This window comes from Paenibacillus sp. 2TAB23, assembly GCF_052115165.1.
Taxonomy (GTDB): domain Bacteria; phylum Bacillota; class Bacilli; order Paenibacillales; family Paenibacillaceae; genus Pristimantibacillus.
This window is the reverse complement of sequence record NZ_JBFRGD010000011.1, coordinates 173,014-230,684: the sequence shown is the minus strand read 5'-3', so window position 1 is coordinate 230,684 and position 57,671 is coordinate 173,014. Positions and strand designations below refer to the sequence as shown.

Below are 57,671 nucleotides of genomic sequence, written 5' to 3'. Positions count from 1 at the left end.
CGAAATTTGGCATCGCCCCCATGTTCTGCACAAACGGACGCATTTGAGCCATGTCTATGTACAAAGAATGCATGAACTTGCACTCTCACACGGCGAGCCATGGTTCTGGGCCTATACGGCCGACGATATATTCAACAAAGAGAAATGGATTTCTCCCGCTGATGACTACGCAGCCCATCATTGGCTGAAGTTCGGCTATTACACTGAGGATGACAGCATTCGCGAAAAAATTCTAGCCGAGGTTCAGAGCTGGGGAGCACTCGAAATTACGAATTCTTCTCCTTGGAATCTGGAGCTGAATCCGCTTGGCGTGTCCAAAGCAAGCGCTTTGCAGGAGCTTTGCGGCCTGCTTGATATCGAGATGTCGCAAGTTATCGCAGTGGGCGACAGCTTGAACGATATCGCGGCCATTCGCGAGGCTGGCCTTGGCGTAGCGATGGGCAATGCACAGGAAGCTGTGAAGGAAGCTGCGGATTTCATTACTTTTACGAATAATAAGCATGGGGTTGCGGAGGTTATTAAACGATACATTATGAAAGGATGAGTATCGAATGGATATTTTAGGCTGGACATTAGTAATCATATTGTTCGTTGTCGGCATGGCCGGAGCCATCTATCCCATCCTGCCGGGAGCGCTTGCTATTTACGGCGCATTTTTTATTTATGGATGGTTCTTCTCCTTCAGTGAATTCGGCGTTTGGTTCTGGTTGATCCAAACCATTATCGTAGTCGTACTGTTCGTAGCGGATTACGCGGTTAGCGCTTGGGGCGTCAAACGCTTCGGAGGCTCGCGCGCCTCGGTAATCGGCAGCACGATCGGACTCATATTCGGTCCTTTTGTTATTCCGGCGTTTGGCCTTGTTATCGGGCCGTTTGCAGGTGCCGTTATTGGCGAAATGATTATCGGAACACGCTTTGATAAAGCGCTCAAGGTTGGACTCGGTTCCGTAGTTGGCCTTTTCAGCAGCGTAGTCGTGAAATTTATTTTACAGCTCGCGATGATTGTTTTGTTTGTCCTTTGGCTCGTATTCTAATGGATAAGGTGGAACTGACGATGATTAAAGTAACCGTATGGAATGAATTCCTGCACGAGAAAATCCATGAGGAAGTAAAGAACGTATATCCGGATGGCATCCATAAGGCGCTTGCCAAGGGCATTGCAAACGATGACTTTGAAGTGGCAACGGCAACGCTTGAGGAGCCGGAGCATGGTCTTACAGTCGAACGACTGGCGAATACGGATGTACTAATCTGGTGGGGACATATGGGCCATGACCAGGTTGACGGTGCGATCGTAGAGCGTGTCCAGCAGCGCGTATGGGAAGGCATGGGTTTAATCGTGCTCCACTCGGGCCATTTCTCGAAAATTTTCAAAAAGCTGATGGGTACGAGCTGCGATCTGAAATGGCGCGAAGCAGGCGAGAAGGAGCGGTTATGGGTCGTAAACCCAGCGCATCCAATTGCATCCGGCTTACCCGAGCATATTACGCTGGAGCATGAGGAGATGTACGGTGAGCACTTTGATATCCCTGCGCCGGATGAGCTCGTATTCGTGAGCTGGTTCGAGGGGGGCGAAGTGTTCCGCAGCGGTTGTACCTTTAACAGGGGACAAGGCAAAATCTTCTACTTCCGCCCAGGCCATGAGACGTACCCGACTTACTATAACCCGCAAATTTTGCAGGTCATTCAGAATGGCGTGCGCTGGGCAGCACCATCACACGCAGCGGTGCCGGTTCGCGGCAACCATCAGCCGCTAGAGCCAATTGGCAATAAAGGATAGGGGAGACTTCGAAACACCATCATGTTAAAAAAAGACTCTTTACTAAAAGGCACTATTATTCTAGCTGCAGCTGCGCTGGTTGTCCGTTTCTTAGGCTTGTTCCAGCGCATACCGCTCGATTACATGCTTGGTTCGATCGGGCAGGCAGCGTTCAACTCCGCGAATACGATTTATTTATTGCTGTTGACGATCGCGACGGGCGGCATACCTTTATCGATTAGCAAGATGATCTCACAGCGTTATGCGCTCGGCAGGCCCGACGAGGCGAAACGGATCTACCAAGCCGCTTTAATGTTCGGCGCCGTGACCGGCTTGCTGCTCGCAACCGCCATGTTCGTTCTTGCGCCTGTTTATGAACGGCTGTCGCGAGTCCCGGATTCCGCCGTATCGCTTCAAGCGATAGCGCCTGCGCTGCTGCTGTTTCCGATTATCGCGATGATGCGCGGTTATTTTCAAGGCAGGCAAATTATGGCCGCGGGCGGCATCTCGCAAATTATGGAGCAAATATTGCGGCTCATCGGCGGTATAGGACTAGCCTTTATCGTACTCGGCTTAGGCTGGGGAGATAAGTACGGCGCAGCGGCAGTGGCGTTTGGTTCCGTTCTTGGAAGCATTGGCGCGTTTTCGGTTATGATGTGGTTTGCGAGAAAGCTGAAGAAGCAGGATCGAGATGAAGAGAGCACGATAGCAACAGACAAGGCAGAGAAGCCAAGCTCCAAGCTGCCGTTCCGTACGATTTACCGGGAAATATTCAGAACCTCTATCGCAGCTGTCGTAACAGCAATGACCGTTCAGTTTGTCTATTTCTTCGACCAGTCGTTTTTCATGAGGCTGACAACGGCATTCTACAACCATGATACGGCAATAAAAGTACTGGCAGAGTATACGAATAGAGCGATGGGAATCGCAGGTATTCCGCCCATTCTGGCTATCGCGCTTGGCGCTTCGATCATTCCGGTCATTTCTTCGGCCTATGCCTTGAAGAACATGGAGGAAGTACAGCGGCAATCCTCGCTTGTGATGCGAATCGTATTTTTCACCGGTGTTCCGGTTGCACTGCTGCTTACTGTTGCTTCCTATTCGGTAACGGGACTACTATTCAAAAGCCCGAGCGGCTACGATACGGTTGCTCTACTGACAGCTGGCGCGATTTTTCAAATTACGATGATGATATCGAACTCGATTCTCTACGGCTTGAACAAGCCGAAGCAGCCCATGTACCATACCTTTATCGGGCTTGGCCTGAAGGTCGTCTGCAGCTTGGCGCTAGCGCCGTTCCTTGGAGTTTACGGACTTATTATCGGATCATCGATTTGTTTCATAGTAATTACGCTACTTAACGTAAAAACGATTAACAAAGAGATTAACCTGAACATTCTAGGCAACAAATGGTTTGCATACCTCGCCGCAATCGCGGTGCCTGCGCTTGCAGGCTGGGGGACTGAATACCTCGTGCTGCATATAACGGATGCATGGGCGAACAAAGTGTCATACTTTTTCGCAGCGGCGGTTACATCTATTATAGTAGGCGGCCTTTACCTCATTATGCTGGCAGCGCTTCGGGTGATAACGCCGGAGGATGTCCGCTCATTCCCGGGTCCGCTTCGGAAGGTGCTGACGCTTGTACTGAAGCCCTTCTACAAAAGAGCAGTATAAGCTGCGGATGCTGAAGACAGGACATGTCCCTTAACAAGGAGCATGTCCTGTTTTTTATAGGATAATGGGCATGAAAATATGATTTTGTCAGCTATCCGACATTTTTAAACAAAAGGATATGTTATTCTTTTATTAACACATCAGATTAGTCGGAATAATACGGCTTGCGAAATGAGAGGTGTTGGAGAAGTGGATGAAATAAGCGCACAAAACGGATTCCCTGAGCCTGATCATCACAATGAAACCATTTTGCGTGCCTTTTATAAATACGGAACGAAACGATTGTTTAAAAAAAATGAGTTTATTTTTCAGGAGAACGATCCTCCGGCAGCTGCCTGCTATGTGGAAAAGGGATTAATCAAAATTTCGCAATCTTCGCAGGAGGGGCAAGGCATAACGCTTTTTTTACGCTATCCGGGCGAAGTATTCGGCAATGCGGAGCTTCTTGCGAATGTGTCGCGCAGACGGTATGCGAAATGCTTAACGGACAGCGAAATTCTCACATTCGAAGCAAGGCAGTTTCTGGCTTTGGCCAAAGAGGATCCTGCCTTTTCGTATTCCTTGGCGATCATTACAGCAAGAAGGCTGCTGCAAACGCAAAATATGGTGGAAACGCTGATCAGCCGGCCGGTTGCTTGGCGACTCGGTTGGTTTCTCATCCAGATGGGGAAACGCGAAGAGGGAATTGCCGAGGTACAGCTGCAGCTCAGCCATGAGGAAATTTCATATGTCATCGGATGCAGCCGCCAAACGGTGACGGAGCTGCTGAACAAGTGGCGAGAGAAGGCATTAATCGCGTACGACAAGAAAAAAATTGTTATTTTGGATCCCAGCCGCTTTCTCTTTAACTTATAGAAATGAACATTATACTGTTTGCCACTACTGAATGGGGGTTTTTGCATTGTTTATTCAACAGCAAGAAAAGCTATTGCCAGATTACCATGAGCATCTAAAGGTCATTTTACTTGGAACGGGCACGCCGCGGGCATTTAGCGGTAGAGCCAAATCGGGCATCGCGGTATTGGCGGGAAGCAAAGCTTTTTTGATAGATTGCGGAGGAGCTACAGTTGACCAGCTTATAAAAGCAGGCGTCATGCCGCAGCGAATTGAGAACGTGCTGTTCACGCATCATCACAGCGACCACAACTCCGGTTTCTTTGATGTGTTTATTTCGAGCTGGCGCACGCATGTGCTCCCTGACCGTGTATTCGAGGGACGCTCGGTGCCTATGAATGTATATGGGCCAACGACGACGAAAGAGATTATCGGGAAAATGAGAGAATCCTTTGATTTTGATGCGAATCTTCGCGTCCATTATAATTTGTCAGCCGATCAAGGTGCGAATATTCATTATTTCGAAAACAATGAAGGCGTCGTTTACGATGCGGAAGGCATTCGGATTACCGCATTCGAGGTGGATCATCGTCCTGTTTATCCGGCGCTTGCCTATAAGATCGAATATAACGGAAAGTCTGTCGTCATTTCGGGGGATACGATTCCGGTTGCCAATATGGTTAAGTACAGCCGTGGCGCCGATTTGCTTATCCACGAGTCCTATAATAAAGCATGGCTGGATGAATTGATTGAGAAGTTCCCAGAGCAGGCGCAGTCCTTGTCCAATCCCGCTAAATACCACTCAACGACGCATCAGGTCGCAGAAATCGCAAGGCAAGCGGAGGTCCCGCATCTTGTATTGACTCACCATATTCCGGCACCTATGCCTACGGAGGAAGCGGAAGCGGAATATACGAAAGGGATGAGCGACATTTATCCGAACCGAATTACGATGGGCCGTGATTTAATGGTATTTGAGCTTTAACAATCCATGTAACGGGGGATTCACAGCGGTTTATCCGTATTGCTAGCATGCAAAGAGCTGCCGTGTGGCGGCTCTTTGCCCCTTTAAGGGATGAATAAATGGTGTTGAAAGCTGTGCTTAATGCAAAATGATTGATTTTCGTTTAATCTGGGTTGACAATTCATATCATTCCAATAAGAATGGACTATATATTTGTATATGCAGAAGCCGATTGGCAGCATGAGAATGAATGTATGTGCTGTACTTGTAAGCAAAAATAGGGGGATGCTTAATGATTGACATTGACAAGGTCAGCAAGGAGTTCAACCAACGAGACGGAAGCAGCTTCCTAGCTTTGGAAAGCATAAGCCTATCAATTAAAGAAGGCGAATTTGTATCGCTGCTCGGTCCGTCTGGCTGCGGGAAATCGACGGTGCTGAATTTGATTGCGGGTTTTGATCGGAGTTATCAGGGTGCGATAAAATTAAATGGTGGGGATATCAAGGCACCTGGACCGGATAGGGTCGTTGTGTTCCAGGAGCATGGGTTGTTCCCGTGGTTGACCGTGCTCGAGAATGTAGCGTTTGGCTTAAAGCAGAAGGGTGTAGGGAAGAGAGAACGTTCAGAGCTTGCATTGGAGCAAATAAGGGCCGTGCATTTGAGCAAATTTGCAGACCGTTATCCTCATGAATTGTCCGGCGGCATGAAGCAGCGTGCGGCGATTGCTCGCGCGCTTATTATGAACCCGCAAATTCTGCTGATGGATGAACCTTTTGCCGCGCTCGATGAACAGACGAGACTAGTCCTGCATCAGGAGCTGGAGGATATTTGGCTGCGCACTGGGAAAACCATTTTATTCATTACTCATAATATAAGGGAAGCTGTTATGCTGTCGGACAGGGTCCTTGTCATGTCGACACGTCCGGGCAAGATCAAGAAAGAATTTGTTGTGCAGGCTGCAAGGCCGCGCGACAGCTCAGACCCGCTGCTTCACCATGTAGAGAAATCAATTATGGAATGCCTGGCCGATGAGCTGGAGAAAGTAGTGAAGGAGGAAATGGGCGATGACACCTACAGTCTTAAGAAGAACACTGTTTCTGATCGCAATTTTGGTGGCATGGGAGGCGGCATATAGAATCATCGGCTGGGAGGAATGGAAGTTTCCATCCTTGTTCCAGACGGTAGAGGCTTTCTACAACGGTTTTGCACATGGCCAATTGCTGGACGCCATTCTGAATTCGCTGCGAAGGCTCCTCATCGCATTTGCCATTTCCATTTCGGTAGGCTTATTGCTGGGCTTCATGTTTGCGAGATCCAAAATGATAGACGACACGCTTGGTTTTGTCGTGATCGCCTTGCAGACCGTGCCGAGTATAGCCTGGCTTCCGTTTGCGATTATATGGTTCGGGTTTAATGATAAATCAGTCATTTTCATTACCGCGCTCGGAGCAACCTGGACGATGGCAATCGCAACGCGAACGGGGATCAAAAATATTTCTCCGATATACATTCGAGCAGCACAGACGCTTGGCACCGGCACGGGCTGGCGGATGTTCACGCAAATTTTAATACCGGGTGCATTTCCGCATCTGATGACCGGCATTCGCGTCGCATGGGCTTTCGCCTGGCGGGCGCTTGTTGCCGGGGAGCTGATCGCAAACGGAGCGGGCCTGGGCCAGCTGCTGCAGGACGGCAGGGGTCTTGGCGATACAGCGTTAATGCTCACTGTCGTTATCATTATTGCGGTGCTTGGGACGTTGTCCGATCATTTCTGCTTCAAAAAGCTGGAGGACAAGCTGCTTATTCGCTACGGGTTGGAAAATCAATCTAAATAAAAAAAACATTGACAATTTTAACTATTCCGATAGAATTGGTTGGAGAAGAAAGAGAAAACAATGTTTATGATGAAGGGTAGGAGAAAGAAGTGAAAAAACAGATTAGCCTTATACTAACGCTTGTATTTGTATTGTTATTAAGTGCCTGCGGAGGCAACAACGCTGCGAACAATAATCCACCAGCCGCGAGTAATGAAGCAGAAGYGACGCAAGCGCCTGCGGATGCTCCAGTGAAGCAAGATCCGGTAACGGTTAAGCTAGGCATCTTCAAAAACGTTACTCATGCAGCAGGATATATCGCTTTGGAGAAGGAGTTTTTCCAGAAGCAGCTTGGCGAACACGTAACGATTGAAGTTCAAGCTTTCGATAACGGTTCGGATTTCTCGACGGCTATCGCTACGGGACAAATTGATCTAGGTTATGTTGGTCCAGGTCCTTCTACGAACCAATTTCTTAAAAGCAGTAATTTCCGCGTGATCTCCGGTGCGGATAACGGCGGTGCCGTTCTTGTCGCTGGCAAGGACTCCGGCGTTAGCACCGTTAAAGATCTGGTAGGCAAGACGATGGCCATTCCAACAAAAGGAAGCACGAATGAAATTTCGCTTCGCCTGCTGTTGGAGCAAGAAGGCGTGAAAATTACGACGGACAAAACAGGAGCACAAATCGTTGCCCGTGCACCGGCAGATACGCTTGTCGCGCTTCGTCAGAACGAAGTAGCCGCTACGCTTATTCCAGAGCCTTGGGGCACGCAAATCGAGCAAGAAGGAATCGGCAAAGTAATCGTGCCTTGGGATCAAATTCCGCCAAACAACGGCGACTATCCGCTCGTGATTCTGGTAGCAAGCGACAAGTTTTTGAGCGAGCATCGTGATTTGGCGAAAGCAGCCGTTAAAGCTAATCTTGAAGCGATTGATTTCATCGCGGCAAATCCTGACGAGTCTTATGAGCTTATCAACAAGCGCTTAAGCGAGCTGAGCGGAAAAGGTCTTGATATTGAGCTGATCAAAGCAGCGTTGTCGCATATGCGTTTGACTACCGATGTGAGCCAAGAGGCTATTGAGGAAATGGCTAAGGTTTCAATCGACGCCGGCTATATCAAGGATATTACAGTGGATACGCTTGATCTAAGCAAGTTTCTAGATCTATCCTTGTTGGAAGAAGTGAAAAGTGGCAAATAGACGAACATGCTCTAATTGCGATTGAGATTATAGGTTGCACCAGAAGCGGCATAAGCTGCGTCTGGGTGCAGCCTTTTTTCTTTTTATGCCGTTTTATCCTTCCATAAGCGCCAGATCATGCTATATTTATTTTAGCTTTGGATGGAGGGGGCTTAAAGATGGAGAGAGAGACCATTCTTATGGTGGACGATGAAAAGGAAATATTAAGTTTGATGGATATCTATTTCAGAAATGACGGTTTCACGATGCTGAAAGCGTCCAACGGCGCAGAGGCGCTTGCCATGCTGAACAGCCATAAGGTTGATCTGATTATTTTGGATGTGATGATGCCTGTAATGGATGGTCTTGAGGCTTGCATGAAAATACGTGAGCAAAATCATATTCCCATTATCATGCTGTCGGCGAAGACGCAGGATATAGATAAAATATCCGGACTCAGCCTAGGTGCGGATGAATATGTCACAAAACCGTTTAGTCCGCTAGTGCTGCTAGCGAGCGTCAAATCACATATCAGAAGAGCAAAGCAGTTCCGTTCGGGGTTGATTCCGAATGAGGATGAACTGGTTATCGATGAGCTGGTAATCAATACGGCTAACTACACGGTTACCGTCGATAGCCAAGAGGTTAAGCTTACACCGCGCGAATTCGCCATTCTAAGTCTGCTTGCCGTCAATCGCGGCATTGTGCTGAGCATGGACAAAATCTATGAGAAGGCATGGAATGAACCGTTCATGGATTCGAAAAACACGGTTATGGTCCATATTCGCAAACTAAGAGAAAAAATCGAAAAGGACACCCAAAACCCGAAATACATAAAAACAGTATGGGGAATCGGCTATAAAATGGAGGCGCTGTAAGCTTCCAACTATCCTCGGCAGCTGCAGGCTGACGAAACACTTTGACTTCAGGTGATCATATGAAAAAGAATCCTACTTATACTTGGGCAGCAGCAAGCTTGGCTATTGCCCTGCTTACAGCGCTGCTTGCCCGAATGCTGCTGGCGTTCATGCTTCAGGTTCCGCCTTATAACAAGCCGCTCAAATGGGTAATCGAGCACGTTGGCTCATTGCCAATCATGCTGGCTGTCGCGGTGTTGATCTTTGGCGTTTGTTATATCAAGCTATTTAAACAAAAGCTGGCTTGGTTCCAAGGCGGAGCGAGCAAAGCAGCATTAAATCCCCCTACGAGCCATCCGTTGTTCCGCACAATACGCTGGACTTTTATGGCGGCCTTTCTGCAAAGCCTCGTTCTGATGATATTTTTCGTCATAGCTGGACATCTGCTGGCATATTCTTTAATTCAATATACTTCCTATGATCGCATCTTGATCTGGATGGTCAATCATATGGGCTCGACTCCGATCGCAGCCATGTTCGGCTGTTTATTATTTCTTGCGTTTTTTTTCTGGACGAGCCGCAAGATGATAGCGGATTTGAAGGATATTAGAAATGGCTTGAAGCAAATGGCTGCAGGAAGGCTGGATTATTCGATACCGGTTAAATCGTCCGATGAACTGGGTGAAATCGCAACAAGCATCAATGAGTTAGGCCAGCAATTCAATCAGCTGCTTCAAGAAGAGAGGAATGCGGAGCGATCCAAAAATGATCTAATTACAGGCGTATCCCATGACCTACGAACGCCTTTGACATCCATCCTCGGCTATCTGGAGCTTATCGAGCATGACCGTTATCAGGATGAGGTCGAGCTTCGATATTTTGTAACTATCGCATATGAGAAGTCTAAGCACTTGAAGGGCTTAATTGATGATTTATTCGAATATACGAAGCTGAACAACGATATGCCGCTTGCTTTGATAGAGCTTGATATTGCACGCTTTGCGGCACAGCTTGCCGAAGAATTCGTACCCAGTCTGGAAAAAGCGGATATGAGCTGCCGGATCCAAGCGTCAGCGCAGCGTTTAGTGATTATGGCAGATGGAGATTTGCTCGCAAGAGCCTTCGACAACCTTATGGCAAACGCAATCCAGTATGGCCACAAAGGTAAATTTATTGATATTCAGATCACGAGAACGGATGAGGAGGCTATCGTCAGGTTCATTAATTACGGCGATCCGATCCCCCCTAAGGATATTGCCTATATTTTTGACCGTTTTTACCGGGCTGATCGCTCTCGAACGGCTGAGATGGGCGGAACAGGACTTGGGCTGGCTATAACTCGAAGTATAGTCGAAGCGCATAGCGGGCTGATTTCCGTTAGCAGCACGCCTGCTGAAACCTGCTTTGAAACGAGGTTTCCGATTGCGAAGCTTGTAACTTAAGCATTCCTTAAGCATTTGATAAGCTTATATGAAAGCAGTCGGTAAGATCCTTGCCTTACACTATCCATTAGCTTCAGGATGGAGGAGATGCGGGTTGGATCGGATGAAACAGACTGGAATCGTATTGGCAGTGGCAATCGCAATGCTGGTCGGATGGCTGTTAAAGGAATGTACGCAGTAATAAGTACAATGTATTGCAAAAACCTGTGATTCTATCAAATTCGACAAAATTAGACCTTTCCATACATTTACATTAGATAGAGTCTCCTGTACAATAAATGGAGTTTATCAGTAAAAAAGGCCTGCTACTTTGCAATCATAAAGGAGACGAAAGAATGAAAAAAAGCTTTGCAAGACCTAGTAAGTTTATTGCTCTCATATTAGCATTTACACTTGTTTTTGTTGCGGGCTGTGAAGCCATTTCCAACTTGGATTTCAATACTGTACTGAAAAATTCCTTGAAGGTAACTTCAAGCGAGAGCAAACAGTCGGTTGAGCTTAAGCTGGAGCTTGATGATACTGCTTATGAAGGTGCTACCGAAGAGGATATTGCGATTATGAAGCTAGTATCGAACGTTAAGCTGCAGTTTGAGAATGTGAAGCTGCAGGACAGCTCGAACGCTTCTTTTAACGGGAGTTTGATATTCGGGGATACAGCTAGCGTGAAGTTTTCACTTAAAATGTCCGATACGCTAGCGATCATGGAGATTGAAGGCGCGAAGCAGCCTTTTGCGATTGATCTGACAAGCGATGGCTTGCTCGGTTTGACGGGCTTGTCTAGCCTGTCTGGCTTGCCTGAAGATGCAGCAACCGACGCGGCAGCTCCTGAGCTGGACGAAGCAACGGCAACGGCGCTGGGCCATGAGATTCTCGATACGGTGGGTTCTTATGTCATACATAATCTTCCGAACCCAGAACGCATTGACGTGAAACCGGTGTTCGAGAATATTAACGGCGTTTCTACCTCCCTCATGAAGGTCCATGTTGATTTTGACGGTACCGAGATATGGCCATGGGTGAAAAAATATGTGGATGCGTTGATCGCGGACCGGGCTGGCCTAGACAAAATGGTGGCAGGCGTGTTTGAGGTGCTGAATAGCAATCCGCAAATTTTGGGAGCTGCTGAAGATGTGATTCCATTCGATCAAGGCGGACTCGATAGCGAAGATCCTGCTGAGCTGATTGCGGAAGCAAGCGAAGGTATCGCGGAGCTTCTTACGGAGCTGCAAGGCGAGCTGAAGCTGGTTGAAGAAGAGGATCAGGAAACGTTCGACGAAATATTCAACAAGAATCTTTCGATCAAAGCTGATATGTACGTAGACAACAAACTGGATATCCGCAAGCAGGCTTACGAGCTTTCATACGCTCCGAGCTTGGATCCGGAATTCGGCGTGCTCCCAATCAAGGGGATTACCCTGAAATTCGAGAGCGAGTCATGGAATGTGAATGGCGTGGTCAAAGCTGAAGCTCCTGTTGCTTCCAAATCAGATCTTTCCATTGAAAAGCTTGTTGATATGCAAGGCTATCAAGCATTGAAAATTTTTGATGACAAATCAGTCGTCTACGACCTATTGAAAAACAAGCTGCACGTGAATAAACAGAACCTTACGTGGTATTCCGACGAATATTATAATCCGGTAATCATTACGGCAAGCCATGTAACGATTATTCCGCTTCGCTCTACGGTTGAACAGCTTGGCGGCGTACTGACTTCTGACAAGAAAACAAAAAGCCTCAAAGTGTTTGACGAAGCGACGAATACGACGATTGTATTGAAGAATGGCAGCGATTCCGCTGTGGTTAATGGAAAAACAGTGAAGTGGGCATTCCCCGTTACCGTTATTGACGGAGTAACGTATGTGCCGGCCCGCAATTTGGCCAATGCATTAAAAGCAAAGATTGGTTGGACGGATCTTGGCGATGACATGAAAGTATTCTCGCTTGATCGGGAAGTATAAGCGATAACGTAACGAGCGATTGAAATGTATTCAGAACGTTAAGGGGTGCAACATGAGAAAATTAACGACAGATGCCGCTTTCCGCGAAGCAGTCGCAAGTGAAGGTCTTACCATTGCCGTATTCAAAACGACCTGGTGCGCGGATTGCCATTTTATCGATCCCTTCATGCCGGATTTGGAACTTCAATATGAAGGCAAAGTGAGCTTCGTTGAGCTGGATCGCGACGACCTTCCCGACCTTTGCTCAGAGCTGAACATTCTAGGAATTCCAAGTTTTATCGCATTTCGCAGCAGTTCAGAAATAATCAGATTTGTCAGCAAGCTTCGGAAGACGAGGGAAGAAATTGAGTCGTTCGTTGATCGTGCCATACAAGTAAGCGAAGCGCTCAATTAAAAGTAAATGCCAGTCCGCGTTTTGGGGGAATGTACCATCCCTGAAACGCGGGCTTTCATTTTTTTTGAGGAATGTGCGCTGAAGTTTCACATTTTCAACATGGCTTTTGCTTTTTTTTATAGCTATAATTGAACTGTTATTAAAACAAGAAATAAGGTGATTTCATAATGGTAACCGGGCGTTTTCGCGCGTTGGCAATCGCCGCGTGCATCGGAATGCTTCTTGTACTGCTCGGAGGGGCGCTTGTCACGAATACGGATTCTGGACGCGGCTGCGGTGATGATTGGCCTTTGTGCCACGGTAAGTTTGTTCCAGCCTATACGATCGAGTCTCTAATCGAATATTCGCATCGGCTAATTACAGGATTCGAAGGTCTACTTGTACTCGCTACTGTCATTGCCCTCATACTCAAATTCAGGAAAGACAAGGCTAGTTATAAAGAACCTTTATTTTACGCAGGCGGAGCCCTTTTATTTACGATTATTCAAGCTCTAATGGGTGCTGCTGCCGTTATGTGGCCGCAATCGCCGCCAATTATGGCCATTCATTTCGGTATCTCGTTAGTTGCCTTTGCAGCGACCCTGCTGCTAGTAATTTGGACGTTCCGCGTGAAAAACGGACCTGCGAAATTGTTTACGGTGCCGCGTTCGATATTCCCGCGCGTGCTTGCGACAGCGATATACAGCTATGTCGTCATTTATTTAGGGGCATTCATTCGGCACACCGAATCAGGCGGCGGATGTTTGGGCTGGCCCCTATGCAACGGAGAGATTGTACCGGAAATCAACGGAGCTACTGGGGCCGTATTCATTCACCGCGTAGCTGCTTTAGTGTTAGCGATCAGCTTAGCAGGCTTATACCTTCATATTCGCAAGGTCAGCGAAGGCGGAGCAGGCTTAACGAAGCACGCTGGATGGACACTCGGGCTTGTCATTACTCAAATTTTCAGCGGTGCATTGCTGACAATTACGATTACCAATACAGATTGGTTTTTGTTCACGAACCTGCTCCATAACCTCATTGTGACTGGTTTGTTCGGCTTATTAATGGATATATTAGTTCGATCTTGGCGGTTACGCGAAGGGAAAACAGGGTTGTAGCGTTAAATAGCGGTTCTTTGGAACCAACGCGTATGACAAGCTGGAGAGAGAAAACTAAATATGGGACATGCTGAAGGTAGGCAAATGCTGCTTCAGTCCGTGATCCCCATCCAGCAAGCCTGCAGATGCGTATATTTCGCTTGCAGGTTTGCCTGTTATCTAGAGCTTTACGGATTGCTGTTCAGAGCAGGCGGCAGTCAAATTCACGTGGAGGGACTGTACAATCATGCTGCGTTTCATGTTTGATGAACCGATGAGAGAAGCGGAGGGCATCCTGGCGGAAACGTTTCGCCATATGGATCAGTTTAATGCCATTCTTTCCAAAAAAATAAAAGCAGGAGCCGTTGATTCCCAGCAGCTCCGCAAATATGAAATTTGGACGCTCGGCCTGCGGTCTTCTTTGGACGAGCTGGAGCAAAGCCACTATGTCGCACTGAAATTCCAACATAAAGTAAAGGCAACCTCCCTTAAGCAAATGACAGATGAGGAAAGAATCTATTATAATCGTTATATCTACTTTGATAAAAACGCCTTTATCCGTGTCTTTTCCCTTCTCGACAAGCTGGGTACATTGCTTAATGAACTGCTGGATATGAGAACGGAGCGGATTAAAGCACATTTCTCCTATTTCACCGTATTGCGCAATATGCGGGAGAAGAAAGCACATCCTGAGTTAACCTGGAAGCTGAACGATGTGAAGGAGAAGTACAAGGAGTCGATGACTAGGCTGCGCAAACGCAGGAATACGGAGATTCATTACATGAACTCGGAAATGCAGGATGATTTGATCCAAAGCAATCGCATGTACGGGGAAGAAATTAAGCTTGAGAACGTGGCAGAGCAATCCGCTGAGCTGACACAGGGCTTGTATCTGGCTATGGAGTCATTGCTGCTTACGTATAAGTATGCTTGTGGTTTAATGGGGAAGAAGAACACATAATCCCGAGGGGGGAAAACTCGTGGGACTGGAAGGCAAAACAGCATTAGTCACAGGGAGCGCGAAAGGACTCGGCAAGCGAACGGCGATCCAGCTGGCTGAGCAAGGCTGTAATGTTGTCATTAACTACTACGAGAGCGAACTCGAAGCTCAGCAGGTAAAAGCGCAGATCGAGCAGCTTGGCGTCAAAGCGATTACGGTACAGGCGGACGTCGCGACCATTGAAGGGACAGAGAAGCTGGCTGAAGCTGCTGAGCGCTGGGCTGGCGGTGTAGACATTCTTGTCAATAACGCTGGGCCTTTCGTTCGCAAGCGGCGGCTCTTCAGCGAATACGATGAGGCAACGATTGTTAGGCTGCTCCATGGCAATCTGTTAGGTGTGATGCTGCTCGATCATCGACTGCTGCCGGGCATGCGTGAACGGAAATGGGGGAGAGTCATCCATTTTGGCTTCGGACATGCTGGAGAGGCTAGAGCTTGGCCGCATCGTGCCGTGTATGCCGCTGCGAAAACAGGACTTGTGTCGTTTACGAAATCGTTGGCGGTAGAAGAAGCCCCGCACGGCATCACCGTTAATTTAATCGGACCTGGTGATATACGGGGCGTTAACAAGGAAAGATCGATTGCCGAGGTGGAAGAAGAGTACGACAATGAATCGCCGATTGGAAGGCCTGGCGCCGGCGAGGATGTTGCGCGCGTCGTGCTGTTTCTATGCGATAGACAGTCTAATTTCCTAACGGGAAATGTCATTGATGTTACCGGAGGCTTTGATCCGATCGTTGCCAATATTAAAGGCATGTTCTAATCATACGTGCAAAAAAAGAGTCTTACCGGTAAGGAAAGGAGCAAAGCTCCTTCCCGCCGATAAGACTCTTCAGCATTTGCCATGCAGAGGCGGTATAGATGCGTTCTTATATTTTAGAATACTTGAACGACTTCGATGACACCATCAACTTCTTCAAGAAGGGCGCGTTCGATACCCGCTTTAAGCGTGATCGTCGAGCTTGGGCAACTGCCGCATGCTCCCATAAGGCGAAGCTTGATGATGCCGCCTTCGACATCGACGAGTTCTACGTCGCCGCCATCGCGCTGCAAAAACGGACGAAGCTTATCGAGTACGTCGAGCACTTCGTCATACATCGTATCTTGTACTTGTTCACTCATTGCAATCATCTCCTTTCTCCCCTATTATAGTACAAAGTGAAGCAATTGAAAATGGATAGTAACTAAGTAAAGTTAGGTGAAGCATGATGTTTAAGCCAATGATCGAGTTTTGTGCCAGTAATATGCATCATGGCACAGACCGTATAATGAAAATATTTGAAGATAATGATGAATTCGAGGTTACGGAATACGGCTGTCTCGGCAATTGCGGCGAATGCTATTTGAACCCATTCGCATTAGTAGATGGCGCAATTGTATCTGCCGAGTCGGTTGATGATCTTTATGAGCAGATATTGAAGGCGATCGATCAGCAGCAGGCCGATAAGGATGCACTGGACAAGCTGCTGGATGATCTGTAACGCTTCATGCTCCCCGTACTAACCAAGGTGGCGCTTGGAGCGCCACAATACACCGCTTTTGACTAGACGCGGCACTCGGCCCATGATGGCTGTTCCACCCATCAGACCGAAGCCGCTTTTTTTGCCTAGCGAACCAAGAACGCCTTTGAGCTTCAGCTTGCCAAGACGAGGCGTCTTATCATGCCAGATGGCTTGCAGCACCTCAGCGATCTGCTTGCCTTGGGCGCCAGCTGCTTGGCCGCTAGGCGAAAGCGGGAGGGCAGCGCAGTCGCCAACGATGAATACATCATTGTAATCAGGCAGCTGATGATATTCATTGATGATGAGTCTTCCCTGATTGTCCTTCGGCAAATTCATCCGCTGCACGAGGGGTACGGGCTGGATGCCAGCTGTCCATACCGTAACATCGGTATAGATCGGAGTTGTTGAATTACCGTCATGTAGAATGCCGCCTTCCACCCGCGTCAGGCCGACATGTCCGCGCATCTCCACGTTATGCTCCTGAAACCACTCCGCAACAAAAGATTGCAGCTTGCTTGGGAATGCAGACAGCACGCTAGGTCCCCGGTCCAGAATCCGAATATTGAGATCAGGCCGGCTTTCGCGCAGCTCAGCTGCCACTTCGACACCGCTGAGTCCCCCGCCTACTATAGAGACTTGCCCATAAGGCTTCACATCATTCAGCTGAGCGTAGGTTTGTCTTGCAGCCGAGAACGTCTGGATGCTTGTCGAGAACAGCTCAGCTCCCTCAATCCCGTGATACTTATCGGTGCAGCCGAGACCGATTACAAGCCACTCAAATACGAGTGATTCCTGGCCCTCGATGTGGACGAGCTTTTGCTCCATATCCACATCGGTCACCTCGCCGTATGTCAGCGAAACTCTTGGATCAACCGGGAATTTCACGCGCAGCTCGAGATCCGATACCGTTCCTGCGGCAAGCGCGTAATATTCGGTTTTCAAGCCTTGAAACGGCATCCGATCGATGAGTACAATTGATACGTCCAGGGGAAGCTGTTTCTCCAGCAGCTCGTTAGCGATCGCGAGACCACCGTAGCCGCCTCCCAAAATAATTAGTTTTCTCATTTCATTTCCAACTCCACGCCTCTTGATGATAGTCTATTTTGTGCTTTCGCGTTGCCGATTACTCATTCGTAAATTTTAATTTCGTTGTAGAACGTGTCGCGTTCGACCGGGATACGGCCAGCGCCTTTAATTAGCCAGATCAAATCCTCGCGCGTAATGCCTTCTGGAGTCAGTGCGCCAGCTGCGTGGCTGATTTTCTCCTTGACGATTGTTCCATGAGCATCCGATGCGCCCATTGTTAAAGCAACTTGGGTCAGTTGTACGCCAATATTGATGAAATACGCCTTAATATGCTGGAAGTTATCAAGCATCAAACGGCTGATCGCAATCGTTTTTAAATCCTCGAATGCAGAGTTGCGGCGGCGAATGCCGGCACGCGGGTTAATTGGCTGCATGGAGAGCGGTATGAAGACAAGGAAGCCATTCGTTTCGTCTTGAAGCTCGCGGATATGCATCAAATGACGAATCCGGTCTTCTTTGGTTTCAATGGAGCCGTAGAGCATCGTCGTGTGTGTGCGCAAGCCGAGCTGATGGGCAGTGCGATGTACTTCTAAGTACTGAGTAACATCCGCCTTGTCGACGCGCATTTTTTTACGATAATGATCGGATAAAATCTCAGCACCGCCGCCAGTAAGGGATTGAAGGCCAGCTTTCATAAGCTCCTGCAGCACTTCTTTGTACGAAAGGCCGCTGATACGGGAGAAAAAGTCGATTTCCGCTGCAGTGTAAGCTTTTAACGTTACTTCTGGGAAACGCTCCTTCAATGCTTTAAGAGAATCAACATAATATTGGAACGGCACGTTCGTGTTGTGTCCGCCTACGATATGAAATTCACGGACACCTGGGTGGAAATGCTTTTCAACGTATTCAATCATCTCTGGGCCGCTCAGCGTATACGCGCCCTCGTCGCCTTCGTCTTTGCGGAAGTTGCAGAATGCGCAGTGCGCCTCGCACACATTCGTAAAGTAAAGACTCATATTTTCAATAAAATAAACCTTTTTGCCGTTTTTGCGAATTGCAACCTCATTGGCAAGCTGCCCTATTGTGAGCAAATCATCGGATTCATATAAGTAAACGCCATCCTCTAATGATAAACGCTGTCCATGACGCACTTTTTCAATGATGTGCTGCATTTTTGAATCTTCTGTAGGTATAACGACGTTCATGGTGTAGCCACCTCAATTTCTTAAGATTGTGAAAAAAAGAACTTTCTATTCCGATTAAAGAAGCTGTAACTATTATAAACCTCCTACGTAGCAGGGGCAATATCCACGAAGTACAAATTTAAAGGTAATCCATCAAATGAATTGAAATTTAACCATTCCTCAATAATTTATGGATATTTGGTACTAGTTTTATTGTTTTTTAATTAAAATTAGGACTTATGATTTATTAGCAAATATAGATACAAAGTCTCGATTATGCAAATGGCAATTATTCTATAATAGATTTAACAGTGTTCGACAAAATTTGACATATATATGGAAGAGGTGTTGGAATTGGCTACTCCTTTCTTTAAGAAGAAAGACCCAGCAGAAAAACACCGGGAGCAAGGTTCCGGGTCAGCTGTAGAAGTTAAGGATCTAGACATGGATCTGGAGCAAGCGGTTATTAAGGAAGAGTTCGCTTCCATTATGAGTTCGGCAAGCAAAGCAAATATGGACAAGAAATCGCTTGATCTCGTATTTGCGGTGGAACAGATTATTCAATCGAGGCAGCATACCGAGCTGAACATCAATGAGCTTCAAGATCGGCTTAATCACTCCAATAGTCACGTAGAGCGACTAAACCGGGATACGAGAAATTTAAACAAAGTAATCGAAGAGCGTGAAAAAAATATTCTTGAGCTTGAGAACAAGCTTGTGGAGAAAAATTTGAAGGTCGATCAAGTGATGGAGGACTTTCGGGAGCTCCAGGCCGAGATGTCCAGTGAAACTGATGAACTCAAAAACGTTATCGAACTGGAACGGCAGAAATACAGTAGTTTACTGCAAAAACATAATGAAGCTAATGCTGATAAAAATTTGAAAATCAATGACCTGGAAGAAAAAATCGGCAGGCTGGAAGTGGAAAACACGCATCTGAAGCAAAAATATGAAACGATGCGCCAAGAAAAAGCATATTTGGCAAACATGATCAGCGATTTCACCAGCCGAATGTCATTGCCTCTAGGCCAAAATCAATCAAAACGGATAGACGGTTCGGATGAGCATTGAGCTGCTGTTCCGCCTGCTGCCGCTAAAGGAGATTTGAAGACAACTATGGAAAGCGACCCAGTCCAAATGATTGAGCTACTGTCGCTTCAACAAAGTGCAAACGGCTATCAGATGGCGGTTCGCATATCTCGTGAATCTGCCTGTGCAGATTGCATTGTTGAATTAGACGAGTATACATATAATCAAGTTCTTTCTATATTGCCGCAGGGTAGAGGCAGGTCTCGGCTGTCACTATATTCAAAGTGGGACCCGTACCGTAAGCTCCATTACAGCCACATAACCTATAAAGAAGGCGACTTGCGCTCAACCTTGTATTTTGCCTGTAGTACCGAATATTTAGCGAAGCTGCAGTTGCTTAAGCAAGGAAGCAACAGTCCAGCCATCGAGACGGAAAAGTTAGCTTTTGTTACGCCTAACCCAGTCCGTATAACCAAGCTCAGAACAAGCCAACATAAGAGACAGGTTTTCTTTCGTTTGGCCGCATTTAGCCTGTTCATCATGATTGCGGTAATCAGCACGAGCGACAGACTGTTCAATGAAGAGGACGATTCGCTTACACTGAGCGTGAATGCGGCCAGCTCGCTTTATGATCAGCCTTCCCAGATTGATAACCGAGACAGGTTACAAGCAAATACGGTTGTATATTCGGTGAATCAAGAGGAGAAACCCCAACCTGTTTCGCTTTCTACAGCGCAAGAAGAGGTAAAAGAAGAAGATCTAAATGATGAAAAGCTAAAAGACGAAGAAGTAAAAGAAGCAGAGCTAAAAGTTGACGGTAAGTTATATGAAAGGTATGTCCTTGAAGGCGATAAAGCCATATATGCCTTGCCTAAGGGATATGTAGCCCTGACATTCGATGACGGCCCATCGGCTTATACGGAAGAGATCGTTGACATTCTTAAAGAGCAGGAAGTGGCTGCGACGTTTTTGTTTATTGGGAAGAACACGCGGAAATTTCCTGAAGCGGTAGCTTATGCAAGCGAGCAGATGATGTCGGTGGGCAATCACTCCTGGGATCACGCCGATTTGGAGCATCTTAAACGAGCTGAGAAATTAGAAAACGTGGGTATGGCTGCAAAAGCAATTGAAGAGCTCACGAAACAAACGAATACCGTATTCCGTCCTCCTTACGGCTCGATCTCCGATACGCTTATTGAAGATTTATCAAAAAATAAAATGAAGGTATTAATGTGGAACCGCGATCCCGAGGATTGGAAAGCAGACAGCTCTGCTGCGATTATGAACTATTTTCAAAAAGTAGATCCTTCTGGCGGCATTTACGTGCTGCATGAAAAAGAAAAGACCGTAAAGGCTTTGCCTGCCATCATAAAATATCTTAAAAATAAAAAATTAAAGTTCGTTATATTTGAATAACATCCTCATAATGGTTCCATTCTCAATAAAAATGAGCGCTGCTTGGCAACTTGCCGATTGATACCGTATAAACATTCCGTTATACTGTAAATAAGTAAGTGAGTTGCATAAGAGATGAACTAGATGGATAACGGAGGGATGTAGCATGATCACGATCAGTGACACAGCATCTGACAAAATAAAAGAAATGCTCGCGGAAGAAGGCGGACCTGAGCTATTCCTGCGTATCGGAGTTAAGGAAGGCGGCTGCAGCGGCTTTTCCTACGGCATGGGCTTTGACGACGAGGAGCATGCAGGCGACAAAGCGCTCGACATGGAAGGATTAAAGGTTGTTGTTGATGAGGACAGCATCAAATATTTGAACGGCCTAGTTATCGATTTCAAGGAATCGGCAATGGGTGGAGGCTTCACCATCGAGAATCCGAATGCCAGCGCTACATGCGGCTGTGGATCTTCATTCCGCACAGCAAGCGATGCAGGCAAGCCAGCTGCTGCTGGCGAGTGTTAATCGGTCAGCCATTATGAATTGTATCTTCCGGAAAGCTCATCGAATCGATGGGCTTCCCGGAAGATTTTTTTGTTCGTTTCTTAGCTTTACGTCTATCGATCAATCATCTTGGGGGATATCAGCGTATGAAATTTATTCATGATTATAGACATTTTATCGAAGTCGGTTGCTCGTCGTGCGGCAGAAAGCATACGATTCCCAAAGGAAGCTATAACCTAACGATGCAAGGCTATACCTTTCATTCTCCCTTAATCTGCCCTTGCGGTCATACGGCAAGCGCAGCCGGCAAGGAGAAACGAACATGGACAAGCAAGGCCGAGAACAGTGCAATACCGAAGCGGAATAAAGCAACGACAGTCAAAATGCTGTTAGTCATCGGGTTCGTTATCGTATTTTTCGCAACGGAAATGACCTATATGTTTCATTCGTAAGCCATTTGAAAAAAAATTGTGCGGCATTTGAATAAAGGAATTAAAAAACGGACAAGATAGTGTTGACGGTGTGAAGAGAGGTGTGGTTCCGTTGGACCTTTTGGTGCTAGGACTGCAGGAGGAACTTATTTAATCACTAAGCTTTTTTGAAAGCGAGGGGATTGTGTCGCAGAGACAATCTGAACACACACGCCATAAGCAATCCCTTAAAACAGGATTGTGAAAAAGCGGTGCCCAAGTATTCTTAATATTGTGAAGTGTTAGATGCGAAGAGACTCATACGATCAAACACCGTCGGAGAAGGAGCCTGTCAAAGGGCTCCTTTTTTCTATGCTTCCCTTGCAATAATTCAGGGAATTCCCTGACATACAAAGCTTAGGTACCGATTTATAATGAAGCGATAGGATAGTCCGACATTCCTTAAGGAGGCGTGCCAATGAACACGGTTGAATCGGCTATCGCTGCCTGCATCGATCGGCTTCAATTAGATACAAACAGTGATTTCGCTATACTTGGCATGATGGATCCGAGCGGACGCAGGCTGCGTTGGTCACGTTCGGCGGGCCGGACAAGCGAACGAACGAACCTCGTTGAGCAGAAGGCCACAGCAGGGCTGTCAGGCAAAGCAATCCGCTCAGGCAGACAGGCAGCGGCGAATGCGGCAATGTCGGATCGGGAGCGATTCAAGCTTGGCGAGCCGATATTGTTGACGGAGCAGCTTAGAATTGCCGTCAGCGTTCCAATTGCGATAAATAATAAGATAAGCGGCGTTGTGCTAATAGGCAGGCGCTCAGATAGCAGCTACCTTGCAGATGAGCTCAAACAGGCCACTCATGCCGCTATAGAACTGGCGTCCTTGCTGGAATAAGGACGCCTTTTGTTTGTTATAGGCGCTTCATATGGCAATGTAAGGTATAATAGCGATAAAAGAACAGGCGTGGAATAGGCCATTAGGCGAGGAGAATACATAATGATTAAGCTGCTGATTTGTGATGATCATGCGATGGTTAGATCCGGCTTGGCGATGCTGCTGCACGGCAAGCACGGCATTGATGTTGTAGGGGAAGCATCGGAAGGCGATGAAGCGATAGCACTTGCGAAGCAATTGCTGCCGGATGTGGTGTTGATGGATCTTAGCATGCCGCACGGCAAGGATGGCATGACTGCGACTACGGAATTGAAGCAGCTGCTGCCGGAAACGGCGGTTCTTATTCTAACGATGCATGACGATGACGAATATCTGTTCAGAGCGATTCATATCGGAGCCTCTGGTTATATTCTGAAAAACGCGCCGCATGATGAGCTGTTGTCCGCTATTCAATCGGTAGCTCAAGGAAATGCCTACTTATATCCAACCGCTACGAAACGGCTAATGAGCGAATATTTGGTGAAGCTGAACCAAGGCGGCGCGGATCAAGGACCCTATGACACATTATCGGAGCGGGAGAAGGAGATTCTTGGCTGGATAGCCAAGGGCTACTCAAACAAAGAAATAGCCGAAAGCTTGATTATTAGCGTCAAAACGGTGGAAACGCATAAAAGCCATGTCATGGATAAGCTAGGGCTTAGAACGCGGCCGGAACTGATCAAATTCGCGCTCAAGAAAGGACTGCTGAATTTTGAATAAGCACAGCGACAAGCACTACGCCCAAATTATTGGCTCGGATGTCAATTATCTGCTGTCTGTCCTTGAGAACGAAATCGACGATAAATCGATGCTTGCACAAGTGAATCAGTCACTGAAACAGCTGGCCGACGTAAAGTTTGCACTCGATGAATCCTCCATTGTCGCGGTTACGGACCATAAGGGAAAGATTGAATACGTCAACGATAAATTTTGCGAAATTTCCCAATATAGCCGTGACGAGCTGCTAGGAAAGGATCACCGCATCATTAATTCCGGGTATCATGGGCGCGAGTTCTTCCGCGAGCTGTGGGAAGTGATATCCGCTGGCGAGGTATGGCGCGGAGAAGTCAAAAATCGCGCGAAGGACGGAAGCTTTTATTGGGTGAACACGACCATTGTGCCATTTCTTGATGAGGAAGGGAAGCCTTATCAGTATTTAGCGATCCGCAGCGAGGTGACGCAAAGAAAGCGGGCCGAGCAGGAGCTGAAGGAGATGATGGTTAAGGTCATCGAGATACAAGAGGATGAGCGCAAACGAATTTCAAGGGAGCTGCATGATGGGATCGGTCAAGGCTTATTTTCGCTGCTTATTCGGCTGGACCGTTTAATAAGCGATCATAACGGACTATACGAGCTGCAGGTACTACGCAGCGATGTATCCGGTATGATGGAGGATATTCGCGGCTTAGCGTGGGAGCTTCGTCCTTCCGTCCTTGATGACCTGGGAGTGGTACCCGCTATAAGAACGTATACCGATAATTATTCGCAGCATTTCGGCATTCGCATCCTGCTGCATTGCAATCTGAAGTGCCGGCTGGGCATTATGAAGGAAACGGCGATTTACCGCGTTATTCAAGAGGCGCTAACGAATATTGCCAAATATGCGGATGTTGCGGAGGCAGAGGTCGTGATCGAGGAGCTGCCAACGAAGGTGGTAATCCGCATAGTGGATGGCGGACATGGGTTTATTGCCTCGGAAGCGCAGCGAGGCGTAGGCTTATTCAGCATGGAGGAACGTGCCCGGAGTATTGGCGGCCAGCTGGATATAACGTCACAGCTGGGCAAAGGAACGACGGTGCAGCTTGTTGTTCCTAAAGAAGCGAGCAAGGTTCACTCGCAAGGCGCAACATAAGGAGGAATGAAAGGACATGTACCGTATTCTGATTGTGGAGGACGATGATAAGATTGCGTCCATCCTGAAAAATAATATGGACAAGTATGAGTTCGAGGCTTCGGTCGTTACGCAGTTTCGCGATATTATGCCGGAATTTATAGCTGCTAACCCGCAATTAGTGCTGCTGGATATTAATTTGCCTTTCTTTGACGGCTACTATTGGTGCAGGCAAATCCGGATGCGTTCAAGCATTCCAATTATTTTCATATCCGCACGCGCGGGGGAAATGGATCAGGTCATGGCGATTGAAAACGGTGGCGATGACTATATTACGAAGCCTATTCATTTGGATTTGTTGATGGCGAAGGTGAAAAGCGTATTTAGGCGCTCATACGGGGAATATGCGGCGCCAAGCTCAGCGGCTTCGAGCGGATTAGAAGGCCAGTCGCTTGGGGAGCTAGCAGCAGGAGGCCTTCGTCTTTATTTGGCCCGGAATGAGCTTGCGTGGAAAGGGCAGCGTGTAGAGCTTACGAAAAATGAGCAGCTGCTGGCTGAATGCTTCATGAAGCAGCCAGGCATTGTCGTATCACGCGAGCAATTGCTTGAGGCGTTATGGGATGACGTGCAATTTGTTGATGACAATACGTTAACGGTCAATGTGACTAGGCTCCGCAAGAAGCTGGAGGAGCTTGGTCTTCCTAAAGCGATAGAGACGGTGCGAGGACAAGGCTACAAATTGAACATGGCAGAGGAAACGCCGCGATGAGAGGGCTGTCGCTGGCGTTGTTTTTGCGTGATCGTCTGCTGTTTATATTTATGGCATTATTGCTGCTATTGTTGTCTGTCAGCATGCTGCTGCTTGAGCGGGAGCGCTATCCCGGTCTCGTAGAGCTTGGAGTGGTGTATTATTTCATTGTGCTGGGCTTATTCTTTCTTGGCACGTGGCTCGCGGTCGACTATGCTCGCCAGCGTGCTTATTTCAAGCAATTAATTGAAGCTATATCTCGATCGGATGAGCTGCAGGCTACGAGGATCATCCAATCAACCGTGACACRGGAGCAGAAGCTTGTCTCCAAAATGCTCGAAGAGCAGAACCGAGCTTACTTGAACGAGCTGGGCAAGTATCGCCGGCAGCAGGAGCTTCACAACCACTTTGTTCTCCAATGGGTGCATCATATGAAGACACCTGTTTCTGTCGTTGATTTGCTGGCGCAGGAAGCGCTGCAAAAAACGGCGTCTACACAGGAGGAGCAGCGCTCGCTTGCCCTTAGCTTGCAGGAGGAGACGGACCGGATGTCGCGCGGTCTTGAGATGATGCTTTATACGGCAAGACTCGAAAAGTTCGAAATCGATCTGCATGTGGAGCGCACTCCTCTTCATGAGCTGGCAAGGCAGGTCGTAAACGCGCATAAGAAGCTGTGCATCCGTCATTCTATTTTTCCGCGTATAGAAGGCGAGGCTTGGGTGGAGACCGATGAGAAGTGGATGACGTTCGTTTTGAACCAGTTCGTTAGCAATGCCATTAAATACAGCAAAAGCAAGCCTGGCCCCAAGAAGCTCGTTTTCACTCTGGAGGATTTCACCAATGGCGGCGGGAGCCTGAAGGTGACAGATGATGGAATCGGTATCGCCTCTCATGAGCTGCCGCGAATATTTGATCCGTTTTTCACGGGCGAGAACGGACGAACGACGGGAGAATCGACAGGGATGGGACTATATTTGGCCAAGCAGGTTTGTACGCGGCTGGGTCATGAGATGAGTGCATCCTCGGTGATAGGCGAGAGTACGACGATGACGGTGACATTCAAGCCGCGAGGCATCCATATATTGAAAAGCTCAAGTGACGGCAAGCTGGATACGTGACAACTTTGTAAGGTTCCAAGCGCGCGATTGAAAGGGAAATCGATGGGTCAAAGCTTCCCTCCCGTCTATACTAAGGATATTGAAGGAATGGACTTGGATAGATTCGGGGAGGAAGAAAGCAATGAGTGTACTTAAAGCACAAGGGTTAGGCAAAATATACAGCAGCAAAGGCAATGTAGCGTATAAAGCGCTTGAGGATATTGAGCTGCAGGTGGAGGCAGGAGAATTCGTAGGGGTAATGGGCCCGTCAGGGAGCGGGAAGACGACGCTGCTTAACCTGCTGTCTACGATCGACCGTCCTACCTCAGGCGCGCTTGAAATAAACGGTATTAATCCAAGCAAATTGAGTGACCAGAAGCTAGCCTTGTTCCGTCGTCGCGAGCTTGGCTTCGTATTTCAGGATTTCAATCTCTTGGACACGTTATCGATCAAAGAAAATATTATTCTGCCGCTCGTGCTTGATGGGATAGCGCCAAAGCAAATTGAACAAAAACTGAATACGCTCGCCGAGCTGCTGCAAATACAACCGATTTTGGGCAAACGAACCTATGAAGTATCAGGGGGCCAGAAGCAGCGAGCAGCGATTGCGCGGGCCATCATCCATCAGCCTTCGCTCGTGCTTGCGGATGAGCTTACTGGAAATTTGGATTCCAAGTCCGCCAAGGATGTCATGGATTCGCTTAAGGACTTGAATGAGCGCTTTAAGGCTACGGTGCTTATGGTAACGCATGACCCATTCTCCGCGAGCTATTGCCAGCGGATCGTGTTTATTAAGGACGGCAAATTTTTCTCGGAAATTCGCCGCGGCTCAAACCGGCAGGCTTTTTTTCAACAAATTTTAGATGCGCTCAGCGTGCTGGGAGGTAATTTCGATGACGTTCCGTTCGCTCGCGCTTAGCAATATCCGGGGGAACTGGCGGTCATACAGCGCATTTTTTCTGAGCAGCGTGTTCTCCGTTATGATCTTCTATATTTATGCGGCGTTTCTCTATCATCCAGGCGTTGAAAGCGGCCATATTATGGCGGCTTCGAAGATTCGTATGGGGATGGTATTCTGCGAATACATTATCGTTATCTTTTCATTCCTATTCGTGCTGTATTCGAATTCGGCTTTTTTGAAAACGAGGCAGCAGGAATTCGGCTTGTTCTCCTTATTCGGCATGACAAAGGCTCAATTGCGCAAGCTTGTTATTTATGAGAATGCCGCGATTGCAATCATAGCGATCGTTGTTGGAATTGGGCTCGGCATGCTGTTCAGCAAGCTGTTTTTTATGGCCTTGACAGTACTCCTGAAAGTAGAAGAATCCATACCGTTCGCTGCGCCGTTTAAAGCCATCGGACTGACGGCAGGCGGTTTTTTCGTCCTATTTATGGTCATTTCCGTAGGGACGGCGCTGCGTATCGGCCGCACAGAAATTGTAGATCTTCTGAAAGCCGCGCGAAAGCCGAAGGGAGAGCTCGTGTTTTCACGCTGGTTGGTTGCCGTCGCTGTTTTCTGTCTTCTAGCGGCTTACGGAATGGCATTCATTATGGATAGCGGAACGTTTCTTGTATTGGCGTTGCCTATACTTGTTACCGTAATCATCGGAACGTATTTCCTATTTACCCAGCTCAGCATTTTATTGCTGCGTTTCATCCAGAAGCGATCCGCTTTGTACTATAAGCGCACAAATATGATCGTTTTCGCGCAGCTCGGTTATAAAATTAGAGACAATGCGCGTATTTTGTTTATCGTTTCAATTCTGAGCGCGGTCATTATGACGGCGCTGGGTACCGTGTATATTTTGCAGGTCGGCTCGAAACAAAATTTGCTTTACGGTTCTCCATACACGCTAGCCTTTAGCGAAAAAGGGCTTCATACCCATGATGTGATCGATCCGGCTGAGCTGAAACGCATTGTGGCCGAGGACGGTTACACGATTACGCAAGAATCGATAGCAGCAGGCGTACTCATTCATAAGTATATGATGCAATGGGGCAATCAAAAGCCTTGGGAGGCGCAAGACGATGCATTAATCATATCAGCCACAGACTACAACCGACTTGCTGCATTCAACGATCAGCCTAGTCTTCATCCCGAGAGCGGGAAGGCGACGCTTGTTACGCAGTTTATCGGAAAGGAGAAAAAGAGTGGCGTAGTTAGTGGGATTATTAACGGCAATCAAATGGAGATCCAGGTTGGCGGCGTGCTGGAAGCGAATGTCATGAACTGGCTTAACAGCAATTATTATACGTTCGTAATGGATGATTTCTCTTACATGGAGCTGCGCTCAAGCGTACCGGAAGATCAATTATTTACGATGTACGGCTACGAGCTGCGAAATTGGGAGAATTCATCAGAAACGGCAGCAAAGCTAAGCATGCTGGTTCCCGAAGCGTTTCAAGGCCAGACGGATTTTCAGCGCGCTGACCGATTGAAGGATATCAATGAAGCGGTGTCCTTGACGCTGTTCATCGGCATGTTCATAAGCTTGCTGTTCTTTATCGCTTCCGGCAGCATGATCTATTTCAAGCTGTTTACAGAGCTGCAGGACGATCAAGCCCAGTTTAAGGCGTTGACTCGAATTGGGATGACGAGGGGAGAGATTCGGAGAATCGTCGTCACGCAGGTTGGCATCGTGTTTTTTGTTCCCGTAGCGGTAGGCATAGCCCACGCGTTGTTCGCGATGAAGGCGCTCGATAATATGATGCAATCCTCCAATTGGATATATTCCTTTATCGTAATTGGCATTTATATTGCGATGCAGACGATTTATTTCCTCGTTGCGTGCAGCAGCTATATGAAGAGCATGCTTCGCGGAGCAAGTGCTTAATGATTTTATATGCAAAAGGCTTCTTTCTCAAAAATAGAGAAGGAAGCCTTTTTTCATTGTTGAGCCGTATTTATCGGCAAGTGAAAGTGGTAATCTGTCTCAAATCTATTCCCATATACATCCAGGATCTTCCGAACCAGCGAAAGCCTGCCACAGAGTTCCGGCCTACGAATACAGGGAAAAACCAAAAGCCTTGGCCATTCCTGAGCCAAACATAGGTGTTGCGAAACAAGCATCCGGATATAGCGCCGGGATCAACAGCGAACAGCGAAGCGGAAGGCTGCTGCGGCGTAAACGAAGGGGGCGGGGAGGTCGGCATCATGCCCGGTTGTCCCTGCGGTCCCTGAGGTCCCTGCGATCCAGGTCCTTGTGGTCCCTGAGGTCCCTGCGGACCGAAAGGTCCGAACTGGCCAAACGGTCCAAGCGGACCCGGAGGTCCGGGAGGAGGCAAAAATGACATGCTTTATCACTCCTAATTAGTTGGGCTAGAGCATATTATGCAGCAGCAATGAACAAGGTTTGGGCGATAACACCGTTTCCACTATAATGCCTGTCGATCCTTCCCTCAGCCTACCCTCTATTTAGTCAGCCAATCTTCTCTTGTCTATCCCTAAGTTTCAGCAAGGAGTATAAAACCGTTTATTATGACCACATTGAATAATAAGAAGTCGAATATTAAGTGAGGCGCAGCATGAAGAATACGGAGCAAAGCATACCAAAAGAGGATGGACCAGCAAAGGAAAAAGTGCCTCCCTCCATCTCACTTACCTTAAAAGAATTTGAGAATTGCGCGGATGTCATCTACCGAAGCCTGCCCAATATTGCGCTGGAAATGGTGTACTTTGACCATTTAACGGGAAGAGAGGAATTCACGCGCGAAATTGCTATTCCATTCGGATCGGCAGAAGAGCAGGAAGTGTCCCAAATGCTCGAGAGGTCCCAATTTATCGAAATAGCGGATTCAGATGCTCTTATCAAAGAAATATTAAACGGCTCTGTAGCCCTTTTCTTTCATGATAAATGTTATGCGATTCATCTCTATAAACCGGAATCCCGTTCCATTCAAGAATCGGAATCGGAGGTCGTCATAACAGGCCCGCATGACTCCTTCGTGGAGACTGCTTCTTTGAATTTGTCGTTGATCAGGCGCCGCGTCAAAAGCTCGCGGTTGAAGGTTATTAAATGCGAGGTCGGCGAGGTAACGAGTACGAATGTATTTATCCTGTATATGGACGGGCTCGCCAATATGGAATATGTACAGGAATTTATTAAGCGGGTTGAGCTGATTGAAATGGACGCCATCCATGACGCGAATATGTTGGTCCAGTGCATCGATGATGACCCCAATTCGATATTCCCGCAGTTTCCGACGACAGAAAGAGCGGACGCCGCTGTATCGAAGCTGGTTGCGGGCCGGATCGTCGCAATCGTCGATGGAAGTCCTTCTGTGATCTCGGCTCCTGCTTCCTTCTTTGAATTTTTCTCGTCGCCGGACGACTATTATCAAAGATGGGCATTAGGTACGGCAACAAGAGTGCTGAGGTTTGCTGCATTTATCGTTACGATTACCTTTACGGCTTTGTACGTTTCCGTGACTACGTTTCATTATGAAATGATTCCGGAGGATTTATTGCTTACCTTAACAGAGTCTCGGAGCAGGGTACCGTTTCCGCCTATTTATGAAGCGCTGCTGCTGGAGGTTACAATCGAGCTGCTGAGAGAAGCGGGCGCAAGGCTTCCTACTAAAATCGGACAAACGATCGGTATCGTTGGCGGTATCGTCATTGGGCAAGCAGCCGTGCAGGCAGGCTTGACCAGCAACATCCTAATCATAGCGGTCGCGTCTTCGGCGATCGCCTCCTTTGTCATTCCAAGCTACATGATGAGCGCTTCCATACGGCTTGCCAGGTTTGGCCTCATTATTTTGGCAGGCTTATTAGGCAACTTCGGATTGATGCTGGGACTTGCGCTAATGGTCGTTCATCTATCGGGATTGACAAGCCTGAAGAGCTCGTATTTAACACCGATTGCTCCAATTAACTTACAAGATTGGCGGGATACGTTTATCAGAGCGCCATTCTGGATGCTTAAAGAGAGGCCTAGCCAGTCAAAATCGACTAACAAAGTGAAAAATAAAATGAGGCAATAAAGGGAAGTGTCCGATCATTGAATGAGAAATTGCATCCATTTCATATTATGATATTAATCTATATGAACCAAACTGGGGTAGTCATCATGAGTCTTCCCCGCTTGCTCGCTGAAAATTTCGGTTATAACGGTTGGCTGGGCGTTTTTCTCATCTCGCTGGTTGTGAACCTGAATATCTTTATCATTTCGATCGTCTATCGGTTAGGGAAGGGGAAATCTATCTTTCAAATAATGGAAAGATCACTTCCCCGTGTGATTACCTTTCCAATCTATGTCATTCTCATTGGAGTATGGTCATTGACGGGTTGTATGGTGATCAAAAACTATGTGTATATTTACCAAATCATATCTTATAACACGACGCATGCGATGCTTCTGAAATTGCTGATTGATATTATTGCCTATCTGCTTGTCATAAAAGGCATCTACACGATTTCAAAAGCGGCAACCAGCTTTTTTTGGATTACCATCTGGATGGTTTTTCTCCAGCTTTTTTTCATTAAAGATTTCCAATGGGAGAGGCTGACTCCTTTTCTGTTTAAAGGGGATACTCACTTCTTGACGGGCAGTTTTTTGGTTTTTACCGCTTTTATTGGCTATGAGCTTTGCTTCATGCTTTTCCCTTATGCGGAAAACCATAAGAAATTTATTAAATCCATATATATAGGTAATGGGATAACCACGCTTTCCTATTTGGTTTTTTGTTTGATTTGCTTTGGTTTTTATAGCTACGATCAACTAAGGAACATGATGTACCCGCTGTTGGATTTATTGTCTTACATTCGTTTGCCCTTTATCGAGCGTATTGAAAACTTATTGTTTGGGTTCTTCTTGTTTACTACGATTGTATCTGTCGTGATGTATTCATGGTCAGCCCAAGAAACATTCGCTAGAATCGTTCCCAAAGCCAATAAGAAGATGTTGGCTTTAATTATTCTAGCCTTTGGATACGCCGTGGCATGGTTCCCGGACACGCTCTCGGAAGTCGGGCAGTGGCTGCAATATTTGGGCTATGCAGAGCTAGGAATAGCTATTGGCTTGCCGCTTCTGCTGATTCTTATCCTTGTGATTCATAAAGGAGCCAAACCATCTTGAGGACATTGCCCAAAGCAGCGGCATTTCTACTTGTGATCGTTTTAGTTACAGGCTGTGGTGACCAGCGCATACTGGAAAAGCAAGGCTTTATTCAATCGACGGGCTATGATTTAAATGAAACGAAGAACAACGAAGAGGATAATCGATTGATGATTACCGTTGATATTCCCAAAGCGGATCCGGAGCAGCGAATGCAAAGGGAAACGTTGACAACCATAGCTCATTCGAGCAAGGAAGCTAAAATATTATTTGCGGGTCAAACCGAGCTCTCTTTGGTCAGCGGACAGCTTAGGAGTACTTTGTTCGGTTTGAGTCTGGCCAAAAGGGGAATTTGGCAGCACATCGATACACTCGTTCGGGACCCGGCGATCTCGCAAAGAGTGAAAATAGTCGTCGTGAACGGGAGAGCGCATGATTTACTCGTTCGAGACTACCCACAGCATCCAAGGGCAGGCCAGTATATAGACAGGATGCTGGAAAAAGAATCGACCTCGATGAACATCCCTTTGGTAACGATCTATGACTTCACTAGAGACTACTTCGATGACGGCATAGAACCGATCGCTCCGATAATTAGAGAGAGTAAGAAAAACATTTCGTTCGATGGTGTCGCTCTATTCAAAAAGGATCGATATATAACGAAAATCGACGCTAAACAATCGCTTATTTTCTCCATGATGAAACATAACTTTAAAAAAGGAGAAGTCAGCATGGAGCTTGGCGACGGGAGCAAGAAGCAAGAGCGTCTTCTTTTCAGTTCCATCATCAATGACCGCGATGTCAAAGTGAAGCGCAGTGCAAAGGGGAAATTCAATATTCAAATCAATATCGTTGTTAAAGGTTCTGTGTTGGAATATTCGGGTATTCATGAAATTAGCAAAGATGAGGATCGCAAAAAAATAGAAAAGCTAATGGCTGAATATGTTGAGAGGGAAGCAGCAGCGCTCATGGAGACCATGCAGAAGCACAATGTCGATAGCCTTGGAATCGGGAAGAACATCAGAAACAGCATGAGCTACGAGGAATGGAAAAAGTTGGATTGGGACAAAGTGTATTCGAATGCAGATATCCGAATCTCGACTAGAATCGTTATTAAGGACTTTGGCAAATTCAAATAACAAGGGATCGCAGATAACGTCTGCGATCCCTTGTTCACATTATGAATGACTTTTATTCGTCAATGGTTAGACGTTCCGTGCGCAGATCACTGCATCTTGATCCAGGCGCGGTAGAGCAGGAATAGCTCACTTGGCTGCTAAAATCGAGAAGCGTGAGACGATAGCCGTGCTTGGCACCGGTATCGATTCCGATTTTGCTGTGTCCATGCCAAATGCTGCCTGGGATGGCTTTCAGCTTGAACGTAGGCGTATGTCCGAAAATAATGATGTAAGGCTTGCAATCGTCATGCTCTGCCAGATTATTATGAATAAACGCATCACGGATTTCGGTTAGATCCTGCCTGCTCTGCTCAAGCAGAGAAACGCCGGGGCGTATGCCCGCATGGACAAATAAATAAGGAGCCTCCAGATGATAGAAAGGAAGCTCTTGCAGCCAATTCTTGACGCTAGGCTCAAGCAGGCGAGCATTCGAATCGGAGGCTAGCAGCCGCAGCTCTTGGTTGCCGGCCAATGCATGAGCCCCACGCGCAACAAGCTGCCGGATTACGGGTAATGTGCTCCATGTCGCTCGGTCATCGGCATTGATATAATCGCCGAGCAAGATCAGCCTGTCTTGCGCAGGGTTGTAAGCTGCCTCCTGAAGCAAGAGCAGAAGCTCTTCCTGACAGCCGTGAATATCGGAAATGGCTAGAAGTCGATTGTCTGTACGGGCTGGTGTAATCAATAGCATCGACTACCTTTCTTCTTCAATAGGGTATAAAAAAGCTGATTGCACGGGCAGCTTCACGCTTAGCTTCTCGCCTGGCTCAAGCGGGGTTGCGTGAACGAGATAAAGCTTCTGACCGCAAGCGGTATGAGCGACTGCACGCCATCTGTTGCCTTCAAACGTACAATGGCTAACATGGAGATGAATGATGCTGCTATTAATGTCTGATTCGTCTGATGCAGCAGGTGTGGCATCGGAGTCTATCTCGGCAACTGCTGAATGCCTCTCGATAATGACGGCTTCCTCTGGACGGAACATGACGATGCCTTTCTCGTTATGGCCCAATTGAGGCATGTCAGGAGGCTGCAAGCCATATATACGGGAAGCACCTATCTGCACAGCATAGCCTTTCTCATCTTGTATGATTGAACCGCGAAGGCCGTTGATGGCGCCTAGCAACGAAGCCGCCCAGCGGCTGGCTGGCCTTGTAAAGCATTGCTGCGGCGTTCCGATTTGGTCGATCTGCCCGTCGCGCAGAATGAGCAGCCGATCCGCCATCGCAAAGGCTTCCTCAGGATCATGCGTGACATGGAATACGCTCATGCCCAGCTGCCGGAACAAATAGGCCATTTCCGTACGCATTTCAACGCGCAGGCGCATGTCAAGGTTCGAGAGCGGCTCATCGAGCAGCATAAGACGCGGCCTTGTCGCAATTGCTCTGGCGATGGCCACGCGCTGCTGCTGTCCGCCGGAAAGCTGAGGCGGGAGTCTGCGCTCCAGTCCTTCGAGGTGGAGCATGGCGAGCAGCTCCTGCACGCGCTGCTGAATGCCTGTTTTGGTCAGCTTGCTTCTCTTTAGCCCGTATGCAATGTTGTCGTAGACATTCATATGCGGCCATAATGCATAATCCTGAAAAACCATATTAACGCCGCGCTTCTCCGGCTGCATCATGACAGAGGATGACGCGATTACATTTCCGGATAGGAGCAGCTGTCCGCTGTCAGGCTGTGATAAGCCTGCGACCAGCTGGAGAAGGGTGGATTTGCCGCAGCCTGAAGGACCTAGCACGCTTATGATTTCCCCTTCCCTCATATCGAAGGAAATGCCTTTGAGCGCCTGAAAGGAACCGTAGCTTTTCGTTAATTCCCTTGCGCTGAGCAGCGCTGGAACAGCTGGGGCAGTTTCCTTCTCGAGTGCAGGTGAAGGCGAGTATGCTGCTAATTCCGAAGGCTTCTGGTTGGGTTGCTGAACTGCGGATGTCATAGCTTTGCCTCCTTGCGGCGGAGCAGAAGCTCAATCGCCAATATGATAAGAATGACTACCGCAGATCCAAGTACGGTTGCCGCTGATGCGTAGCCGAAATTCAAATCCTCGAATGCTTTATTAATGGAAACGGGCAGCGTAAGGAAATTAGGCGGGAACAGGATCGAGTTGACCGCGAGATCAAATACGCTGGAGCCGAACGCGGCAAGGCCCGCGGACAGCAAGGCGCCGCGCACTAATGGTATGAGAATGAAACGAATTCGGCTTATGAACGTATCGCCTTGCAGTTGAGCGGCGGTCAGCAAGCTATTCGGCACTTTGGCCATAGCGCCGACCATCAGCCTGGTGATAACGGGAATAGCGCCTGCGATAGCTGCAAGCACTAGAATCCATGGGGTTCCATATAGAAGGAGCCCTATCTTGTCCAGCCATTTCTGATTCCAAACGAATATATATCCGATGCCTAGCACAACACCTGGAACAGCGAGCGTGACAATCGAGAAAACCTCGATGGTACGCTTGAATTTAAACTGCGAGTATGTGAGCACGTAAGCTGCGCAAAGGCCAAGCAGCAAACCAAGAAGGGCCGCGCTTCCCGCAATCATCAAGGAATGGGAGAGGCCCTTCAGCAGCAGGCTCGAGCTGTGGAACAGCTCTCGGTAATGGTCCAAAGTCAGATTGTTTATCGCAAAGCCGCCTGATTGCGTCTTGAAGACCGACATGAGCAAATTTGCGCCAAGCGGTATGCCGATGACGACTGCTAGGAACAACAGATTCAATCCGGTAAGCAGCCTGCCGTATTTACCGGCAGGCTTCGGGGTTGACCGTTCAGCACGCGCCGACAGGAAGTCGAAACGCGAGCGCCGCATCGCATAGAATTGAACGAACATGGCCATTCCGATTAGCAGGACGAGATAGAAGGAAAGAACACCAGCCATATCGAAGCGGATTGGCGATGTGTAGATGGCCGAATAAATGGAATAGGGCAGCGTAGGGAAACGGTAGACAGCGGCAATCGATGCCGGCAGCCCGAAATCGCCGATCGTATCCATGAACACGAGTGCGGCTCCCGCCCACACGGCTGGCAGAATCAGCGGCCCTTGAATCGTTCTCCACACGGTGAAAGCCGTTGCTCCCGACAGCCTTGCCGCATGGGAGAGCTGATCGACCTTCCACTCCAATGCGGCATATACGCTCAGATAAGCGAAAGGAAATTTGCTGAGCGTCATAATAAAGATGAGGCCGGCAGGCTGGAATACAGCGCCGGTGACCCAATCCCAGCCGAATGCTCCTACTGCAATCCCTCCTCTGGCCGCGAATAATACCCAGCCCTGCGCCAAAATAAAAGAAGGCGTGATGATGAGGAGCCATACTGCGCCATCAAGAAGCTTGGCTGTTCTAAATGACCAGTTGGCACGCACGGTAGCAAGCACCATGCCTAGCAAAGTCGCAAGCAAGGTCGTGCCTAAGCCGAGTACGATTGAATTCTCTAATGACTTCTGCCATAGCGGACGGTGGAAAATTTCAAGCAGCAGCGATAGGTTGCCAAGTTGCCAGTTGCCGAAGAAAACCCCGGGCAGCAGCACCTGAACGATGACGGCTGCCAAGGGATATAAGACAAGGATGAAGAGGAGGATACTGACGAACCAGCCTAATCGATCCTTCATGAGCGTATGCATGGCTTACTTCACAGACTGGTCGGCGAACCATTGCTTAATGGCTGCTTCGTTCTCGGATGCCCACGAAGCGTCGGCTGCAACGAGCTTCGCATCGGCTGCGCGGTCGGCTTTTGCATTCACGCCGTTTACGGAAGGCTGGAAGTAGCTTTCATCGCCTTGATCGATAAGAGCTTGCTGCGTTTTGGGATCAAGCAGAAATTCTACAAACGCTTTTGCTGCATTCGGATTCCCAGTATCCTTCTGAATCGCTGCTACCCTTACCGAAGCAGGGGCACCCTCTGCTGGCCAGATGATCTCGATTGGCTCATTTGCATTTTTCATCGCGTATGCATTGCTTTCCTGAAGGGCGGCAATTGAGATTTCACCGGCTGCAAGCGCCTTGACCACGTTAGGGTTTTTAGGATATACGCGCATTCCGTTGTCCATAAGCGAGCTGAAGAAGGCTTGGCCTCCGTCCATTGCTTTTTCCTTGAAAAACCAGGAAACGAACGGATATGCAGGTGCAGCGATCGCAGGGTCGGCCATGCCGATCATATTCTTGTATTTCTCATTAGCGAATTCCGCCCAGGTTTGAGGAGCATCCTCTGCTTTCACCATGTTTTTGTTGTATACGATCACGCCGGCTGCATGAGCGCCGGTTGGTACATACCATTGTTTCTCGGGCAAGAAGCCCTTTGCGAAGTCGGACAAGTTCGCGGCATTGCTAGGCGTCCAATCTTCAAGCAGCTGCCCGCTAGCACCAAGGCCGTGAATGGAAGGCATAGCATCGAGCCACAGCACATCCCAGTGCGGATTGCCTTTCTCTGCTTCTACGCGTGACATTATTTCTGCGCCGTTTCCGACTACGACCTCCATTTTATAGCCAGTTGCTTCCTCGAACAAAGGAGCGATGATGCTGTCAAAATCATTCAAATAAACGGTTAGCGTTCCTTTATCCGCTGGCGGGGTTGCTGCTGCTTCGGATTCAGGCGAAGGGGCGGTTGTTTGTACATTTTCCGCATTTCCTGCTGCGTCGTTAGCTGCGTTTCCCGTACTGCCGCATGCGGCAGTCAGAGCGGTCAATCCGGCAACCAATACCGTCCCTAACCAGCGTTTCCCATTTGTTTTCATTCTTATTATTCCCTCCACTATCTGTTTTGCTTTCTATTTCACTCTACCAACCGTTTGTCAGATGATTGTTAACGCGATGTCTAGAAATTGTTAAATGTATTCGATATATATTGATCTATTTATAGATTTAATCTATATTATTTGAAAAATGCCGGAGAAGGTGCATACATGAATGTGCAGCAGCTGCATGTGTTTATGGAGGTCTGCTCGGGAAGAACGTTAGCTGATGCGGCAGTCAAGCTTGGCTTGAAGCAGCCGACGGTCAGCTTCCATCTGAGAAAGCTTGAAGAGGAGCTTGGGGTTACCTTATTTCGCAAGCAGTCTAGAAGCTTGCAGCCGACGGAAGCTGCTGCGGATTTATTGCCGTACGCGAGGAAAATCGTGTTTCTCGTAGAAGAAGCAAAGCTAACGATGCTGGAACGAAGGGAGAAAGGAGAAGGCCGTCTGCGCCTAGGGGCGAGCTATACGCCTGCTACGTATGTATTGCCGCCGCATCTGGCCGCCTACCGTCAGCTATACCCAGGTGTCAACCAGCAGCTTACCGTGAAGCAGGCACGGGCAGTGCTGTCCATGCTGCGCAGCTATGAGATCGACGTAGGCATCGTTTCCCTTAGCGATTCACCGCAAGAGGGGCTTGTCGTGCAGCTCCTTGTTGCCGATGAGCTTAAGCTGCTGCTCGCCCCGCAGCATGCGCTAGCTAATCAACGTCAGGTCAGCTTAGATGAGATGAGGAATGAAACGTTTCTTCTCCATGAGACGGGCTCAACCTCACGGACCTTGTCCGATGAGTGGGCAAACGCAGTTGGGCTGAAGTGGGTGAGCGTCATGGAGCTCGGCGCGATCGAGACCATTAAGGAAACACTGAAATGCAATATGGGAATCGGCATTTTGCCGCATCGCAGCGTGAGACGCGAGATTGAAGCGGGTGAGCTGGTTATGCGCGATTTGCCGCAGTACGTGAATCGTAGGCATATTTGCCTCGCTTACCGGGAGGAAGAGCAGCTATCGCCGCATGTACGCTCTTTTATCGCATTTATGAGGCGTGCTTTTGTATCCGATGGTAAGCTATAGCTAATAAAGGCAAGGAGGCGACGATATGGGAAATATGACGGGCAAAACGGCAGCTGTTACAGGAGCGAATTCAGGAATGGGCTTGGCGACTGTCGTGGAATTGGCTAAGCTGGGAGCGCATGTTGTCATGATCTGCAGAAGCAGAGAAAGGGGGGAGCAAGCTTTGGAGCAAGCAAAGAAACAGAGCGGAAGCCCGGAGATTGAGCTTATGCTTTGCGATTTGGGCTCCTTTGCAAGCATCAGAACGTTTGCTGCTGCGTTCAAGCAGAAGCATGCCCGTTTGGATGTGCTTGTCAACAATGCGGGTGTCGTGTCGCTTAAGCGGCAATTGACGGCAGACGGCCATGAATCGCAGCTTGGCGTGAATCACTTGGGGCATTTTTTGCTGACGCATGAGCTGCTGGAGTTGATCAAGCTGGCACCGCAAGGCCGAATCGTCAATTTATCCTCAGGTGCACACAAAGCGGGGAAAATCCATTTTGATGATCCGACCTTGGCTAAGGGCTATAACGTCGTAAAGGGGTATGCGCAATCGAAGCTTGCCAATATTTTGTTTACAAAGGAGCTGGCGAGGCGTCTCGCGGATACGAACGTTACCGTCAATTGCGTACATCCCGGTGCTGTGGCGACTAATATCGGCGTAGATAGAAATACAGGCTTCGGCAAAACGGTGCACCGGCTTCTCAAGCCTTTTTTCCGAACCCCGCTTGAAGGCGCGGCAACGGCCATTTATTTGGCAGCGAGCGACGAAGCCGCCGGTCTGAATGGACATTATTTGATTGACAACAAGATCGTTGCCACTTCAGGCAAAACAACGGATCCTGAGCTGGCTCACCGGTTTTGGACATGGAGCGAGAAGCAAGTCGGGCTTACATAATGCTGAAGGAAGAGGCAACACTAAGGCAGACCGGATCTCATATCTTCGGAGGTGTCGCTTTTTTATGAAGCATTTGATTATTTATTGCCATCCTAATCCAGACAGCTTTAACAATGCGATTGTCGATGCGTTTATCGGTTCGCTGAAGACGGAAGGCCATGAGGTCGTCGTAAGGGATTTGTATGCGATGCGCTTCGATCCCGTGCTGAAGGCGAGCGACTTCGAAGCATTGCGCGAGGGCAAAACGCCTACTGACATCAAGACCGAGCAGGAGCATGTGAAATGGGCGGATGCATTCACGATGGTGTACCCGATCTGGTGGACAGGACTCCCGGCGCTGATTAAGGGATATATCGATCGCGTTTTTTCTTACGGCTTCGCTTATGCTTACGGGGAGAACGGAGACATCAACAAGCTGCTTTCAGGCAAAAAGGGACTTATTATCAATACGCATGGCACGCCTTCTGAGATTTACAGCCGAACGGGCATGTATGACGGTCTCAAAATGACGTCAGATACCGGTATTTATGAGTTCTGCGGCATTAAGCCCGTAGGGCATATCTTTTTTGGCAGCGTTCCGCAAACTGATGACGATGCTCGCAAGCAAATGTTGGAGGAAGTCAAGAGCAAGGCGATTAGCTTATTTGAATAATGAGGTTGTGAAGAGCCGTTCGCGATGCCGCGAGCGGTTCTTTCAGCATTTTATCCGCTCGTGTTTTGCATGTGCTGCTTGTCCTCCTCGCTTATCAGGAGTATGATAAATGGCAAAAACGAGCAGTAAAAGAATGGGAGATTCAGCATGAGATCCGGCATACGCGCCAAATTGTTCGCAAGCTTCTCGGTTGTGATCATCGCTTCCCTGTCTATCGTAAGCATACTTTGGTACAACAAATATTACGATAGCCAGCGAGAATCGGCGGAGAGCTTTATGTCACGCACGATACTGGATGCGAACAAGAGCTTTGAGCTCACATTGAAGGATATCGATTATATCAGTACGATCATTTCTTTGAATAAACCGAATGTCATTGATATGCTGCTGCCAGATGCGACGGAAACGTTGATCGAACGGCTCGAAAAGGACCGAAAGCTCGACAATTTCATTTCGAGCCTGTACGGCTACAAATATTACATATCGAGCATCCTCGTCGCAAGCATCGGAGGGCGCAGCTATGCGCAGGGATCCACGGTGCCTGCCGATGAATTCATGCGCTCAAGCTGGTACGAGCAGCTTCTTAAGCAGCGGGGCAATAAAGTATTTATTACGACGCATGCCAATACGAAGCTGAATAAGGTGTCCGCCTATTTGAACCAAAACGTCGTATCGATCTCGCGGGCGATTATGAACGGCAGCGAGGCAGTCGGTTATGTAAATGTCGATTTTAACTACGAGGTGGTCGAGCGCATATTCAATACGCCGCTGCCGAATAAGAGCCAGCTGTTTCTGCTGGACGACAAAGGGGGCTTTGTGTATTCGCCCCGCGCGGAGGATATTAATAAGCCGATTGCTGGAACGGCTTATGCGAGCGTTCTTCCACTGCTCACTGCCAGCTCAGGAAAGCTTAGCATGCGCATAAACGGCGAGGAGCATCTCGTTGTCTACCATACGTCGGATTATACGAACTGGACAACGGTCGGACTCATTCCGCGAAGCGAGCTGCTTGCCGAGAGCCGGAAAGCAGCGAACAACATCATGCTGATTCCGGTGCTGACGCTCATCGCGGCCTTGATCGTTGCGACGATTATTTCGAACCAAATCACGAAAAATATCGGACGCTTGCGGCATGCGATGAAGAAGGTAAGCGCCGGCAATCTGTCCGATCCGATCGCGATTTCGTCCGGGGACGAGGTTGAGGAGCTGAGCCGCGGCTTCAATGCTATGGTTACCAATTTGCGGGTATTGCTCGATGACGTGAAGAAGACGGAGGAGCAGAAGCGGGTACTCGAATTCAAGGCGCTGCAAGCCCAGATCAATCCGCATTTCTTGTTTAATACGTTGAACCAGATCAAATGGCTTGCCGATGTTCAGAAGGCCGACAATATCAAGCAGCTGGTTACATCGCTGGTTACGCTGCTCCACAGCAGCATGGGCAAGGGCGGCGAATTTATTTCGGTGCAGGAGGAGCAGCAATATTTGGAGCATTATTTGAACATCCAGCAGTTTCGCTATTATGATAAATTCGATGCGGTCTTTGATATTGAAGAAGGCATTTTGGAAGCCCGCATGCTGAAGTTTTTGCTGCAGCCGATCGTGGAGAACGCGCTGATTCATGGACTGGAGCCTTTAAAGGGAAGAGGTCAGCTCATGGTGAAAGGATATGGCGATGAAGGCCATATCGTGCTGCAGGTATCTGACAATGGCGTTGGAATCGAGCCGGAGCGGCTTGCGGCAATATTCGATCAGGTGGCAGAGAAAAATCAGTCGCGGTTTAGCGGAATTGGGCTTGGCAATGTTCAGGAGAGGATCAAGCTTCATTACGGTGCGGGCTACGGACTCCAGATTGAAAGCGCGCCGGGATTGTTCACAACGGTGACGATGAGGATTCCGATTGAAGCGGAAGGAGGGAATGAGGATGCTTAACGTGCTGCTTGTTGACGATGATCTGCCCATGCTGAGCAAGCTGAAAAACATGATGAACTGGGAAGCGCATGGCTTCCTCCTATGCGGAGAAGCAAACGGAGGGCAGGCGGCAGTCAAGCTCTTGCATGAACGCAATCCCGAAATTGTCATTACGGACATGAGCATGCCCGGCATGGACGGGCTCGCGCTTATTAATTATATCGCGGAGCAATTTCCCCATACGCAAGTGATTGCAATCAGCAGCTATAGCGATGTGCATTACGTGAAAAACAGTATGCGCAAGGGTGCCGTGGACTATATTCTGAAGCATGAGCTGGATGCACAAATCTTGCAGGCAGCGCTGGCTGGCGCGAAGGAGCTGCTTGCCAAAGAGCAGGAGGCGCAGGAGAAGACGATACATATGCAGAAGCAATTGCAGCAGAATCAGACGACGCTGCTTCGGGACTTCATAAGAGATCTTGTTCAGAGCAGCTATGGCAGCGAAGAGGAGATCTTGCTGATGGCCGATAAGCTTGATGTGACGCTCAACCTGCGAATGCTGACTGTAGTCGTTGCGGAATGGGATAGCCGAAGGAAGCTCGAGGACCGATTCGATGCGAAGGAGCTTGCATTCATGAACGGCTCCTTTATGGATATTACGGATAACATTTTGGCTGATACAGGAAATGCGTATATGACTCCTATTGAAAACGGGAAATTCGCCTTTGTTTTTTCTTTTGATACGAACAGCAGGTTTATATGGCACACCATCATATCGGAGGCGTTGTCGCGCATTAGAGTGAGCGCGAAGCGTCAGCTGAATTTAGCCATAAGCTGCAGCGTTAGTGAAATGTGCAGCAAGGTGGAAACGCTGCCGAGCTGCTACAAAGACGCGGACAAGGCGCTGCAGGAGCGATTCTATGAAGGCGGGGACGTCGTAATCTGGCCTGGGCTTCAGCGGAAGGAAGCCTCCAGCGTCAATTTCTCCGTAGATGTAAAGCTGGAGAGGCAGCTGCTGTCGCTGCTTGCGACGCTCAATGAGGAGGAGCTCATTCTTCAAATCGAGGAGCTGTTTGCCCGGATGGGGAAGGCGCGAGCTCCGCATAAGACGACTCAGATGGTCGCGGTCGAGCTTATTCATCTCGTTAACCGCAAGTCGAAGGAGGCGGGCATAGCAGAGCAGGATTTATTCGAGAACGATCATAACCCTTACCAAGCGATAGGCAAGTTCGATACGCTGGCTGAGCTGAAGGAGTGGATCGTTGAGATTTACCGCAAGCTTGTTCAGGCGCTGCGCCCGTTCGTGCACGATACGCTGTACTCCGATAACACGAGGCGGACGATGGAATGGATACGCCGGCATTTCACAGAGCCCATAACGCTGCAGGAGGCTGCCGAGGTCATTGGGGTCAATGCCTCCTATTTGAGCCGGATGTTCAAGGAGGAGTGCGGACAGGGGTTCACCGATTATGTGAACCATGTGCGGGTGGAGCAGGCTAAGCTGCTCATCCGAACCGGTGACACAGACCTCAAGGATGTGGTGAAGCAGGTTGGGTTTAACCACTATAATTACTTTTTTACGGTGTTCAAAAAAATAACCGGAACGACTCCGCTGGAGTACGAAAAGCAGCAGAAGCGGTAGCTCTAGTATAAAAAGTAAAAAAGATAGAGTAAAAGTAAAAATAATGGAGTCCGCGAACGGGCTCTTCTTTTTTATGATTAAGGAGCTAGAAGAGAAGCACACATCTAAGGGGAGATGGGAAAATGAAAAAGGGATCATTTAAATTTGCGCTTGTACTGGCATTGTCGGTTTGCTTGCTGCTGACAGCTGCGGCATGCGGGAATAAGAATGCAGAATCAAACACAGGAAACAACGGGGGCGCCGCTTCAGGCGAGCAGGAAACGGTGACCTTCTGGTCATGGGTACCCACTGACGTTCAAGCTGAGAAGGCCATTGCTGCTTTCGAGGCAGCTAACCCGAACATCAAGGTTGATTACTGGCGCGGCGAGCAAACGGATTTCCAAAAGAAGCTTCAGGTTGCCATGGCTGCCAATGAAGGTCCGGATCTGCTAGGCATGCAAGTAGGCGGGATGCTGAATCAATACGCGAATACGCTGGAGCCGATTGAGGCGCTTGCGGACAAGAACTGGGGATCAGGCTGGCAAGACAATTTCGTGAAAGCGTCGATTGACCAAGTCAAAGCGACGGATGGCACGATGGTAGCTTTGCCGCTTAATCTTACGGGACAAGAGTTCGTGCTCTATAACAAAACAATCTTTGATAAGCTTGGCATTACTAAGGTGCCTGCAACCTATGAGGAATGGCTTAGCGTCAATGCTACCATTCGCGAAAAAGGCGACGGCATCGTGCCGGTAGCATTCGGAGCAAAGGATATCTGGCATGATGTTGATATGTTCGTATCGCTGAGCAACCAATTCGCGCCAGGTAAAATTTATGAGGCCGAGCAAGGCAAGCTGGCATGGACAGATCAGGCTTTCGTAGACACGATGACAGCTTGGAGCAAGCTGTTCACAGACAAAGTGATGCAAGACGGAGCACTCGGCTTGTCGACTTATCCGGATGCGCGTGACCAATACTTCTATTCCGGCAAAGCAGCGATGTTCCTAACGGGCTCATGGCATGCAGGCTTCAGCCTGCCGGGCGGTGAGAAAGACGGCACCGCAATCGAAAATGACGAAACCGGTATTTTCCTGCTTCCGCAAATCGGACCGAATGAAGCAAGAGCGGTAGCGAGCGTTGATACGGCGCTGTCAATCAACAAAAGCTCGAAGCACAAGGAAGCGGCATGGAAGCTGCTTGAGTTCATGACACAAGGCGAAGGCCAGCAAATTATGGCGGACTTCATTCAAGGCTCTCCTGCCAAGGTTGGCGTACAAATCCAATCGCTTGATCAATTCAAATTCGAAGCGGAGCGCGAAGGCATCAAAACCGTAAATGACGCCATTGCCAATGCGATAGGCAAACGTCTGCTCGATTATCCAGAGCTTACGAATGCAATCGGCGTAGCGATGCAGGATGTCGCAGCAGGCAAAAGCATTGAAACAGCACTCAAGGATATTCAGAAGATTTCGGACGGCATTGACCGCAATTAATCGGAAAAGAAAACAAAGAGCATGGATATGCGAGTTGGTATTCATGCTCTTTTCTTGTTAGTAGAGAGCTGTGCTAGACAGAGAATTGGCAATTGGAGGAGTGATGCACCATGACTGGCAACCGTTCAGTGCTTTCCGGCTGGAGAGCTTATCTTTATGTGCTACCGATACTTGTTTTGTCGGGATTGTTTTTGTATTACTGCATTGGATTTACCGTATACACAAGCTTTCATTCCTGGAACGGCATCGACACGGACATGAAATATATCGGCTTCGATAACTATATCAAGCTGTTTGACGATAAGTCTTACCATATCGCATTGCGCAACAATTTAATCTTCTTCGTATGTACGGTCGGCGTACAAGCGGCGCTTGGCTTAATGCTGGCGGTGCTGCTGCGCGCGAAGCTGAAGGGTCATTCGATTTTCCGTTCGGTTTATTTCATACCGACGATTATGGCACCGATTATTATCGCGGCGATCTTCCGAATTATTATGGATACGAATTTCGGCAGCTTGAACGAAGGGCTTCGCGCAATGGGGCTTGATTTTCTGGCCGTATCCTGGCTGGGAGATCCCAAGTACGCGCTGATGTCGATTATTATCGTAAATATTTTTGAGTGGATGGGCTTTAGCATGACGCTTTATTATTCGGCGCTATTAGCTATTCCGGATGAAATCTATGAATCGGCCAAAATCGACGGCTCCGGCTTCTGGCGGACGCTGTTCAAGATTACGGTCCCGCTCGTTGGAGGAACAACGTCTACGCTCGTCATTCTGGGCATCGTTGGATCGCTCAAAACATTCGATATCGTCTCGCTGCTAACCGGCGGCGGACCTGGACGCTCTACGGAGTTTCTGACAACCTATGTGTATAAAAAGGCGATTGAGGAATTTAATGGAGGCATGTCCGCGGCAGCAGGCGTTACTATTCTGATTATTGCGCTTGTGCTTGCCGTGCTGCAAATCCAATTCACCAACCGTCAGCAGCGTGATCTATAACAGGAAGAGGTGAGTCCTTTGTTTATTAATTTGCGAAAAATAGATAAGTGGTCAATTCAGGCGGTCTTGGCCGTATTTGCGCTCATTTGGCTGTACCCGCTTGTGCAATCGGTTATTAAATCGCTTGGCATTAATGGCTTCGGCAATTATTTGGCGGTCATTCAGCATCCGAAGGTCAACTATTTCCTTGTCGTATTCAACAGCTTCTTCATCGCCGTGTGTACGACGATCGTTGTCGGGCTGCTCGCTACGCTTGCTGCCTACGCCTTCTCCAAAATGCAGTTCAAGCTTAAAGATGTCCTGTTCTATTCGCTCGTGGCCTGCTTGGCAATACCGGCAACTGCGGTAATGTCCCCGCTGTTCTTCACGGCGAAGACGCTCGGCATCATGAACAGCTATACCGGTGTTATATTGCCGCTGGTAGCCTTCAATGCCCCATTCATGCTGCTTATTCTCAAAAACTATTTCGATTCCATTCCGAACGCGATCTTGGAGGCGGGCATGATTGACGGAGCCTCGTCGCTGCGCATGTACAGAACGATTATGATTCCGCTGGGCGTGCCGGCCATTATCAACATTGCGGTTCTGACCTTTATTTACTCGTGGAACGATTACATTATCCCGCTGCTGCTCATTCGCGACGAGGAGATGTATACGGTAACGCTGGCTACGCAGTTTTTTACGGGAACAACGAATCAAACACCGGAAATGGTCGCCCAGCTGTATGCAGCGCTTATTCTTATGACCATTCCTTCCGTCATCGTCTACATGTTCGGCCAGAATGCGATGAAATCCGGATTGACTGCCGGGGCGGTAAAAAGCTAAATCAGAAAAAATGGAGGATGATCCTATATGGACAAAAGAACGCAAGCAGAAGGAATGCCTCTGAATAGCGCCGATTCGTATCGCAATCCGCTTCCTATTAAAGCAGGAGCAGGCCAGACAGAGCCGTTAACGCTCGTGCATCCCGATCCGTATGTGCTGAAGCATAATGGCTGCTATTACACCTATGCGACAAGTGAAGCGGGAGTAGTCGTACTCCGCTCGGATGATCTGCTGAGCTGGGAGCATCTTGGAATTGGCTTTCAAATGGCAGGACGCAAAAACTATTGGGCGCCTGCTGCTGTTTACGAGAACGGCCGGTTCTATTTGTACGTTTCCTCCATGCCCGAGCATATAGAGGATGTGCACGAGGAACGCCTGATGGTAGCCGTATCCGATACGCCAGAGGGGCCATATGAGTATGTACGGACTTTTTATGATACGTTCTCGCTGGATGCGCATGTCGTAAAGGATGAGCATGGCGATTATTATATGTTTTATTCCAACAACGAATACTCCGGCGTAGATCGTGACCGCGCAGGAACAGTCATTCTGGTTGATCGGCTCCTCGATATGGTAACGCCGGCCGGAGAGCCGCGAATTGTCGTTGTGCCTACGATTGACGAGGAGATTTATGAGGAAAACCGTTTCGGCGACGGCCGTGATTGGCATACGATCGAGGGTGCCTTCTACTTGAAGCGCGGCTTGAAGCACTATATGATGTACAGCGGAAATGCCTATGTTCGGCCGAACTATTTCTTAGGCTACTCGGTGGCGGATGCCAGAAAGGGTCAGACGCTACTTGAACTGGATTGGCTCAAATATCCTTCTGACGATCAATATAAGCCGCTGCTTCGCAAAAATGAGGGCGTAGAGGGAGTCGGACATAACTCCGTAATCCGCGGACCGAACAACGTCGATCAATGGGTATTTTATCATGGACGCAATGCAGACGATGTGCTGGACATGAACCGTGAGCAGCGCACGATGCGTGCCGATCCGCTGCATTGGAGCGGAGAGCAGCTCTATATCGCTGGACCTTCATACGCGGTGCAGCCGGCACCTGCACGGCCAGCTTTGCGTGATTTGTTCGATGGCAGCGGCGAAGGTTTAGGCGGACAGTGGCTGACGATTGCAGGCGATTGGTCGCAAGCAAGCAGGGAGGCCCTTCAAGCGAACCGAGCCGTTGTTGCCGGAGCTGTAACCCGTGAACGATATACGCAATATGTGCTTGAGGCAAGCATGAAGTGGCATAACGACCATACAGGCGGCTTGTACGGAATTTATGCAGCATATTTGGACGAGAGCAGCTATGTATCAGTATTGTTTGATGTTGGCCGGAGGGTATTGCGGGCACAGGCTGTCTACAAAGGCGTTCAGCATGAAGCGATCGAGCATGCGCTGCCGGACACTTTTCACTATGCAGCCTTTCATTTGCTGCGCGTGGAAAAAACGGGGAGGCACTACGTGATCAAGCTCGACGGCGTTGCGGTCATTCAGGCAAACTTCCCGATCGTCATCGGCAGCGTAGGCATGCATACGCGTTACACATCGGCAGCTTTCGCTGGCTTCGAGGTCACGCGGCATGCTGCCTTGACGGTTGATAACGGAAGCTCGTTTGCAGAGCTCCTTGAGCGTGTGGACGGTGATGGCATTTGCCGCGTGAGCAGCGGAGAGCTGCACTGCCGCAGCCATCAGAATAGCCGCACCTCATGGAAAATGCAGCCATTCGGTACCGCTGAGGCAGGCAAAAACTTCCGCTTCGAAACGGATATTCTGATTAAGCGGGGGGCTTCATTCGGCATGCTTGCTTCGTACTCCGATGAACGCAACTGGGTAGAGGTCATCTTGAGCCGGGCTGCTGAATCGATTACGGTCACACAGCGCGTGGACGGTGCGGCGAACGTCATTTTGACTGCATCGCTAGCCGCCGATGCCTTTGATTGGACAGGCTGGCATACGATATCCAGCACGGCAGCCGGCGGCAGTCTCACCATCCGCGTAGACGAGCATATATGGTTTGCTGATGCGATAGATGGGCTAGGAGGCGCACCGGGCTTTATCGGAACAGGAGAGGCGTCTTTCCGTGAAGCCTGCTATACAGCCTTATAGGCGACAGGTCTACCCCTTCAACCTAAGATAGGCATAACAAAAGCTGCTCCATGAGGTCATGACGACCTTTGTGAAGCAGCTTTTGTTTGCTTTGTATCATCGTTCATAGCCTGGATAGTTGTAATCGGTATCCTGCAGCTTGGACAGAATGTTCATTTGGCGGATATGGGCTCTAGTCTCGTCTGTTCCTAGCTCATATACGGTGTGATAGACCTTGATCAGATCTTCATTGAATTTATCGGTCGCTTGATCGTGATCCGCGGATTTATAAGGAATCGGTGCTCGGAATTGCGTCAATTCATCGTCACGCTGGATTTGGTCCAGCTGCTGCTGGAGCTCGTTGATCTGTTCGGAAGTGCCTACTACCGTCAGCTGATCGTTAATGGAAGGCTCGGGCTCGATCCGCTTTCCCGAGATGGATACGTAGTAAAATTTTTTCTGCGTCATAACCTTCACTCCCCTTTATATGCGTTACTAAGTAATAAAACAAAAGCAAGCGTAATGAAACAATGAGCCGGAGGGCTAAATTTCTGAAAAAAAGGAGAGAATGGAAAAGAAGAACATTTCGACGGATAGGAATGATCGCGATGATGAATATTCACTGGCGGCTTGCTGAGCTGTGGCTGCTCCAGCAAAGCCGGGGCCTTAATGAGCAGGAGCAGTCGGAAATGAACTCCTGTTTGAAGCTGAATGCCAAATATGCGCAGCGCCTTGCCGAGCAATACAACTTCGGCTATATGGCGAATATGACCGGGGATGAAGCATGGCTGATGGACATATCGAGTGAGATCGACAAGATGGAACGTTTCTATGAAAGCAAGCGGCCCGCGTTTTTTGAGAGGCAGCAGTAGCGAGGCGCGGGATTTCCTTTTTTTTTTGCTGTGGAAATAAATCTCAAAAAATAGCAATCTGTAAGAAATCATAGGCTGTGAAAAATGCTAGAATAACGATATAATCAAATCGATTCGCTCTGAATCAAACCAAAGCTAACTATTCTAAAGATGAGGTGATGGGTAATGGCTTTTAAGTCCAGCAACATATATGTCAATTTACCGGTTAAAGATTTGAATAAATCAGTGGAATTTTTCACGAAGATCGGTTTTGAATTCAACCCGCAATTTACCGATGAGAATGCAACCTGTATGATTATTGGCGACAATATATACGCGATGCTGCTCGTTGAAGATTTCTTCAAATCCTTTATTGACAAAGAGATTGCCGATGCCGAAAAAACGACCGAGGTCATTGTCGCCCTATCTGCAGAAAGCAGAGCGGAAGTGGACGAGATCGTTAAGCGGGCTTTGGCAGCGGACGCTAAGCCTTACCGTGACCCTGTTGACCACGGCTTTATGTACAGCTGGAGCTTCCAGGATCTTGATAATCACTTGTGGGAGCTTGCGTTTATGGAGCCGAGTGCAATCGAGCAGGGCGAATAAGTGGAATGAGAAGAGGCTGGCGCATATGCGTCAGCCTCTTTTTTTGCGGCAATAGCTTGATGGTGAGCATTTGCCTGAATCGCAGCAGCTTCCAATGCGCTAGCGCCTTATGACTCGACTCATGCAATTTCGATAGCATCGAATCAGCTGTGCCTGGCGACCAATTCCCATAACAGCTCCCGTCTGCTGTTCACGCCGATTTTAGCGAAAATGGATTTGAGATGGTCTTGGACGGTATACGCGGATATATGAAGGGAAAATGCCATTTCCTTCGTGGAGAAGCCTTTAATCATCCGTTCAATCACTTCATTCTCGCGTACAGATAAGCCATACGCCTGCGCGATCAGCGGGAGTACATCGGCTGGCTTGGCCTGCTCGATCGTAATCCCAATCTGGATCAGGCTGGCTGAGCTCGCAAGCTTGGACGCTTTAATTGCCAGGTACGAACCATCCGGCATAAGGATGCAAACCTTCGCCGCGCTGCTGCTCTCGCCTGGCTGTCCCAAGGCGCGCGAGCCAACAGCCCTCAGTGGTCTTGGCAGCGTACACGGACCAAGCCCTTCCATCTTCCTCAGCTCGTCCAGCCAATAGATAGCGGCAGCATTGAAGCTGCTCGGTTCAAGCCGATCACTCAGGATAACGAGGCCTGCTTCCTGCCTTCTCGCCACCCTATCAGACGCAGCTGGCCTCAGTGCGGCGGTTTTTATCGATTTGGCTAGACTGGGTGCAATCGAGGCGATGAACAAACACTCCTCCTCGCGAAAGAATGGTTCATCCGTGCGACGGAACATTGTTAAATACCCCCAGCAGGCCCCCTCGTGTATCAACACAGCACGAAGCTCATCTCCGAATCCAGCCGGTTCAAGCACCTCGCGGTATCGCCCGCTGCGAGTCGGCTGTCCTTCTGCCGCAGCGTATAAGCTGGCGGCTGGAAGCGGAGCATGAATCAAATGCTCGTAGCTGTTGAAATCCTCATGCCCATGACTGTATTCATAATCGAACAGCCGGTGATGAATGGCCTCGATGGCGTCATCGGTGGATGAACCGGTCGAGAGCAGCGTGATCGGATCAGTGGAGGTGCAGCAAGCCGCGGCAAATGGAACCGCATTGCGGATCAACGCGAGAGCTGCTTCCCGGCAGTGCCTTGCTGACTGAGAGGCCGGCCCCAACGTATCTAATTTTCGTTTAAAAGCTTCCAAACGATCCATCATGCCTTCGGCTCCTATCTAAAATCCCACATTTGTGGGATAGCGGTCGCTTGTATCCTCATCAATAATGAATAGTAATTCCCCATCATTTTACCAAACAGAAGGGGAGGATGAACAGACGAACGCAAATAGGAGTGAGCGGCTTTGAATCAAACAAACGCGTCCATGGACTGGAACAACCCCCAAGCGGGCAATTACGAGCGTACGATCGCTTTGAAAATACCGGGCTATTATCTGCTGTACGATATGATGGATCGCCTGTTGACCGCCCAGCTGGCAGGCATGCAAGAGCCGGCGCATATTCTTGTTGTAGGCGCAGGCGGCGGCCAGGAGCTGGCGACGCTTGGCGGACGGCACAGCAGCTGGAGCTTCACTGGCGTGGATCCTTCTGCCCCAATGGTGCTTGCTGCGCGTCAACGTACGGAGCTGGCAGGACTAAAGGGCCGGGTGACTCTCGTTCAAGGGGAGATCGATAAGCTGGATGCACATATACGTTATTCGGCTGCAACTTGTTTGCTCGTCTTGCACTTTGTTCAAGGTGCCGAGCAGAAGCTAAAGCTCCTGCAAAGCATTGCCGATCGGCTTGACGAAGGTGCTCCGTTATTTATTGCGGCTATCAATGGAAAGCTCGGGACGGAAGCCTTCACTGTTCAACTATTGGCTTGGAAAAGCCATATGCTGGACAACGGGATATCATTGCCTGAATGGGAACGTTTTGCGAGCTCGCTCGGCGCCGAATCCGATCCCATTCCTGCAAGCGAGCTTGAAGGGTTGCTTGCGGAAGCCGGGTTTGAGCAAGTGACCCGTTTTTTCGGCACGTATTTGATTGACGGCATGTTTGCCATAAAGAAAAGCAGGAAGCTGCTATGAAAACAGACATCCTTGTCGTAGGCGGATATGGACATGTTGGCGGGCAAATTTGCAGGCTGTTGGCAGCCTCATATCCTGGACGTGTCTATGCTGCAGGAAGAAGTCTAGAGCGTGCCGAGCAGTTTTGCAGAGACGCTGGAGGCGGTATTATGCCACTGCGCCTTGATGTTGGAAAACCTATTTCCAGGCAGCTTTTGGACAGCGTTAAGCTCGTTATTATGTGTTTGGACCAGACTGCCGCGGATTTTGCGGAGTCATGCTTGAAAGCTGGAACCGATTATGTCGATGTATCGGCAAACGGCCGCTTTTTTGAAGTGATGGAGCAATTGAAACGGAGAGATAGGCACGTGAACGGTACTGCGCTATTGAGCGTAGGGCTTGCTCCGGGACTAACTAATCTTCTGGCATTGAAGGCCGTTCAAGCGATGGACCATATAGACCGGATCGAGATAGGCATTATGCTCGGTCTGGGAGATGCACACGGAAAGGCAGCGATCGAATGGACGGTGGACAGCCTCAATCGAGAATTCGAGATTACCGAAAACCGTCTTTTCCGGAAGGTAAGCAGCTTCTCCGAAGGTCGGAAGACTGATTTTGGAAGGAAATGGGGAATAAGAACCGCCTTTCGTTTTCCTTTCTCCGATCAGCAGACCCTCCCGTCAACGCTGGACGTGCCGAGTATTTCGACTAGACTATGCTTTGATTCCCGTATGGCAACGACTGCGGTGTCTGTGCTTAGGAAAGCGGGCTTCATTCGGTTTTTACGAAGGGGTGGCCTAAGAAAGCTGGCCATTCAAGCGTTCGGTAAGCTTAAATTCGGATCAGAGGGATACGCTGTGAAAATTGCCGGCTACGGCAAGCTGGCAGGGGCAGATACGGTGGCAGAGTACGGCATTCAAGGAGAGAGGGAAGCAGATGTAACGGCTGCGGTTGCCGCTGCGGCAGCAAAGGAGATGTACGAAGGCAGCATGCCCAAAGGGATTTTTCATATTGAGCAATTGTTTGAATTGGATTTGCTGGATCATGGCATATCGCTGCGGCTGAATGGCAGCGAAAGAGCGAGTCATGTGTCTCTCGTAAAGCCGATTCAAAGCTGGTATCGTATCCAAAGCTAGTCTAGTATCCAGAGCCATATAAGATGAACTAAACATGAGTATGCCGTTAGCGCTGCGTGACCAAAGTCATTCTTCCGATCGGGGTTGCAGCGAAATGGTCTTGAATCGTTCAACTTATATAGTCAGCTGCTCCGTTCATTTGGTATAATTAGGATTCGTTTTCCAGATCCTGAAGATCAAATGAACGGGGAGAGTGCAGCATGGAAAAGTCGGCTATGGTTGCTTTCATCATGGAGGAAATGTCGCATACGAGCATAGATAAGCGTGAGTTTGACGCAAGCATGGAGCGGATATTCGGCAGAAAGGGTGAACTTACGGCGGAGAGCTTGCTGGGATGGGAGGAAAAAGAGCTCGCCACACTATATCAGATTGTCTCCGGAATGAGGCTGACACGCTTGCATGTGCCGAATCTATTAGAAGCATACGCGAGCATGGATACAAGCAAACTATCCTCCCGAGTATCGTTCGGACATATCGACTTGGAGGAAGAGGCTCATGAGCAACCTCGCATCCATCAACAGTACGGAAGCTACGACGTTCCTCCCACGGTTAGTCGATTGTATGAGCTAGAGGCTGAGCTCGGCGGCGCAATGGATTTAGAGCTAGGACTCATTATGCAGAAACATGATTTTCGTTATCCCTCTACCCCGCCTGACTTTATTCCATTTGCCAGCTCGGGCGGGGATGGCATTCATTATTGCTTTGTCACCGATTTCGGCACGGCTGCGGATCTGGAGCAAGCTTTTATTGCGGTAGTATCGCCGATGGATTCGGAATCCGGCATCTGGTTGGTCGCTAGAAATATAAATGACTTTTTGCGTATGATTATTACGGATCGGTTTTTGCTGAACAATAATCCTGCAATGCTGGAAGCCTACCTGGCGAATAAGCAGCAGCTTGCGGACGAGAAAAGAGCGTCAGCGCCAGCGATGGTGCGACTTCGCGAGATGTTCGGGCTGCAAGGAATAACGGATTTATCGCATCATGCACAAACGCTGCGCGAAGAAAGAAGCAAGGCGATATGCATGGAAACAGAGGATACGATTGGTATCGTTCCGCTGTCTGCGGCAGCAGCAAAAAGGGCTACGAAGCCGCTTTCGATCAACTGGGAGGATGGCAGAGCGCTTATTGCTATGCTTCGCGAAGACGAGCCGGAAACGAAGCTTGCGATCATTCGCGACGCGCAGCATTTGAATCGGATACCGGCTGACAGGAGGCTGCTTACGCACTGCAAGCTGGCGCTGAAACAGCTCGGGTTTTACCACGAAGCGTACAATTTAATGGAACTGGATCGTTAAATGCAAACCAGACAAGAGCTGCCTAGACGCCTTTCATGACGGATCGTGCAGCTCTTATTTAGTTGAACGAATGTATACGTCAGCTATTCAACTTCATTCTACTGCGCTGCAATTGCTTGGTTGCCTCCCTTGTTCAAGAAATATGCAGGCGTAATGCATAAGCACTATCATCCTGGATTCATGCTTCTAATTGCAGCAGCAGCTGCTTATTCAGCAGCGAGCTCCTGAAGCCGCTCATTGACATGGCTGCCATACAAACCGCCGTGGTAGCAGATAACGGTTTCGATATCGTAGGCTGTTAACTTTCGAATCGATTGCTTGGCGAGACCATAATCCGTGCATAGCTGCGGGTCTGGCCCGAGCAGCTCATCATTCTGGACGAGCAGCGCATCCGCAGCAATTAAAGTTTTGCTGGCTTTATGATACAAGCATAGATGGCCTGGCGTATGGCCAGGAGTCTCGATGATGACAATGCCGCCGCAATAAGGCAGCTCTTGGCCGTCTTCGATCAGCGTATCTACGCAGCCTCTCGGTGGGTTTTCGAGCGTCCTGCGGAATGCGGCACGCCACTCTTCGGGAACTTCCTTCGGCAGCGAGTTAATGGCCTGCCGAACGGCCTCCGAGGTCAGCTTGAGAAGCCGCTTTGCTCCTTGAATATAAGGAGCCTCGATCGCTGACGCGAGCACCTCGGCAGGTGTAGGCAGCTCATTCACGATCGCCGACAAGCCTCCGATATGATCGAGATCTTGATGCGTAACGATGATATGGCTAAGCTTGTTGAACGGAACGCCAGCCCGCTCTATTTGCTCTTTAATTAAAGAGAGCTGTCCCGGATAACCGGTATCGACTAGAATGACCGTATTTCCGTCCCACAGTAAAGTCGGATAAATGGTCTCCATTCTCCCCATCATAACTGCTGATATCGGCAGCATATTCACTCCGTTTGCAATGTTCATGTTAACCCTCCGTCATTTTAAAGCTATCGTGAAAGCATAAAAACGGTTCTCAGGTCATAGTTTAACAACAAAACGAAAAATGGTAAATACCAAAATATTTTATTATATCACAAAAATAAATATTTGTCAATAACAATTATAGGGATATCGAGGCGGAAAAAGCAAACAAACTTCTCCGCCTATCCTTTGGAACTGTACCATTCGCCATAATTTCTTATTTTCGGGAAATGAATGATCAATCGCGTGAAACGCTCCTCCTCCGATTGCACGGATAAGTCGTGACCGAGCTTAAGCGCCAATTGCTTCGCTAAGTAAAGTCCCATTCCGGTCGATTTGGTCTGAGCTCTGCCATTGGCCCCGGTAAAACCTTTCTCGAATACGCGTCCGATGTCCTCGGTGGAGATTCCGATTCCGGTATCTACAATGAGCATTCGCTTCTCTTTGCTGTCCTCCTCGAAAGTAACGGCAATCTTCCCGCCTTCCTTCGTATATTTCAAGCTATTCGACGTCACTTGGTCGATGATAAAGGCCAGCCATTTGCCGTCGCTCTGCACCTCGAAGCCAGCCTGCTCCATCTCAAAGCGGATATGCTTGTTTATAAACAGCTTCGCATGTTTTTTAACGCAATCCTTCATCATTTGGG

The 57,671-nt window shown here is 48.7% G+C and carries 57 protein-coding genes (2 of these 57 only partly in view); 45 read left to right on the top strand and 12 right to left on the bottom strand.

Annotated elements, in window-relative coordinates; all coding sequences use genetic code 11:
• The 16 genes from AB4Z29_RS17605 to AB4Z29_RS17530 form a co-directional block, all read left to right on the top strand.
• On the top strand, positions 1 to 544 hold the 3' portion of the coding sequence (locus AB4Z29_RS17605; RefSeq protein ID WP_183559025.1) for a Cof-type HAD-IIB family hydrolase. The gene continues 209 nt to the left of window position 1, outside the view; only the last 544 of its 753 coding nucleotides appear in the window; its start codon lies beyond the left edge, outside the window; its stop codon occupies positions 542 to 544.
• Between the two features lie 7 nt (positions 545 to 551).
• The gene (locus tag AB4Z29_RS17600; protein ID WP_441944326.1) at positions 552 to 1,034 is read left to right on the top strand and encodes a DUF456 domain-containing protein; all 483 of its coding nucleotides are present in this window, start codon (positions 552 to 554) and stop codon (positions 1,032 to 1,034) included.
• Positions 1,035 to 1,054: 20 nt separating this feature from the next.
• Entirely contained in the window at positions 1,055 to 1,780 is a 726-nt protein-coding gene (locus tag AB4Z29_RS17595; protein WP_441944325.1) for a ThuA domain-containing protein, read from the top strand.
• A gap of 21 nt (positions 1,781 to 1,801) precedes the next feature.
• A complete protein-coding gene (locus tag AB4Z29_RS17590) occupies positions 1,802 to 3,436 on the top strand; it encodes a putative polysaccharide biosynthesis protein (protein ID WP_441944324.1) in 1,635 nt (544 codons plus the stop codon).
• A gap of 189 nt (positions 3,437 to 3,625) precedes the next feature.
• On the top strand, positions 3,626 to 4,291 hold the full coding sequence (locus tag AB4Z29_RS17585; RefSeq protein ID WP_441944323.1) for a Crp/Fnr family transcriptional regulator: 666 nt from the start codon (positions 3,626 to 3,628) through the stop codon (positions 4,289 to 4,291).
• Between the two features lie 46 nt (positions 4,292 to 4,337).
• The gene (locus tag AB4Z29_RS17580; protein ID WP_441944322.1) at positions 4,338 to 5,255 is read left to right on the top strand and encodes an MBL fold metallo-hydrolase; all 918 of its coding nucleotides are present in this window, start codon (positions 4,338 to 4,340) and stop codon (positions 5,253 to 5,255) included.
• A 271-nt stretch (positions 5,256 to 5,526) separates the two neighbouring features.
• Positions 5,527 to 6,369, top strand: coding sequence for an ABC transporter ATP-binding protein (locus AB4Z29_RS17575; RefSeq protein WP_441944321.1), 843 nt, complete (start codon positions 5,527 to 5,529; stop codon positions 6,367 to 6,369).
• A complete protein-coding gene (locus AB4Z29_RS17570; protein WP_441944320.1) occupies positions 6,299 to 7,069 on the top strand; it encodes an ABC transporter permease in 771 nt (256 codons plus the stop codon). Before AB4Z29_RS17575 ends, AB4Z29_RS17570 begins: the two co-directional genes overlap by 71 nt.
• A gap of 89 nt (positions 7,070 to 7,158) precedes the next feature.
• On the top strand, positions 7,159 to 8,247 hold the full coding sequence (locus AB4Z29_RS17565) for an ABC transporter substrate-binding protein (RefSeq protein ID WP_441944319.1): 1,089 nt from the start codon (positions 7,159 to 7,161) through the stop codon (positions 8,245 to 8,247).
• A 158-nt stretch (positions 8,248 to 8,405) separates the two neighbouring features.
• Positions 8,406 to 9,104 (top strand): response regulator transcription factor, encoded by a 699-nt coding sequence (locus AB4Z29_RS17560; RefSeq protein WP_441944318.1) that lies wholly within the window; start codon positions 8,406 to 8,408, stop codon positions 9,102 to 9,104.
• A 365-nt stretch (positions 9,105 to 9,469) separates the two neighbouring features.
• Positions 9,470 to 10,525, top strand: a complete 1,056-nt coding sequence (locus tag AB4Z29_RS17555; protein ID WP_441944355.1) for a sensor histidine kinase — start codon at positions 9,470 to 9,472, stop codon at positions 10,523 to 10,525.
• Between the two features lie 335 nt (positions 10,526 to 10,860).
• The gene (locus tag AB4Z29_RS17550) at positions 10,861 to 12,483 is read left to right on the top strand and encodes a copper amine oxidase N-terminal domain-containing protein (RefSeq protein WP_441944317.1); all 1,623 of its coding nucleotides are present in this window, start codon (positions 10,861 to 10,863) and stop codon (positions 12,481 to 12,483) included.
• 52 nt (positions 12,484 to 12,535) lie between these two features.
• Positions 12,536 to 12,877, top strand: a complete 342-nt coding sequence (locus AB4Z29_RS17545) for a thioredoxin family protein (protein WP_441944316.1) — start codon at positions 12,536 to 12,538, stop codon at positions 12,875 to 12,877.
• 167 nt (positions 12,878 to 13,044) lie between these two features.
• Entirely contained in the window at positions 13,045 to 13,977 is a 933-nt protein-coding gene (locus AB4Z29_RS17540; protein ID WP_441944315.1) for a COX15/CtaA family protein, read from the top strand.
• A gap of 226 nt (positions 13,978 to 14,203) precedes the next feature.
• On the top strand, positions 14,204 to 14,917 hold the full coding sequence (locus AB4Z29_RS17535; protein WP_441944314.1) for a Cthe_2314 family HEPN domain-containing protein: 714 nt from the start codon (positions 14,204 to 14,206) through the stop codon (positions 14,915 to 14,917).
• Positions 14,918 to 14,942: 25 nt separating this feature from the next.
• Positions 14,943 to 15,719 carry an SDR family oxidoreductase gene (locus AB4Z29_RS17530; protein ID WP_441944354.1) on the top strand — a complete coding sequence of 259 codons (777 nt, stop codon included), beginning with the start codon at positions 14,943 to 14,945 and terminating at the stop codon, positions 15,717 to 15,719.
• Positions 15,720 to 15,832: 113 nt separating this feature from the next.
• Here AB4Z29_RS17530 and AB4Z29_RS17525 read toward each other — a convergent pair whose 3' ends face one another.
• Positions 15,833 to 16,078: a NifU family protein gene (locus tag AB4Z29_RS17525; protein WP_183559000.1), complete on the bottom strand. Its 246-nt coding sequence runs from the start codon at positions 16,076 to 16,078 to the stop codon at positions 15,833 to 15,835.
• Between the two features lie 86 nt (positions 16,079 to 16,164).
• Between AB4Z29_RS17525 and AB4Z29_RS17520 the strand changes: the two genes are divergently transcribed.
• Positions 16,165 to 16,437 (top strand): YuzB family protein, encoded by a 273-nt coding sequence (locus tag AB4Z29_RS17520; protein ID WP_441944353.1) that lies wholly within the window; start codon positions 16,165 to 16,167, stop codon positions 16,435 to 16,437.
• A gap of 18 nt (positions 16,438 to 16,455) precedes the next feature.
• Here the strand turns inward: AB4Z29_RS17520 and AB4Z29_RS17515 are convergent, their stop codons facing one another.
• Positions 16,456 to 17,523, bottom strand: coding sequence for an NAD(P)/FAD-dependent oxidoreductase (locus tag AB4Z29_RS17515; protein ID WP_441944313.1), 1,068 nt, complete (start codon positions 17,521 to 17,523; stop codon positions 16,456 to 16,458).
• A 62-nt stretch (positions 17,524 to 17,585) separates the two neighbouring features.
• Complete coding sequence (gene mqnE / locus AB4Z29_RS17510; RefSeq protein ID WP_441944312.1) at positions 17,586 to 18,689, bottom strand: aminofutalosine synthase MqnE; 1,104 nt, start codon at positions 18,687 to 18,689, stop codon at positions 17,586 to 17,588.
• A gap of 333 nt (positions 18,690 to 19,022) precedes the next feature.
• Between mqnE and AB4Z29_RS17505 the strand changes: the two genes are divergently transcribed.
• The 11 genes from AB4Z29_RS17505 to AB4Z29_RS17455 all read left to right on the top strand — a co-directional run bounded on the left by AB4Z29_RS17505 (position 19,023) and on the right by AB4Z29_RS17455 (position 29,469).
• Entirely contained in the window at positions 19,023 to 19,739 is a 717-nt protein-coding gene (locus AB4Z29_RS17505; protein WP_441944311.1) for a hypothetical protein, read from the top strand.
• 648 nt (positions 19,740 to 20,387) lie between these two features.
• Entirely contained in the window at positions 20,388 to 21,113 is a 726-nt protein-coding gene (locus AB4Z29_RS17500; protein WP_441944310.1) for a polysaccharide deacetylase family protein, read from the top strand.
• 145 nt (positions 21,114 to 21,258) lie between these two features.
• On the top strand, positions 21,259 to 21,621 hold the full coding sequence (locus AB4Z29_RS17495) for a HesB/IscA family protein (protein WP_441944309.1): 363 nt from the start codon (positions 21,259 to 21,261) through the stop codon (positions 21,619 to 21,621).
• A 125-nt stretch (positions 21,622 to 21,746) separates the two neighbouring features.
• Complete coding sequence (locus AB4Z29_RS17490; RefSeq protein WP_441944308.1) at positions 21,747 to 22,052, top strand: hypothetical protein; 306 nt, start codon at positions 21,747 to 21,749, stop codon at positions 22,050 to 22,052.
• 436 nt (positions 22,053 to 22,488) lie between these two features.
• A complete protein-coding gene (locus AB4Z29_RS17485) occupies positions 22,489 to 22,920 on the top strand; it encodes a GAF domain-containing protein (RefSeq protein WP_441944307.1) in 432 nt (143 codons plus the stop codon).
• A gap of 102 nt (positions 22,921 to 23,022) precedes the next feature.
• Positions 23,023 to 23,679 (top strand): response regulator transcription factor, encoded by a 657-nt coding sequence (locus tag AB4Z29_RS17480; protein ID WP_441944306.1) that lies wholly within the window; start codon positions 23,023 to 23,025, stop codon positions 23,677 to 23,679.
• Positions 23,672 to 24,811, top strand: a complete 1,140-nt coding sequence (locus AB4Z29_RS17475; RefSeq protein ID WP_441944305.1) for a PAS domain-containing sensor histidine kinase — start codon at positions 23,672 to 23,674, stop codon at positions 24,809 to 24,811. Before AB4Z29_RS17480 ends, AB4Z29_RS17475 begins: the two co-directional genes overlap by 8 nt.
• Positions 24,812 to 24,827: 16 nt before the next feature.
• The gene (locus tag AB4Z29_RS17470) at positions 24,828 to 25,559 is read left to right on the top strand and encodes a response regulator transcription factor (protein WP_441944304.1); all 732 of its coding nucleotides are present in this window, start codon (positions 24,828 to 24,830) and stop codon (positions 25,557 to 25,559) included.
• Positions 25,556 to 26,656: a sensor histidine kinase gene (locus tag AB4Z29_RS17465; RefSeq protein WP_441944303.1), complete on the top strand. Its 1,101-nt coding sequence runs from the start codon at positions 25,556 to 25,558 to the stop codon at positions 26,654 to 26,656. Before AB4Z29_RS17470 ends, AB4Z29_RS17465 begins: the two co-directional genes overlap by 4 nt.
• 121 nt (positions 26,657 to 26,777) lie before the next feature.
• Positions 26,778 to 27,554: an ABC transporter ATP-binding protein gene (locus tag AB4Z29_RS17460; protein WP_441944302.1), complete on the top strand. Its 777-nt coding sequence runs from the start codon at positions 26,778 to 26,780 to the stop codon at positions 27,552 to 27,554.
• Positions 27,529 to 29,469 (top strand): FtsX-like permease family protein, encoded by a 1,941-nt coding sequence (locus AB4Z29_RS17455; RefSeq protein WP_441944301.1) that lies wholly within the window; start codon positions 27,529 to 27,531, stop codon positions 29,467 to 29,469. The genes AB4Z29_RS17460 and AB4Z29_RS17455 overlap by 26 nt, the downstream gene beginning before the upstream one ends.
• Before the next feature lie 70 nt (positions 29,470 to 29,539).
• Here AB4Z29_RS17455 and AB4Z29_RS17450 read toward each other — a convergent pair whose 3' ends face one another.
• Positions 29,540 to 29,929: a collagen-like protein gene (locus AB4Z29_RS17450; protein ID WP_441944300.1), complete on the bottom strand. Its 390-nt coding sequence runs from the start codon at positions 29,927 to 29,929 to the stop codon at positions 29,540 to 29,542.
• Between the two features lie 231 nt (positions 29,930 to 30,160).
• Between AB4Z29_RS17450 and AB4Z29_RS17445 the strand changes: the two genes are divergently transcribed.
• Genes AB4Z29_RS17445 through AB4Z29_RS17435 form a run of 3 tightly spaced genes read left to right on the top strand, consistent with a single transcriptional unit; the run spans position 30,161 to position 33,830 of the window.
• Positions 30,161 to 31,618, top strand: a complete 1,458-nt coding sequence (locus AB4Z29_RS17445; protein ID WP_441944299.1) for a spore germination protein — start codon at positions 30,161 to 30,163, stop codon at positions 31,616 to 31,618.
• Between the two features lie 17 nt (positions 31,619 to 31,635).
• Complete coding sequence (locus AB4Z29_RS17440) at positions 31,636 to 32,712, top strand: GerAB/ArcD/ProY family transporter (protein WP_441944298.1); 1,077 nt, start codon at positions 31,636 to 31,638, stop codon at positions 32,710 to 32,712.
• Positions 32,709 to 33,830 carry a Ger(x)C family spore germination protein gene (locus AB4Z29_RS17435; protein ID WP_441944297.1) on the top strand — a complete coding sequence of 374 codons (1,122 nt, stop codon included), beginning with the start codon at positions 32,709 to 32,711 and terminating at the stop codon, positions 33,828 to 33,830. Before AB4Z29_RS17440 ends, AB4Z29_RS17435 begins: the two co-directional genes overlap by 4 nt.
• A 52-nt stretch (positions 33,831 to 33,882) precedes the next feature.
• Here AB4Z29_RS17435 and AB4Z29_RS17430 read toward each other — a convergent pair whose 3' ends face one another.
• Genes AB4Z29_RS17430 through AB4Z29_RS17415 form a run of 4 tightly spaced genes read right to left on the bottom strand, consistent with a single transcriptional unit; the run spans position 33,883 to position 38,588 of the window.
• A complete protein-coding gene (locus AB4Z29_RS17430) occupies positions 33,883 to 34,560 on the bottom strand; it encodes a metallophosphoesterase (protein WP_441944296.1) in 678 nt (225 codons plus the stop codon).
• A gap of 3 nt (positions 34,561 to 34,563) precedes the next feature.
• Positions 34,564 to 35,799: an ABC transporter ATP-binding protein gene (locus AB4Z29_RS17425; RefSeq protein ID WP_441944295.1), complete on the bottom strand. Its 1,236-nt coding sequence runs from the start codon at positions 35,797 to 35,799 to the stop codon at positions 34,564 to 34,566.
• Positions 35,796 to 37,478, bottom strand: coding sequence for an ABC transporter permease (locus tag AB4Z29_RS17420; RefSeq protein WP_441944294.1), 1,683 nt, complete (start codon positions 37,476 to 37,478; stop codon positions 35,796 to 35,798). Before AB4Z29_RS17420 ends, AB4Z29_RS17425 begins: the two co-directional genes overlap by 4 nt.
• A 3-nt stretch (positions 37,479 to 37,481) precedes the next feature.
• The gene (locus AB4Z29_RS17415; RefSeq protein WP_441944293.1) at positions 37,482 to 38,588 is read right to left on the bottom strand and encodes an extracellular solute-binding protein; all 1,107 of its coding nucleotides are present in this window, start codon (positions 38,586 to 38,588) and stop codon (positions 37,482 to 37,484) included.
• Between the two features lie 168 nt (positions 38,589 to 38,756).
• On the opposite strand from AB4Z29_RS17415, the gene AB4Z29_RS17410 reads away from it, so the two are divergent.
• The 9 genes from AB4Z29_RS17410 (at position 38,757) to AB4Z29_RS17370 (ending at position 50,145) form a co-directional block, all read left to right on the top strand.
• Positions 38,757 to 39,659, top strand: coding sequence for a LysR family transcriptional regulator (locus AB4Z29_RS17410; protein WP_441944292.1), 903 nt, complete (start codon positions 38,757 to 38,759; stop codon positions 39,657 to 39,659).
• 25 nt (positions 39,660 to 39,684) lie between these two features.
• Positions 39,685 to 40,536, top strand: a complete 852-nt coding sequence (locus AB4Z29_RS17405; RefSeq protein ID WP_441944291.1) for an SDR family oxidoreductase — start codon at positions 39,685 to 39,687, stop codon at positions 40,534 to 40,536.
• A gap of 64 nt (positions 40,537 to 40,600) precedes the next feature.
• A complete protein-coding gene (locus AB4Z29_RS17400) occupies positions 40,601 to 41,188 on the top strand; it encodes an NAD(P)H-dependent oxidoreductase (RefSeq protein WP_441944290.1) in 588 nt (195 codons plus the stop codon).
• A 147-nt stretch (positions 41,189 to 41,335) separates the two neighbouring features.
• Positions 41,336 to 43,117 carry a cache domain-containing sensor histidine kinase gene (locus AB4Z29_RS17395; protein WP_441944289.1) on the top strand — a complete coding sequence of 594 codons (1,782 nt, stop codon included), beginning with the start codon at positions 41,336 to 41,338 and terminating at the stop codon, positions 43,115 to 43,117.
• Entirely contained in the window at positions 43,110 to 44,738 is a 1,629-nt protein-coding gene (locus tag AB4Z29_RS17390) for a response regulator transcription factor (protein ID WP_441944288.1), read from the top strand. The genes AB4Z29_RS17395 and AB4Z29_RS17390 overlap by 8 nt, the downstream gene beginning before the upstream one ends.
• Before the next feature lie 122 nt (positions 44,739 to 44,860).
• Entirely contained in the window at positions 44,861 to 46,210 is a 1,350-nt protein-coding gene (locus AB4Z29_RS17385) for an ABC transporter substrate-binding protein (RefSeq protein ID WP_441944287.1), read from the top strand.
• Between the two features lie 110 nt (positions 46,211 to 46,320).
• On the top strand, positions 46,321 to 47,211 hold the full coding sequence (locus AB4Z29_RS17380; protein WP_441944286.1) for a carbohydrate ABC transporter permease: 891 nt from the start codon (positions 46,321 to 46,323) through the stop codon (positions 47,209 to 47,211).
• 18 nt (positions 47,212 to 47,229) lie between these two features.
• A complete protein-coding gene (locus AB4Z29_RS17375) occupies positions 47,230 to 48,036 on the top strand; it encodes a carbohydrate ABC transporter permease (RefSeq protein WP_441944285.1) in 807 nt (268 codons plus the stop codon).
• A 27-nt stretch (positions 48,037 to 48,063) separates the two neighbouring features.
• Positions 48,064 to 50,145, top strand: coding sequence for a glycoside hydrolase family 43 protein (locus AB4Z29_RS17370; protein ID WP_441944284.1), 2,082 nt, complete (start codon positions 48,064 to 48,066; stop codon positions 50,143 to 50,145).
• A 96-nt stretch (positions 50,146 to 50,241) separates the two neighbouring features.
• On the opposite strand, the gene AB4Z29_RS17365 is transcribed toward AB4Z29_RS17370, so the two are convergent.
• Entirely contained in the window at positions 50,242 to 50,592 is a 351-nt protein-coding gene (locus AB4Z29_RS17365) for a hypothetical protein (RefSeq protein ID WP_441944283.1), read from the bottom strand.
• Positions 50,593 to 50,732: 140 nt separating this feature from the next.
• On the opposite strand from AB4Z29_RS17365, the gene AB4Z29_RS17360 reads away from it, so the two are divergent.
• Both AB4Z29_RS17360 and AB4Z29_RS17355 read left to right on the top strand, forming a co-directional pair.
• On the top strand, positions 50,733 to 50,996 hold the full coding sequence (locus AB4Z29_RS17360; RefSeq protein WP_441944282.1) for a DUF7667 family protein: 264 nt from the start codon (positions 50,733 to 50,735) through the stop codon (positions 50,994 to 50,996).
• Positions 50,997 to 51,161: 165 nt separating this feature from the next.
• Positions 51,162 to 51,581 (top strand): VOC family protein, encoded by a 420-nt coding sequence (locus tag AB4Z29_RS17355; protein WP_441944281.1) that lies wholly within the window; start codon positions 51,162 to 51,164, stop codon positions 51,579 to 51,581.
• Positions 51,582 to 51,724: 143 nt separating this feature from the next.
• On the opposite strand, the gene AB4Z29_RS17350 is transcribed toward AB4Z29_RS17355, so the two are convergent.
• Positions 51,725 to 52,792: a helix-turn-helix transcriptional regulator gene (locus AB4Z29_RS17350; RefSeq protein ID WP_441944280.1), complete on the bottom strand. Its 1,068-nt coding sequence runs from the start codon at positions 52,790 to 52,792 to the stop codon at positions 51,725 to 51,727.
• 141 nt (positions 52,793 to 52,933) lie between these two features.
• Between AB4Z29_RS17350 and AB4Z29_RS17345 the strand changes: the two genes are divergently transcribed.
• The 3 genes from AB4Z29_RS17345 (at position 52,934) to AB4Z29_RS17335 (ending at position 56,072) form a co-directional block, all read left to right on the top strand.
• Positions 52,934 to 53,659 (top strand): class I SAM-dependent methyltransferase, encoded by a 726-nt coding sequence (locus tag AB4Z29_RS17345; protein ID WP_441944279.1) that lies wholly within the window; start codon positions 52,934 to 52,936, stop codon positions 53,657 to 53,659.
• Entirely contained in the window at positions 53,656 to 54,774 is a 1,119-nt protein-coding gene (locus AB4Z29_RS17340; RefSeq protein WP_441944278.1) for a saccharopine dehydrogenase family protein, read from the top strand. Before AB4Z29_RS17345 ends, AB4Z29_RS17340 begins: the two co-directional genes overlap by 4 nt.
• Before the next feature lie 200 nt (positions 54,775 to 54,974).
• Positions 54,975 to 56,072: a hypothetical protein gene (locus AB4Z29_RS17335; protein WP_441944277.1), complete on the top strand. Its 1,098-nt coding sequence runs from the start codon at positions 54,975 to 54,977 to the stop codon at positions 56,070 to 56,072.
• A 206-nt stretch (positions 56,073 to 56,278) separates the two neighbouring features.
• Here AB4Z29_RS17335 and AB4Z29_RS17330 read toward each other — a convergent pair whose 3' ends face one another.
• Complete coding sequence (locus AB4Z29_RS17330; protein ID WP_441944276.1) at positions 56,279 to 57,028, bottom strand: MBL fold metallo-hydrolase; 750 nt, start codon at positions 57,026 to 57,028, stop codon at positions 56,279 to 56,281.
• Between the two features lie 179 nt (positions 57,029 to 57,207).
• Positions 57,208 to 57,671 carry the 3' portion of a sensor histidine kinase gene (locus AB4Z29_RS17325; protein ID WP_441944275.1) on the bottom strand. The gene runs 577 nt beyond the window's last position, so the window shows 464 of its 1,041 coding nt (coding positions 578–1,041); its start codon lies off the right edge, out of view; its stop codon occupies positions 57,208 to 57,210.

Bases quoted from the DNA above. Each gene is read 5' to 3' on its own strand.
- AB4Z29_RS17600 (WP_441944326.1), top strand. From the start codon at position 552: ATGGATATTTTAGGCTGGACATTAGTAATCATATTGTTCGTTGTCGGC.
- AB4Z29_RS17595 (WP_441944325.1), top strand. From the start codon at position 1,055: ATGATTAAAGTAACCGTATGGAATGAATTCCTGCACGAGAAAATCCAT.
- AB4Z29_RS17590 (WP_441944324.1), top strand. From the start codon at position 1,802: ATGTTAAAAAAAGACTCTTTACTAAAAGGCACTATTATTCTAGCTGCA.
- AB4Z29_RS17575 (WP_441944321.1), top strand. From the start codon at position 5,527: ATGATTGACATTGACAAGGTCAGCAAGGAGTTCAACCAACGAGACGGA.
- AB4Z29_RS17570 (WP_441944320.1), top strand. From the start codon at position 6,299: ATGACACCTACAGTCTTAAGAAGAACACTGTTTCTGATCGCAATTTTG.
- AB4Z29_RS17560 (WP_441944318.1), top strand. From the start codon at position 8,406: ATGGAGAGAGAGACCATTCTTATGGTGGACGATGAAAAGGAAATATTA.
- AB4Z29_RS17555 (WP_441944355.1), top strand. From the start codon at position 9,470: ATGGCGGCCTTTCTGCAAAGCCTCGTTCTGATGATATTTTTCGTCATA.
- AB4Z29_RS17550 (WP_441944317.1), top strand. From the start codon at position 10,861: ATGAAAAAAAGCTTTGCAAGACCTAGTAAGTTTATTGCTCTCATATTA.
- AB4Z29_RS17545 (WP_441944316.1), top strand. From the start codon at position 12,536: ATGAGAAAATTAACGACAGATGCCGCTTTCCGCGAAGCAGTCGCAAGT.
- AB4Z29_RS17540 (WP_441944315.1), top strand. From the start codon at position 13,045: ATGGTAACCGGGCGTTTTCGCGCGTTGGCAATCGCCGCGTGCATCGGA.
- AB4Z29_RS17535 (WP_441944314.1), top strand. From the start codon at position 14,204: ATGCTGCGTTTCATGTTTGATGAACCGATGAGAGAAGCGGAGGGCATC.
- AB4Z29_RS17525 (WP_183559000.1), bottom strand. From the start codon at position 16,078: ATGAGTGAACAAGTACAAGATACGATGTATGACGAAGTGCTCGACGTA.
- AB4Z29_RS17520 (WP_441944353.1), top strand. From the start codon at position 16,165: ATGTTTAAGCCAATGATCGAGTTTTGTGCCAGTAATATGCATCATGGC.
- AB4Z29_RS17515 (WP_441944313.1), bottom strand. From the start codon at position 17,523: ATGAGAAAACTAATTATTTTGGGAGGCGGCTACGGTGGTCTCGCGATC.
- mqnE (WP_441944312.1), bottom strand. From the start codon at position 18,689: ATGAACGTCGTTATACCTACAGAAGATTCAAAAATGCAGCACATCATT.
- AB4Z29_RS17495 (WP_441944309.1), top strand. From the start codon at position 21,259: ATGATCACGATCAGTGACACAGCATCTGACAAAATAAAAGAAATGCTC.
- AB4Z29_RS17490 (WP_441944308.1), top strand. From the start codon at position 21,747: ATGAAATTTATTCATGATTATAGACATTTTATCGAAGTCGGTTGCTCG.
- AB4Z29_RS17485 (WP_441944307.1), top strand. From the start codon at position 22,489: ATGAACACGGTTGAATCGGCTATCGCTGCCTGCATCGATCGGCTTCAA.
- AB4Z29_RS17480 (WP_441944306.1), top strand. From the start codon at position 23,023: ATGATTAAGCTGCTGATTTGTGATGATCATGCGATGGTTAGATCCGGC.
- AB4Z29_RS17470 (WP_441944304.1), top strand. From the start codon at position 24,828: ATGTACCGTATTCTGATTGTGGAGGACGATGATAAGATTGCGTCCATC.
- AB4Z29_RS17460 (WP_441944302.1), top strand. From the start codon at position 26,778: ATGAGTGTACTTAAAGCACAAGGGTTAGGCAAAATATACAGCAGCAAA.
- AB4Z29_RS17455 (WP_441944301.1), top strand. From the start codon at position 27,529: ATGACGTTCCGTTCGCTCGCGCTTAGCAATATCCGGGGGAACTGGCGG.
- AB4Z29_RS17450 (WP_441944300.1), bottom strand. From the start codon at position 29,929: ATGTCATTTTTGCCTCCTCCCGGACCTCCGGGTCCGCTTGGACCGTTT.
- AB4Z29_RS17445 (WP_441944299.1), top strand. From the start codon at position 30,161: ATGAAGAATACGGAGCAAAGCATACCAAAAGAGGATGGACCAGCAAAG.
- AB4Z29_RS17430 (WP_441944296.1), bottom strand. From the start codon at position 34,560: ATGCTATTGATTACACCAGCCCGTACAGACAATCGACTTCTAGCCATT.
- AB4Z29_RS17425 (WP_441944295.1), bottom strand. From the start codon at position 35,799: ATGACATCCGCAGTTCAGCAACCCAACCAGAAGCCTTCGGAATTAGCA.
- AB4Z29_RS17420 (WP_441944294.1), bottom strand. From the start codon at position 37,478: ATGCATACGCTCATGAAGGATCGATTAGGCTGGTTCGTCAGTATCCTC.
- AB4Z29_RS17415 (WP_441944293.1), bottom strand. From the start codon at position 38,588: ATGAAAACAAATGGGAAACGCTGGTTAGGGACGGTATTGGTTGCCGGA.
- AB4Z29_RS17410 (WP_441944292.1), top strand. From the start codon at position 38,757: ATGAATGTGCAGCAGCTGCATGTGTTTATGGAGGTCTGCTCGGGAAGA.
- AB4Z29_RS17405 (WP_441944291.1), top strand. From the start codon at position 39,685: ATGGGAAATATGACGGGCAAAACGGCAGCTGTTACAGGAGCGAATTCA.
- AB4Z29_RS17400 (WP_441944290.1), top strand. From the start codon at position 40,601: ATGAAGCATTTGATTATTTATTGCCATCCTAATCCAGACAGCTTTAAC.
- AB4Z29_RS17395 (WP_441944289.1), top strand. From the start codon at position 41,336: ATGAGATCCGGCATACGCGCCAAATTGTTCGCAAGCTTCTCGGTTGTG.
- AB4Z29_RS17390 (WP_441944288.1), top strand. From the start codon at position 43,110: ATGCTTAACGTGCTGCTTGTTGACGATGATCTGCCCATGCTGAGCAAG.
- AB4Z29_RS17385 (WP_441944287.1), top strand. From the start codon at position 44,861: ATGAAAAAGGGATCATTTAAATTTGCGCTTGTACTGGCATTGTCGGTT.
- AB4Z29_RS17380 (WP_441944286.1), top strand. From the start codon at position 46,321: ATGACTGGCAACCGTTCAGTGCTTTCCGGCTGGAGAGCTTATCTTTAT.
- AB4Z29_RS17370 (WP_441944284.1), top strand. From the start codon at position 48,064: ATGGACAAAAGAACGCAAGCAGAAGGAATGCCTCTGAATAGCGCCGAT.
- AB4Z29_RS17365 (WP_441944283.1), bottom strand. From the start codon at position 50,592: ATGACGCAGAAAAAATTTTACTACGTATCCATCTCGGGAAAGCGGATC.
- AB4Z29_RS17360 (WP_441944282.1), top strand. From the start codon at position 50,733: ATGATGAATATTCACTGGCGGCTTGCTGAGCTGTGGCTGCTCCAGCAA.
- AB4Z29_RS17355 (WP_441944281.1), top strand. From the start codon at position 51,162: ATGGCTTTTAAGTCCAGCAACATATATGTCAATTTACCGGTTAAAGAT.
- AB4Z29_RS17350 (WP_441944280.1), bottom strand. From the start codon at position 52,792: ATGATGGATCGTTTGGAAGCTTTTAAACGAAAATTAGATACGTTGGGG.
- AB4Z29_RS17340 (WP_441944278.1), top strand. From the start codon at position 53,656: ATGAAAACAGACATCCTTGTCGTAGGCGGATATGGACATGTTGGCGGG.
- AB4Z29_RS17335 (WP_441944277.1), top strand. From the start codon at position 54,975: ATGGAAAAGTCGGCTATGGTTGCTTTCATCATGGAGGAAATGTCGCAT.
- AB4Z29_RS17330 (WP_441944276.1), bottom strand. From the start codon at position 57,028: ATGAACATTGCAAACGGAGTGAATATGCTGCCGATATCAGCAGTTATG.